The sequence below is a fragment of the Anaeromyxobacter paludicola genome (assembly GCF_023169965.1).
In the GTDB taxonomy this organism is placed as follows: domain Bacteria; phylum Myxococcota; class Myxococcia; order Myxococcales; family Anaeromyxobacteraceae; genus Anaeromyxobacter_B; species Anaeromyxobacter_B paludicola.
Genome location: NZ_AP025592.1, coordinates 3,670,735 through 3,728,405, shown reverse-complemented (window position 1 = coordinate 3,728,405; position 57,671 = coordinate 3,670,735). Strand labels below are relative to the sequence as shown.

General features: G+C 74.8%; 40 protein-coding genes (2 of these 40 only partly in view). 14 read left to right on the top strand and 26 right to left on the bottom strand.

What is annotated here, in order from left to right:
- The 4 genes from AMPC_RS16685 to AMPC_RS16670 all read right to left on the bottom strand — a co-directional run.
- A protein-coding gene (locus AMPC_RS16685) for a multiheme c-type cytochrome (RefSeq protein WP_248342547.1) crosses the window boundary here: on the bottom strand, nucleotides 1-2,203 show its 5' portion. The gene continues 254 nt to the left of window position 1, outside the view; 2,203 of the gene's 2,457 nt are visible here — the first part of the coding sequence; its start codon is at nucleotides 2,201-2,203; its stop codon lies off the left edge, out of view.
- Nucleotides 2,204-2,668: 465 nt separating this feature from the next.
- The gene (gene fadJ / locus AMPC_RS16680; protein ID WP_248346349.1) at nucleotides 2,669-4,855 is read right to left on the bottom strand and encodes a fatty acid oxidation complex subunit alpha FadJ; all 2,187 of its coding nucleotides are present in this window, start codon (nucleotides 4,853-4,855) and stop codon (nucleotides 2,669-2,671) included.
- 6 nt (nucleotides 4,856-4,861) lie between these two features.
- Nucleotides 4,862-6,175 carry an acetyl-CoA C-acyltransferase FadI gene (gene fadI, locus AMPC_RS16675; RefSeq protein ID WP_248342546.1) on the bottom strand — a complete coding sequence of 438 codons (1,314 nt, stop codon included), beginning with the start codon at nucleotides 6,173-6,175 and terminating at the stop codon, nucleotides 4,862-4,864.
- Nucleotides 6,176-6,313: 138 nt separating this feature from the next.
- On the bottom strand, nucleotides 6,314-7,294 hold the full coding sequence (locus AMPC_RS16670; RefSeq protein WP_248342545.1) for a chromosome partitioning protein ParB: 981 nt from the start codon (nucleotides 7,292-7,294) through the stop codon (nucleotides 6,314-6,316).
- A 68-nt stretch (nucleotides 7,295-7,362) separates the two neighbouring features.
- On the opposite strand from AMPC_RS16670, the gene AMPC_RS16665 reads away from it, so the two are divergent.
- Complete coding sequence (locus AMPC_RS16665; protein ID WP_248342544.1) at nucleotides 7,363-8,349, top strand: ABC transporter ATP-binding protein; 987 nt, start codon at nucleotides 7,363-7,365, stop codon at nucleotides 8,347-8,349.
- A gap of 13 nt (nucleotides 8,350-8,362) precedes the next feature.
- Here the strand turns inward: AMPC_RS16665 and AMPC_RS16660 are convergent, their stop codons facing one another.
- From AMPC_RS16660 to AMPC_RS16625, 8 genes are all read right to left on the bottom strand, one after another.
- Nucleotides 8,363-9,139: a hypothetical protein gene (locus tag AMPC_RS16660; RefSeq protein WP_248342543.1), complete on the bottom strand. Its 777-nt coding sequence runs from the start codon at nucleotides 9,137-9,139 to the stop codon at nucleotides 8,363-8,365.
- A gap of 134 nt (nucleotides 9,140-9,273) precedes the next feature.
- Nucleotides 9,274-10,464 carry a small ribosomal subunit Rsm22 family protein gene (locus AMPC_RS16655; RefSeq protein WP_248342542.1) on the bottom strand — a complete coding sequence of 397 codons (1,191 nt, stop codon included), beginning with the start codon at nucleotides 10,462-10,464 and terminating at the stop codon, nucleotides 9,274-9,276.
- Nucleotides 10,465-10,502: 38 nt separating this feature from the next.
- Nucleotides 10,503-11,786, bottom strand: coding sequence for a trans-sulfuration enzyme family protein (locus tag AMPC_RS16650; RefSeq protein WP_248342541.1), 1,284 nt, complete (start codon nucleotides 11,784-11,786; stop codon nucleotides 10,503-10,505).
- Between the two features lie 36 nt (nucleotides 11,787-11,822).
- Complete coding sequence (rnz, locus tag AMPC_RS16645) at nucleotides 11,823-12,731, bottom strand: ribonuclease Z (RefSeq protein WP_248342540.1); 909 nt, start codon at nucleotides 12,729-12,731, stop codon at nucleotides 11,823-11,825.
- A 51-nt stretch (nucleotides 12,732-12,782) separates the two neighbouring features.
- On the bottom strand, nucleotides 12,783-13,571 hold the full coding sequence (locus tag AMPC_RS16640) for an ABC transporter permease (RefSeq protein ID WP_248342539.1): 789 nt from the start codon (nucleotides 13,569-13,571) through the stop codon (nucleotides 12,783-12,785).
- A 5-nt stretch (nucleotides 13,572-13,576) separates the two neighbouring features.
- Entirely contained in the window at nucleotides 13,577-14,371 is a 795-nt protein-coding gene (locus tag AMPC_RS16635) for an ABC transporter permease (protein WP_248342538.1), read from the bottom strand.
- A 14-nt stretch (nucleotides 14,372-14,385) separates the two neighbouring features.
- Nucleotides 14,386-15,366: a ferredoxin reductase domain-containing protein gene (locus tag AMPC_RS16630; protein WP_248342537.1), complete on the bottom strand. Its 981-nt coding sequence runs from the start codon at nucleotides 15,364-15,366 to the stop codon at nucleotides 14,386-14,388.
- Between the two features lie 48 nt (nucleotides 15,367-15,414).
- Nucleotides 15,415-17,331, bottom strand: a complete 1,917-nt coding sequence (locus AMPC_RS16625; RefSeq protein ID WP_248342536.1) for a M3 family metallopeptidase — start codon at nucleotides 17,329-17,331, stop codon at nucleotides 15,415-15,417.
- Between the two features lie 114 nt (nucleotides 17,332-17,445).
- Between AMPC_RS16625 and AMPC_RS16620 the strand changes: the two genes are divergently transcribed.
- Nucleotides 17,446-17,862: a GFA family protein gene (locus AMPC_RS16620; protein ID WP_248342535.1), complete on the top strand. Its 417-nt coding sequence runs from the start codon at nucleotides 17,446-17,448 to the stop codon at nucleotides 17,860-17,862.
- Nucleotides 17,863-18,074: 212 nt separating this feature from the next.
- Here AMPC_RS16620 and AMPC_RS16615 read toward each other — a convergent pair whose 3' ends face one another.
- From AMPC_RS16615 to AMPC_RS16575, 9 genes are all read right to left on the bottom strand, one after another.
- A complete protein-coding gene (locus AMPC_RS16615; protein WP_248342534.1) occupies nucleotides 18,075-19,316 on the bottom strand; it encodes a S41 family peptidase in 1,242 nt (413 codons plus the stop codon).
- Nucleotides 19,317-19,372: 56 nt separating this feature from the next.
- A complete protein-coding gene (locus AMPC_RS16610; RefSeq protein WP_248342533.1) occupies nucleotides 19,373-20,896 on the bottom strand; it encodes a response regulator in 1,524 nt (507 codons plus the stop codon).
- Nucleotides 20,897-21,029: 133 nt separating this feature from the next.
- The gene (locus AMPC_RS16605) at nucleotides 21,030-22,028 is read right to left on the bottom strand and encodes an NAD(P)H-dependent glycerol-3-phosphate dehydrogenase (protein WP_248342532.1); all 999 of its coding nucleotides are present in this window, start codon (nucleotides 22,026-22,028) and stop codon (nucleotides 21,030-21,032) included.
- Nucleotides 22,029-22,077: 49 nt separating this feature from the next.
- Nucleotides 22,078-23,160, bottom strand: a complete 1,083-nt coding sequence (locus tag AMPC_RS16600) for an NAD(P)/FAD-dependent oxidoreductase (protein WP_248342531.1) — start codon at nucleotides 23,158-23,160, stop codon at nucleotides 22,078-22,080.
- Nucleotides 23,157-25,037: an AMP-binding protein gene (locus AMPC_RS16595; protein ID WP_248342530.1), complete on the bottom strand. Its 1,881-nt coding sequence runs from the start codon at nucleotides 25,035-25,037 to the stop codon at nucleotides 23,157-23,159. Before AMPC_RS16595 ends, AMPC_RS16600 begins: the two co-directional genes overlap by 4 nt.
- Nucleotides 25,034-25,291, bottom strand: coding sequence for an acyl carrier protein (locus AMPC_RS16590; RefSeq protein ID WP_248342529.1), 258 nt, complete (start codon nucleotides 25,289-25,291; stop codon nucleotides 25,034-25,036). The genes AMPC_RS16595 and AMPC_RS16590 overlap by 4 nt, the downstream gene beginning before the upstream one ends.
- Nucleotides 25,288-25,986: an isoprenylcysteine carboxylmethyltransferase family protein gene (locus AMPC_RS16585; RefSeq protein ID WP_248342528.1), complete on the bottom strand. Its 699-nt coding sequence runs from the start codon at nucleotides 25,984-25,986 to the stop codon at nucleotides 25,288-25,290. Before AMPC_RS16585 ends, AMPC_RS16590 begins: the two co-directional genes overlap by 4 nt.
- The gene (locus tag AMPC_RS16580) at nucleotides 25,980-27,056 is read right to left on the bottom strand and encodes a type III polyketide synthase (RefSeq protein WP_248342527.1); all 1,077 of its coding nucleotides are present in this window, start codon (nucleotides 27,054-27,056) and stop codon (nucleotides 25,980-25,982) included. The genes AMPC_RS16585 and AMPC_RS16580 overlap by 7 nt, the downstream gene beginning before the upstream one ends.
- Before the next feature lie 102 nt (nucleotides 27,057-27,158).
- Nucleotides 27,159-27,476, bottom strand: coding sequence for a histidine kinase dimerization/phospho-acceptor domain-containing protein (locus tag AMPC_RS16575; RefSeq protein ID WP_248342526.1), 318 nt, complete (start codon nucleotides 27,474-27,476; stop codon nucleotides 27,159-27,161).
- Between the two features lie 131 nt (nucleotides 27,477-27,607).
- Between AMPC_RS16575 and clpB the strand changes: the two genes are divergently transcribed.
- The 3 genes from clpB (at nucleotide 27,608) to AMPC_RS16560 (ending at nucleotide 35,746) form a co-directional block, all read left to right on the top strand.
- Nucleotides 27,608-30,247 carry an ATP-dependent chaperone ClpB gene (gene clpB, locus AMPC_RS16570; RefSeq protein ID WP_248342525.1) on the top strand — a complete coding sequence of 880 codons (2,640 nt, stop codon included), beginning with the start codon at nucleotides 27,608-27,610 and terminating at the stop codon, nucleotides 30,245-30,247.
- A 66-nt stretch (nucleotides 30,248-30,313) separates the two neighbouring features.
- Complete coding sequence (locus AMPC_RS16565) at nucleotides 30,314-33,175, top strand: ATP-binding response regulator (protein WP_248342524.1); 2,862 nt, start codon at nucleotides 30,314-30,316, stop codon at nucleotides 33,173-33,175.
- Between the two features lie 81 nt (nucleotides 33,176-33,256).
- Entirely contained in the window at nucleotides 33,257-35,746 is a 2,490-nt protein-coding gene (locus AMPC_RS16560; protein ID WP_248342523.1) for a hybrid sensor histidine kinase/response regulator, read from the top strand.
- Nucleotides 35,747-36,506: 760 nt separating this feature from the next.
- On the opposite strand, the gene truA is transcribed toward AMPC_RS16560, so the two are convergent.
- Nucleotides 36,507-37,256 (bottom strand): tRNA pseudouridine(38-40) synthase TruA, encoded by a 750-nt coding sequence (truA, locus tag AMPC_RS16555; RefSeq protein ID WP_248342522.1) that lies wholly within the window; start codon nucleotides 37,254-37,256, stop codon nucleotides 36,507-36,509.
- 137 nt (nucleotides 37,257-37,393) lie between these two features.
- Between truA and AMPC_RS16550 the strand changes: the two genes are divergently transcribed.
- A complete protein-coding gene (locus tag AMPC_RS16550) occupies nucleotides 37,394-38,971 on the top strand; it encodes a sensor histidine kinase (RefSeq protein ID WP_248342521.1) in 1,578 nt (525 codons plus the stop codon).
- Here AMPC_RS16550 and AMPC_RS16545 read toward each other — a convergent pair.
- The gene (locus AMPC_RS16545) at nucleotides 38,947-41,067 is read right to left on the bottom strand and encodes an FG-GAP repeat domain-containing protein (RefSeq protein WP_248342520.1); all 2,121 of its coding nucleotides are present in this window, start codon (nucleotides 41,065-41,067) and stop codon (nucleotides 38,947-38,949) included. The genes AMPC_RS16550 and AMPC_RS16545 overlap by 25 nt on opposite strands.
- A 249-nt stretch (nucleotides 41,068-41,316) precedes the next feature.
- On the opposite strand from AMPC_RS16545, the gene AMPC_RS16540 reads away from it, so the two are divergent.
- Nucleotides 41,317-42,366, top strand: coding sequence for a polyprenyl synthetase family protein (locus tag AMPC_RS16540; protein ID WP_248342519.1), 1,050 nt, complete (start codon nucleotides 41,317-41,319; stop codon nucleotides 42,364-42,366).
- Between the two features lie 194 nt (nucleotides 42,367-42,560).
- Here the strand turns inward: AMPC_RS16540 and AMPC_RS16535 are convergent, their stop codons facing one another.
- The 3 genes from AMPC_RS16535 to AMPC_RS16525 form a co-directional block, all read right to left on the bottom strand.
- The gene (locus AMPC_RS16535; RefSeq protein ID WP_248342518.1) at nucleotides 42,561-45,665 is read right to left on the bottom strand and encodes a methyl-accepting chemotaxis protein; all 3,105 of its coding nucleotides are present in this window, start codon (nucleotides 45,663-45,665) and stop codon (nucleotides 42,561-42,563) included.
- Between the two features lie 330 nt (nucleotides 45,666-45,995).
- Complete coding sequence (locus AMPC_RS16530; RefSeq protein WP_248342517.1) at nucleotides 45,996-49,118, bottom strand: methyl-accepting chemotaxis protein; 3,123 nt, start codon at nucleotides 49,116-49,118, stop codon at nucleotides 45,996-45,998.
- 252 nt (nucleotides 49,119-49,370) lie between these two features.
- Complete coding sequence (locus tag AMPC_RS16525; RefSeq protein ID WP_248342516.1) at nucleotides 49,371-50,213, bottom strand: menaquinone biosynthesis family protein; 843 nt, start codon at nucleotides 50,211-50,213, stop codon at nucleotides 49,371-49,373.
- 67 nt (nucleotides 50,214-50,280) lie between these two features.
- On the opposite strand from AMPC_RS16525, the gene AMPC_RS16520 reads away from it, so the two are divergent.
- The 7 genes from AMPC_RS16520 to AMPC_RS16490 all read left to right on the top strand — a co-directional run.
- Entirely contained in the window at nucleotides 50,281-51,798 is a 1,518-nt protein-coding gene (locus AMPC_RS16520) for a menaquinone biosynthesis decarboxylase (RefSeq protein ID WP_248342515.1), read from the top strand.
- Nucleotides 51,795-52,526: a ubiquinone/menaquinone biosynthesis methyltransferase gene (locus AMPC_RS16515; RefSeq protein WP_248342514.1), complete on the top strand. Its 732-nt coding sequence runs from the start codon at nucleotides 51,795-51,797 to the stop codon at nucleotides 52,524-52,526. The genes AMPC_RS16520 and AMPC_RS16515 overlap by 4 nt, the downstream gene beginning before the upstream one ends.
- Nucleotides 52,523-53,113 (top strand): UbiX family flavin prenyltransferase, encoded by a 591-nt coding sequence (locus AMPC_RS16510; RefSeq protein ID WP_248342513.1) that lies wholly within the window; start codon nucleotides 52,523-52,525, stop codon nucleotides 53,111-53,113. Before AMPC_RS16515 ends, AMPC_RS16510 begins: the two co-directional genes overlap by 4 nt.
- A 2-nt stretch (nucleotides 53,114-53,115) precedes the next feature.
- A complete protein-coding gene (gene mqnE, locus AMPC_RS16505) occupies nucleotides 53,116-54,240 on the top strand; it encodes an aminofutalosine synthase MqnE (protein WP_248342512.1) in 1,125 nt (374 codons plus the stop codon).
- Nucleotides 54,241-54,246: 6 nt separating this feature from the next.
- The gene (gene mqnC / locus AMPC_RS16500; protein ID WP_248342511.1) at nucleotides 54,247-56,121 is read left to right on the top strand and encodes a cyclic dehypoxanthinyl futalosine synthase; all 1,875 of its coding nucleotides are present in this window, start codon (nucleotides 54,247-54,249) and stop codon (nucleotides 56,119-56,121) included.
- 215 nt (nucleotides 56,122-56,336) lie between these two features.
- Nucleotides 56,337-57,458, top strand: coding sequence for an amidohydrolase family protein (locus tag AMPC_RS16495; RefSeq protein ID WP_248342510.1), 1,122 nt, complete (start codon nucleotides 56,337-56,339; stop codon nucleotides 57,456-57,458).
- Nucleotides 57,455-57,671, top strand: partial view of a 4-hydroxybenzoate octaprenyltransferase gene (locus AMPC_RS16490; protein WP_248342509.1) — the beginning only. 650 nt of this gene lie beyond the right edge of the window; the window shows 217 of its 867 coding nt (coding positions 1-217); it begins with the start codon at nucleotides 57,455-57,457; its stop codon lies beyond the right edge, outside the window. Before AMPC_RS16495 ends, AMPC_RS16490 begins: the two co-directional genes overlap by 4 nt.

Below are 57,671 nucleotides of genomic sequence, written 5' to 3'. Positions count from 1 at the left end.
ACTTCGACTGGTCCGGCACCTCGTAGGTCCCCGGGTTGTGGCACGACTCGCAGGAGTCGAGCGTGAACTTCGGGTACACGCCCTCGGTGTGCAGGCCGTAACGGAGCTTCTGGACCGGGTCGGCGAAGTTGACGCTGCCCACGTCGAGCGCCTGGCTGGAGTGGATGGCGTGGATGTACGAGTCGATCGACCGCGACTGCATCTCGATGTGGTACGCGCCGTCGTTGATGGTGTGGCACATGCGGCAGGCGACGACGCCGGCCGAGCCGTACGACGGGCTGTGGAACGTCGTGCCGAGGGCGTCGTGGCAGCCGTTGCACTTGTCCACGTTGACGATCGCCTTGCCGTACGAGCTCGCGTCGGCCACGATCACGTTGTTCACGAGGTCGAGGGTCTTGGTCACGCCCTTGACCGCGATGTACGGGTTGGTCGTCGCGCTCGGCGCGACGGTCTGGTTGACGCCGATCGAGGGGAGGACGGCGATCTCCACGCGCTTCACCTCACCGCTGGCGATCATGCTGGCCCAGGTGGAGAGGTCGGCGGTGGCGGTCCAGGAGGTGTTGCCGGCCGTCGCCGTGGCGGGGGAGACCACCAGGCGGGCGCTGTTCGACGACTTGGTCGGGGCGCTCCGCTGCATGGCGCCTTCCGACCACTCGAGGTTCGAGGTGCCGTCGGCCTGGGTGCTGTGGCCGCTCACCACGAAGTCCTTGGTGTCGTAGCCGTAGAGGCTCACCACCACGGTGGGCTTCACGATCGCGTTGGCCGCGACGCCGGAGATGCCGAAGTTCACGGTCACGGCGTTCGTGGTGGCGTTGAAGGTGGCGGAGCTGACGCTCGCCGCGATCGACGCCGAGTACTTCGTGCCGTCCGCCTTGTAGATGGCGGCGTTGTAGCCGCTGTGGATCTCGGAGAAGCTCGGGCCCAGGTGCGCGGCGCCCGAGTCGGCGTGGCAGGTGGTGCAGCCGGTCGCCGCGGCCGGGTTGCCGTACATGGCGGAGGCGCCGTTGGCGAGGTAGGTGGCGTGGACCGCAGAGAGGGCGGAGTTCGCGCCCATGAGGCTCACGAGCGCCGGGGCGCGGGTCGCGTCGCCGTTCTTGCCGGTCACCGGGTGGCAGCTCTTGCAGGTGGCCACGTTGAAGTTGGCCTGGGTGAGGACGCCGCTCGCGCCGGTGAGGTGGTTGGCGTGGCAGGTCACGCAGTTCGACATCGACTGCGGGTAGTTGAACTCCATGGCGTGCGACATGTGCACGTCGTTCATGAGGTTCGCGGTGTAGCCGTAGGACGTCGTCTGCGTGCTGGTGAAGGTGGGATTGCCCGAGGCGTCGAGCTCCCCGGCGTAGGTCGCCGGGTCGTCGGCGATGACCTGCCAGCCGAAGTCCGTGCCGCCGCGGCTGTCGTAGTGGCAGGCCTTGCAGGCGGTGAAGTCGGTCAGCCCCGCGACCTGCGCGGCGCGGTAACCGTGCTTCATGTACGGGCTCGGGTGGCAGCTCACGCAGCCGCTCGCCGTGACGACGCCGTTGGCGTCGAGCGAGCCCACGTTGGCGACGGAGGCGTAGTTCACGGTGCCGTACGCCTTGGCCGCGCTCGCGACGTTGTCGTAGAGGGCGTAGTGGCCGGCGGTCGGGGTCTGCGGGAGCTTGTCCGCGGCGTCAGCGAAGTACGCGTAGACGAAGGCGTTCGAGCTCTCGGGGGCGAACGTCAGGGTCGTGGCCTTGGCGGTGTACGTGCCGCTCCCGACCTCGGCGAGGGTCTTGAGCTGGAAGGTCGTGCCGAAGGTCTGCGCGACGGGGTCGAAGGGCGCAGCGTAGACCGTCTTCTGGCCGAGGTTGGCGAGGGCGCCGACGTACGGCTGCCCGCTCTTGGTCAGCGTGAAGGTCACCACCGTGGTGTAGGTGGTGTTGTCGGCGTTGAGCGTGCTCGCGACGCCCGTGATCGAGGCGACGAGGGTGGAGGCATCGGTGAACTTCTTGTAGACGGCCTGGTGATCCGCGCCGGCCGTGGGGTGACAGACCTGGCAGGACTCGGCCTTGGGCAGCGCCGTGGCGTCCGCCCCGTTGGTGCCGTTCGTGCCGTTGGTGCCGTTCGTGCCGGCAGCTCCGGGCGCGCCGTCGGCGCCCTTGAGACCGTCCGCGCCCGAGCAGGCGGTGGTCGCGAGCGCGGCCACGGCGAGCAGCGGGAAGACGTACCGCTTGAAGGTATGCATTGTTGTTTTGATCTCCGACAATCAGTTGACCAACCGAGAACACCCCCGAGGACCGCCCCGAGAAGGTTCGTCCCCGCCCGGTGCTAGATCCAGGCCAGCCGGGTCACCGGAGGGTTGACCATTGGAGATTCACCCTTGGAGAATCGTCACCTGGGGTAACGTTCACCCACCGTCTTTAGGGGGACCTGTCGAGACGCCCGAAAGAAGGAAGCTTTTACGTCCGTTCGACGTCGCACCCCGCGTCAAAATTTTGGCACAGGTGCGCGGATGTACACGCGATTCCGCCACGAGCCCCTCTCGAAGGGGACTGCAGGAATCGCGGTCTCGGCTGGGTCCTTACACACTCAAGGTGGGGGCGAATGGGGGTTTTACCCCATTCACACACCCAACCACCCGGGGCGGCCGCGCCAGGAGTCCTCGCCACCCGGCACGGCCCAGCCCGTCACCTCACTGGCGGCGGCCGATTCAGCGGCCCTCATAGAAGCTGCGCCCGAGCCGGGCGTACTCCGCGAGAAGCGGCGCCGGCTCGAAGCGCTCGCCGTACCGATCCCGCAGCCGCTTCAGGCTCTCGAGCAGCGCCGGCGCGCCGAGGGTGTCGGCGTGGCGGAACGGGCCGCCCAGGAACGGCGGGAACCCGAGCCCGAACACCGCCCCCACGTCGCCGTCGCGCGGCGAGCGCAGGATCCCCTCGCCGAGACACCGGACGGCCTCGTTCACGAGCTGCAGCACCACCCGCTCGGCGATCTGGTTCCGGTCGAAGGACCGGCGCGAGCGGCCGCCGGGGAGGACGTCGTAGGCGGCGGGATCGACCTCCTTCACCTTGCCGCCGTAGGTGTAGAAGCCCTTCCCCGCCTTCCGCCCCAGCCGCCCCTGGTCGAGGAGCGCCGAGAGCGCCTCGGGCGAGCCCATGCGCTCGCCGAAGGCGGCGTGCAGCACCTTCGCCACCTTGTGGCCGACGTCCACGCCCACCTCGTCGAGGAGCATGATCGGCCCCACCGGGAAGCCGAAGTCGGTGAGCGCGCCGTCCACGTCCTCCACCCGCGCCCCCTCGACGAGCAGCTGCGCCGCCTCGTTCACGTACGGCGCCAGGATGCGGCTCGTGTAGAAGCCCGGCCCGTCGTTCACCACGATGACGGTCTTGCCCTGCTTCTTGCCGACCGCGACCGCGGTGGCGGTCACCTGCGGCGCGGTGTGCGGCGTGACGATCACCTCGAGCAGCGGCATCTTGTGGACCGGCGAGAAGTAGTGCATCCCGAGCACGCTCTCCGGGTGCTCGGACGCCTTCGCGATCTCGCCGATGGGGATCGACGAGGTGTTGCTCGCGAAGATGCCGGTGGGGTTCACCGCCTCGAAGGCCCTGAGCATCTGCTGCTTGAGCGCGAGGTCCTCGAAGACCGCCTCCACGAGCAGGTCCACCTTCGCGAACCCCTCCCAGCCGGTGGTGGCGGTGAGCAGCCGGAGCTGCGCGTCGCGCTCCAGCCGGTCCATGGCGCGCCGCCTCACCCGCTCCTCGAGCACGCCGCGGACGCCGGCGAGCGCCCGCCCGACGCCGGCGTCGTCCTTCTCGCGCAGCCGGACCGTGAGCCCGGCGCCGGTGGTGACGTAGGCGATGCCGGCGCCCATGAGGCCGCCGCCGAGCACGCCCACGCGCCGCACCGGCCGCGGCTTCACGGTGGGGTCGTCCACGCCCGAGTCCTTCTTGAGCGCGCTCTGGGCGAAGAAGAGCTCCATGAGCCGCTTCGCCACCGGCGAGACCGCGAGCTCGCCGAAGAGCTGCGCCTCGCGCTCCAGGCCGCGCTCGAACCCCTTCTCGTAGCCCTGCCGCACCGCCTCGATCGCCTTCTCCGGCGCCGGGTAGTGGCCGCGGCTCTTCGCCCGCACCTGCTTCAGCGCCTGGCGGAAGAGCAGCTCGCGGCCGAAGGGGTTCTCCTCCAGCGCCGCCTGCTGCAGCGCCTGGAGCCCGTCCTTGCGCAGCTTCTTCAGGCCCGCCGGGTGCTCGCGCCGGAGCACGCCGGTGGCGAGCTCGTGCGCGCGCGCCACCGCGTGGGCGCGCAGGAGCGGCGGCGGGACCACCTCGTCCACGAGGCCGAGCCGGAGCGCCTTCCTCGCCTTCACCGGCCGGCCGGTGAGGATGAGGTCGAGCGCGGCGGCGATGCCGACGAGCCGCGGCAGCCGCTGCGTGCCGCCGGCGCCGGGGATGAGGCCGAGCTGCACCTCGGGCACGCCGAGCCGCGTCCTGGGATCGTCGCTGGCGATGCGCCAGTGACAGGCGAGCGCCCACTCCAGGCCGCCGCCGAGGCAGGCGCCGTGGATGGCCGCCACCACCGGCTTGCGGAAGCGCTCCAGCCGGTCGAAGCCGGCCTGCGCAGTGCGCGCGAGGGCCTCGCCCTCCACGGCGCTGCGCGCCCCCTGCACGAGGTCGATCTTCGCCCCGGCGATGAAGCCGTCGGGCTTGCCGGAGAGGAGCACCACCGCGCGCACGGTCTCGTCGCGCTCGAGCCGCCGGAGCACGGCGTCGAACTCGGCGCCCACCTCCGGCGAGAGGGTGTTGACGGGCTCGCCGGGCAGGTCGAAGCGGACCACCGCCACCACCCCCTCGGCCTCCACCTGGAACGCGCCCTGGACCGACTCGGGCCGCTGCGGGACGGGCATCATGGCTCAGGCCTCCGCGGAATCGAGGACCACCGCGGCGCCCAGCGCGCCCGCGGCGCAGACGGTGAGCAGCGCGTGCCCGCCCTTGCGGCGCCGGAGCTCCCGCAGGGTCTGGGTGATCATGCGCGCGCCGGTGGCGGCGAAGGGGTGGCCGAGCGCGATGGAGCCGCCGTTCACGTTGAGCTTCGCCGGATCGACCTCGCCGAGCGGCTGCGAGCGCCCGAGCCGCTCCTCGGCGAACCTCCGCGAGGCGAAGGCCTTGAGGTTCGAGAGCACCTGGGCGGCGAAGGCCTCGTGCATGTCCACGAGGTCCATCTCCTGGAGCGTGAGCCCCGCCCGCTCGAGCGCCACCGGGGCGGCGAAGGCCGGCCCCTGGAGCAGCTGGTCCTTCGGGTCGAGCGCGGCGTAGGCGTAGGCGCGCAGGTAGCCGAGGGGCCTGAGCCCGAGGGCCCTCGCCCGCTCCTCCGACATCATCAGGAGCGCGGCGGCGCCGTCGGTGAGCGGCGAGGCGTTCCCCGCGGTGATGGTGCCGTAGCGCCGGTCGAAGACCGGCTTCAGGGTGGCGAGCGCGGCCGGGGTGGCGTCGTCGCGGACGATGTTGTCGCGCGCCGGCACCCGGTCGTAGCGCGGCGGCACCGGCACGTGCATCACCTCGTCGTCGAACTTGCCGCTCGCCCAGGCGTCGGCGGCCCGGCGGTGGCTCTGGTAGGCGAAGGCGTCCTGCTCCTCGCGCCGGATGCCGTTCACCTGCGCCATCTTCTCGGCGCTCTCGCCCATGGTGAGGCCGGTGGTCGGTTCCTTGAGCGCCGGCGGCACCGGCTGCAGGTCCTTGGGACCGAGGCCGGCGAAGGCCTTCACCTTGTCGGCGAGCGTCTTGCCGCGCGAGGCGTTCACGAGCGCCTGCGCCAGGTGGCGCGAGGCGAAGATGGGGGCGTCGGAGAGCGACTCGGCCCCGCCGGCGATGGCGCAGTCGGAGTGGCCGAGCGCGATCTGGTCGGCGGCGTCGGTGGCGGCCTGGATCGAGGTGGCGCAGGCGCGCGACACGGTGTGCGCCTGCACGCTGCGCGGCAGCTCGGTCCGGAGCACCACCTCGCGCGCGATGAGCGACACGAGGGGCGAGGGGATCACCTGCCCGAAGACCACGGCGTCGAGCTCGGAGGGATCGATCCCGCTGCGCGCCACGAGCTCGTTCACCACGATGGCGCCGAGCTCGACGGCGGAGAGGTCCTTGAAGTCGCCGCCCGCCTTGAGGAAGGGGGTGCGCAGCCCGGCCACGATGGCCGCCCTCCGCCCGGGCCTCGTCTCTTTCCCGTTCATCATCTGGATGCCTCGTTGACCGGTGAATCGGCGTACGCGCCGACTGATGTAAGGACTTACGACGCAGAGCGTCAACGCCCTTTGCGGCTCGCCCGGGGGCCGCCGGCCGGGCAAGCGTGCCGTCGCCGATCGAGCCTCCGCTCAGACCTCCGCCTCGGCCGGAGCGCCGCCCGACCGGGCCACGTCCTCGGGGCGGATCTTGCCGGGGTCGAGCTTCTCCACCTTCCTGGTCATCGACTCGAAGAGCGCGTCGAAGCCCGGCGGCTCGCCCTTCATGAACCGGAGCGGGTTGACCCGCGCCACCACGAACGCCTTCAAGTAGGGCGAGCTCATGCCGCGCTCCTTGAGCCGCTCCACCGCGCCCGTCACCGCGTCGTCGAAGGCGAGCACCACCGCCGCCCGGCGCCGCCGCTCCTCGATCGCCTCCGGCAGCCTCGAGGGGAGGAAGCCGTCCACCCTCTTCAAGATGGGCTGGTAGGCGCCGCCCGAGAGCCGGCCCCGCTCCTCGTAGGCGAAGCCGAGCGTCACCAGCGCCGGCTCCTCGAGCTCGAGCGCGAGCTCCTCCTCCTTCCGCTCCGGCTCGCGCCCGGCGAGGTCGCGCACCATCCGCACCACCTCGAGCGCCTTCTCCCGCAGGTTGTGGGCCTTCTCGATGTTGAGCGCCAGGATCTGGTAGGCGACCCGCCGCTCCGGCACGAGGAGCGCCAGCACCGCCCGCGCCCCGAGCTCCTTGAGCGCCGTGAGCCGGTGGCCGCCGTTGGGCGTCCAGTAGCGGCCCCCCTCGCGCACGGCGATGATGGGGTCGAGGTAGCGGCGCGTCCGGTCCATCGCGAGGGTGAGCTTCCGCACGTGGGCGTCGGAGACGTCGCGCTGGAAGGGCGTGCGCTCCACCTTCTCCACCGGCAGCGCGCAGAAGAGGAGCGGGTGGCCGCCGAGCGGCTCGCGGTAGGCGGCGAGCACCGCGCCCCCGTCCCCCTCCACCTCCCGCGAGAGGGCCTCGAGCTCCGGCGGCGGATCGGCGAGCCGCAGGTCGGGCGCGGCGAGCTCGGTGGGAGAGAGCTTCACGCCCTTGCGGGCGCGGGGCCTTCCGCTCTTCGTGACGGGGCGCCTCTTCGCGGCCATGCCGTCATCTTAGGGCGGGCCCGCGAAACCTTTGCCCACCCGGCGGGGTGGCCCTAATGTCTCCGGCCGTGATCGAGGTCCGCGGACTGCAGAAGCACTACCGGGTGCACCGGCGCCAGGCCGGCGCGGCGGCGATGGTGAAGTCGCTCTTCCGCCGCAGCTACGAGACGGTCAAGGCGGTCAACGGCATCGACTTCGCCGTCGCGCCGGGCGAGCGGGTCGGCTTCCTGGGACCCAACGGGGCGGGGAAGACCACCACCCTCAAGATGCTCTCGGGGCTCCTCCACCCGACCGCCGGCGAGGTGAAGGTGGCCGGCTTCACGCCGCGTCACCGAGAGGTCGCCTTCCTCAAGCAGGTCACGCTCGTGATGGGGCAGAAGCAGCAGCTCCTCTGGGACCTGCCGCCCGCCGAGACCTTCGCCCTCAACCGGGCGGTCTACGACATCCCCAAGCGCGAGTTCGAGGAGACGGTCTCCGAGCTCACGCAGCTCCTCGAGCTGCAGGACCTCGTCGGCAAGCCGGCCCGGCAGCTCTCGCTCGGCGAGCGGATGAAGTGCGAGCTCGCCGCCGCGCTCCTGCACCGCCCGCGGGTGCTCTTCCTCGACGAGCCGACCATCGGCCTCGACGTCTCGATGCAGTCCACGGTCCGCTCCTTCGTGCGGGCCTACAACGAGCGCTACGGCGCCACCGTGCTCCTCACCAGCCACTACATGGAGGACGTGGCGGCGCTCTGCCCGCGCGTGATCGTCATCGACCGCGGCCGGCTCATCTACGACGGCGACCTGCGCCAGCTCGCGCTGCGGGTCCGGCCCGACAAGCGGATCCTGGTGCGGCTCGAGCGGCCGGTGCCGGCGACCGAGCTGTCGCGCTTCGGCGTGGTGGTCTCCTCCGACGCGGCGCAGGCGGTGGTGCAGGTGCGCGCGGCGGAGGTGTCGGGCGCGGTGTCGCGGATCCTGGCCGGCCTGCCGGTCTCGGACCTCACCGTGGAGGACCCGCCGCTCGAGGAGGTCATGAGCGAGCTCTTCCGCAGCTCGCGCGAGGCCGCGGGGAGCTGACCGCGGGCCGGCGTCACGGCTGCACGCAGCGCCCCTGCGCGTTCGACCAGAGCGTGGGGAGCGTGAAGGCCGGGCCGGGCCCCACCTGCTGGCAGGCGAGGGGGCAGGCGTCGGCCACCTCCCGCCCGTTCGCGGCGATCCAGGCGTCGGGGACGAAGGGGTTGGTCATGGTCTCGACGAGCTCGTGCGCGGCGACCTGCACCGCGCCGTGCGCCCGCGGCGAGGCGGCGCTGCAGGCGGCCGCGTAGGAGACGCCGGCGATCCAGGCCACGCCGAGGCGCGTGCCGCGGCAGTCGCCGTAGCCGTGCCAGCCCCACCGGTCCGCGGGCGGCGTGTCGGTGAAGAGCAGGTAGACGGCGCCCGGGTCCGGCGCCCCGCCCGCGGCCGTCACCGCCTGGCAGATGGCGCCCACCACCTCGGAGATGCCGGGCTGCGGCGCCGACGGGCCGCCCGCGAGGAAGAGGCTCCCGCCGAAGGTGACGCGCGCCTTCGCGCCGCGGAGGTACGGGTCGAGGGTGGCGAGCCAGGGCGAGCCGTCGAGCGCGCCGAGGAGCCGCTCCACCTCGCTCACCGCGTCGCCGAAGGCGGCCGGGTCGCCCCACCAGATCGGCACCGCCCGCGCCGAGGCGATGACCGGGCCGCCGTGATCGAGCTGCGTGCCGGCCGGACCGGCGACGTCACTCGCGCTCGCCTGCACGCTCCCGCTCCCCGCGCCGCCGCACGCCCCCAGCGCTCCCAGCGCTCCCAGCGCGCCCAGCGCGAGGAGCGTCCACCCGGCCGATCGGTCCATGGTCCCCCACCCCGCCGCAAGGGTGGGGAGAGGGCGAGCGGGCGGCGACCTCCGGCCGGGAAGCGCGCGCGGCGCCGGAGAGGGCCGAAGCGTGCGGGCGGGCGGTCAGCGCCCGAGCGCCGGGCTGCGCTGGCCTACGCCCCGGGGCCCTCGGGCAGCGGCGCGCCCGCGGGAGCGACCACGCGGACCTCCGACTCCGGCCCGAGCTTGAGCCCGTCGCCGGAGGGCTCGGTCGCGGTCACCTCGACCACGTCGCCGCGCAGGAGCCCCTCGAAGGCGCGGTTCCGCTCGTCGACGTGCTTCTCCTGCAGCGCGAGGCCGAGCCGGCCCTCCGGGCCGCAGCCCATGTAGCGCAGCCGCCCCTTCGACGGCAGCGGCTCGGAGACGATGCGGAAGAGCCTGGCGCCGGCCGGCGTCGGGGGCGGCGCGCGCCACGGCTCGCCCTTGGGCGCGAGCGCGAGGTAGCTCATCTTCACCGCCTCCTTGCGCAGGCCGGCGGCGCGGGCGAGCTCGGCGACGAGCGGCGGCGGCTCGATGGCGCGCTCGGCGTGGCACCAGTCGCTCTCCTTCAGCCGCGCCGGGCACGGGCCGCGGAAGAGGCAGGGGGCGCGCACCGCGTACCCGCGCTCCACCGCGAGGTCGCGCACCTCGAGCAGGTGGCGCGAGGTCTCGCGCAGCGCCGGCTCGACGACCAGCACCGAGCCGCCCGGCCGGAGGAGCCCGCAGGCCTCCTCGAGCAGCGCGGTCCGGCGCAGCGCGGCCCCCTCGCCCTGGAACAGCTCGTTCAGCACGTGGCCGAAGGTGACGGTGTCGAAGCCGCGCCCCGTGCCGAGCTCCGCGAGCGGGCGGCCGCGCGTCGGGTTCCACTCCTTCGTGGTGAGCGGGACGTGGGCCGCCGCCGCGAGCGCGCGGGCGGTGGCGAGGGCCGGCGCGCTCCGGTCGCAGGCGGTGACCGACGAGGCGCCGGCGTCCCAGGCGGCGAAGGCGAGCGGCGCCGGGCCGCTGCCGAGGTCGAGCACCGCGCCGGGCCGGTGCGGCAGCTCGGAGAGGGTCCCGCGCGCCTGGAGGTACGAGGTCGGCCAGTAGAAGAGCAGGTACGCGCCGAGCAGGTGCTGCTCGTCCATGTACCGCGCGCCGGCCAGCTCGCGCTCGCGGGTGAGCCCCTTCGAGAGCCGCTCGACGGCGCGGGCGACGTCCTTGAGCTCGTCGGGCGCGAGCCGGTCCGGGGGCGGCTTCGGGCCGGGGCGCCCGCCCCTCCGCCCGGCGCGCCAGACGGCGAGCAGGCGGGGGATCCAGCGGGCGAGGTCCTGGGCGGGCGTGGCCACGCGGGCGTTGTAGCACGGGCGCCGCGGGGCGCCAGGGCTCACCCCGGCAGCGACGCCAGCGCCGCGTCGAGGTCGGCGAGGAGGTCCTCGGGATCCTCGATGCCGATGGAGAGCCGGATCACCGAGTCGGTGATGCCGGCGCGCCGGCGGGCCTCGGGGGTCATCGACGCGTGCGTCATCGAGGCCGGGTGGGCGATGAGGCTCTCCACGCCGCCGAGGCTCTCGGCGAGGGTGAACCAGCGCACCGCCGTGAGGAGGTGATCCACCCGCGCCCGGGTGCCGTTCACGAGCTCGAAGCTCACCATGCCGCCGAAGCCGGACTGCTGGGCGCGGGCGAGCGCGTGCTGCGGGTGGGAGGGGAGCCCCGGGTAGTGGACCTTGGCCACCGCCGGGTGGGCGGCGAGGTGCTCGGCCACGCGCAGCGCGCCGGCCTCGTGGGCCCGCATGCGCAGCTGCAGCGTCTTGAGGCCGCGCAGCACGAGGAAGCAGTCGTGCGGGCTCTGCGAGGTGCCGAGCAGGTTGTTCATGCTCTGGATCCGCTGCACGAGCGCGGTGCGGCCCGGCCCGGCCACCACCGCGCCGCCGACCACGTCGCTGTGGCCGTTCAGGTACTTGGTGGTCGAGTGGACGACGAGGTCGGCGCCGTGCTCGAACGGGCGCTGCTGCACCGGCGAGAGGAAGGTGTTGTCCACGGCGGTGAGCGCGCCGCGCGCCCGCGCCAGCTCCGAGACCGCCCGGATGTCGGTGAGCCGGAGGAGCGGGTTCGAGGGGGTCTCGATCCAGACGAGGCGGGTGTTCTCCCGGAACGCGGCGCGCACCGCGTCGAGGTCGGCGAGGTCGAGGTAGGTCACCTCGAGGCCGTAGGCCGCCTTGGCGTGCTCGAGGGTGCGGAAGGTGCCGCCGTAGCAGTCCACCGTGCAGAGGACGTGGCTGCCGTGGGGCAGGAGGTTGAGCGCCACCAGGATGGCGCTCATGCCGGTGCTGGTGCAGGTGGCGCCGGCGCCGCCCTCGAGCGCGGCGATGGCCTCCTCCAGCGCGGCGCGGGTCGGGTTGCCGCTGCGCGTGTAGTCGTAGCCCGCGTTGGTGCAGACCTCGCGGAAGGCGAAGGTGGAGGTCTGGTAGATGGGCGGCATCACCGCGCCGTAGGCGGAGTCGGGCTGGACGCCGGCGTGCACGCACTTCGTGGCGAGGCGGGCGGCGGGCACGAGCGCGGCGCGCGCCGCCCAGCCGGCCCGCGCCGGCGTGCCGGGCGGGACGATGGTGAAGTGGTAGGCGGGGTTCCCCGGGACGTTGGGGTCGAGGTGGCTGCTCTCGTCGGACATGGTGGCTCTTGCTCCGCTGCGGTGGAAACGCCCGCGTCAGGCGAGCGGGACTTCGAGGGTGAGGCCGTCGTGCGCCACCGACACGTTCCGGAACTCCTCGCCGGCCTGGGCGGCGAGCGGCGACGGGTCCTGGTCGTAGCGGGTGGAGAGGTGCGTGAGGACGAGCCGCTTCACGCCCGCCTCCCGCGCGACGCGCCCGGCCTCGCGGGCGGTGGAGTGGAGGGTCTCGAGGGCGCGGTCCTGCTCGCCGTCGCCGAAGGTGGCCTCGTGCACGAGGAGGTCGGCGCCGCGGGCGGCCTCGACCGTGGCCGGCGTGGGGCGCGTGTCCCCGGTGACCGCGAGCGTCCGGCCGGGGCGCGGCGGGTCGAGCACCTCGGACGGCTGGACCACCCGCCCGCCCGCCTCCACCGGCTCGCCGCGCTGCAGCCGCCCGAAGAGCGGCCCCTCCGGCACGCCGAGCGCAAGGGCGCGATCGGGGTGGAAGCGGCCGGGCCGGGCCGGCTCGACCAGCGCCCAGCCGACGGACGGCGTCCGGTGGTCGGTCGCGAAGGGGACGAAGCGGGCGTCGAGCCGCTCCACCGCGTCGCCCGGCCCCACCTCGTGGATGCGGACGTCGAAGTGGAACCGGTCGGTCCCGGTGAAGAGCATGGTCTCGAGGAGCTTGCGCGCCGGGCGCGGGCCGTAGAGGTCGAGCGGCTCCTGGCGGCCGAGCATCGAGAGCGTGCGCAGGAAGCCGATGGCGCCGAGGTAGTGGTCGGCGTGGAAGTGGGTGAAGAAGATGGCGGCGACGTCGAACCCGGTCCCGCAGCGGATCATCTGCCGCTGCGTCCCCTCCCCGCAGTCCACGAGGTAGTGCTCGCGCTCGTGGCGCACCGAGACCGCCGAGAGGTTCCGGTGGGCGGTGGGCGCGGCGGCAGAGGTGCCTAGGAAGGTGACGCGGAGCATGGCGGGCGAGCCGGCGAGTTTCGCACGAGGTGGGCCCCGGCTCCTAGCCGGTCAGGAGGAGGCGCTGGTGTAGCGCCGGATGGAGCGGGTCCAGACCACCCGGGCGAACCACCCGAAGGCGGCGGCGCCGGCCAGCGCCGAGAGGCCCCGCCCCGGCGCCAGCCGGCCGAGCAGCGCCTCCGCCGGGTAGGTGGTCATGAGCGCGAGCGGCACCACGAAGGTGAAGACGAGGCGCCAGGCGCCCCGGAACACCGAGGCCGGCCAGCGCGCGGCGTCGAAGATCGAGGAGAAGAGGAAGGAGAGGTTGTCCACCTTCACCACGAAGAAGGCGGCCGAGACCACCAGGATCCAGAGCGAGTAGAGGATCCAGGCGGCGCAGGCGAGCAGGAGCAGCGACGCGGCGACGTGGCCGGGGGTGGGCCAGCGGCCCAGGAGGTGGAAGGCCCAGCCGAAGATGGCGAGCGCGCCGGCGAGGTCGATGACGCGCCAGGGCTCGAACTTCGCGGTCGAGACCAGGAACTGGGCGTCGGCCGGCTTGAGCAGCACGAAGTCGAGCGTGCCCTTGCGGATGTGCTCCACCACGCTCTGCAAGGACGGGTTCACGGCCCCCTCGAGCACGCCCTTCATCAGGGCGAACCAGCCGATGACCACCAGGGCCTCGGGGAAGCTCCAGCCGGCCACGCTGGGCCGGTGCTGGAAGAGCACCAGGAGCGGCACGAGGGACCAGAAGGCCCAGAACAGCCCGAGGAGCCCCTCGACCACGAACTCGACGCGGTACTGCATCGCCACCGCGAGCGAGGCCCGGAACTGGACGCCGAGGAGCCGGAGGTAGCGCAGCATCGCGGCTAGCCCCCGTAGGCCGCGAAGCGGCGGGCGCCGGCGCGCCAGGCGCCGAGGGCGAGGAAGAGGAGCGCCGCCACCCAGGTCCACTGGACGGCGAGCTCGAGGAGCGCGCGGCGCCGGTCCACGAGCCCCACCAGGAGCTCCACCGGGAAGCCGAGCATGTACCGGAACGGCAGGATCCGCGCCGTCGCCCCCACCCAGCGCGGGAAGAGCTCGAGCGGCACGAGGTAGCCGGAGAAGACGCCGAAGAGGCCGAGCCAGAGGTCGAAGAGCGAGGTGGCCGACTCCACCCAGAAGGCGAGCGCCCCGATGACCGCCATGGCGAGGAAGGTGATGAGCCAGCCGCCGATCACGGTGAGCGGGAAGAGCGCGAGCAGGAGCGGGTCCCGGGTGAGGTGGCTCCCCGCGGTGACGACGAGCAGCGCCACCACCGGGGTGGAGATGGCGAGCCGCAGCGGCATGGCCGCGACGTTCTCGCAGGCGTAGGCGAGGAGCGGGTGGACCGGGCGGAGCAGCCGGAAGGCGAGCGTGCCCTGCCGGATCTCCATGTTGAGCTCCCAGATCACCCAGGCGCCGGTCATGAGCCGCACGAAGAGGGTGGCGAGGTAGTAGGCGACGAAGTCGCGCTGGCCGAAGCGGCCCACCGGGGCCTCGCGCGCCACCGCCGTCCAGAGCGCCAGCATCACGAGCGGCATGTTGGTGCTGAGGAGCCAGACCAGGAACTCGGCCCGGTAGGCGACCGCCTCGGCGAGGCCGACGCGGAGCAGCGTGGGGAGGGCGCGGAGGCTGCGGAGCACGGCGGGAAGTTACTCTAACCGTAGGACTCCCGCTTGATCCTGTCGCGCGGGACGCCGAGCTCGGCGAGCGCCTCGGCGGCCGCCTCCAGGAAGCGGGGGCGCGGCGCCTCCCCGCGCTCGCGGGCGGCGAGCCGCTCCCAGGGGCCGATCCCGGGGCCGCAGGCGTAGACCAGGCAGGCGGAGGGGTCGGGGACGAGCTCGCGGAGGAGGTCGGCGGTGACGCGGCCGTGGCGGACCTCGGGGACGCCGCGGGCCCCCTCCCCGGGAGGTGCTCCGGGCGCCGCCGCGCGGGCGGGATCCCGGGCCTCGCGCGTGAGCGTGTGCACCACCCGCAGCCGGTCCGGGTGCTCGCGGGCGAGCGCGGCGAGGGGCTCGCGGAAGATGACGTCGCGCCAGGTCTTGTTCGAGTAGACGAAGGTGTGGCGCAGGCGCGGGTGGCACCGGAGCGCGTGCTTCAGGATGGAGAAGTTGGGCACCGCGCCCGACCCGGCGACGAGGTGGACCACGTGGTCGGTCACCTCCTCCACCCGCCGCGGCAGGACGTACGGGCCGGTGAAGCCGGTGACGAGGAGCCGCATCCCGCGCGTGGTCCGCTTCACGAGGAGCGGCGACAGGAGCGGCGGGTACCTGGTGACGCCGCGCTGGTAGCGCTCCTCCTTCACCGTGATGGCGAGGTACCGCTCGTGCGGCGCCGAGGTGAGCGAGTAGGCCCGCGCCGGCTCCCGCCGCCCCTTGTGCTCCTCGAAGAAGTCGATGAACCGCTCCAGCGCCTCGAACTGGTGCGGGTCGATGGTGAGGAAGTGCCCGGGCTCGTACCAGAGCCGGTCGTTGCCGGTGAAGAGGACGAGGGTGGCGGCGTCGGGCGTCTCCACCACCACCTCGGCCACCATCACCTCGAGCTCCTTGATCCGCTTGCGGGGCTCGGCGGCCTCGGGCTCGCCGGCGGGGCCGCCGGGGTGCGGGAGCTGGGAGAGGCCGCCGGTCGAGGACTCCATCCCGATCGACTAACGGGGCGGAGCCCGGCCGGCAGCGCCGCCGCGGGGCTACCCGGCCTCGAGCCAGGCCGCGTAGGCGTCGAAGCGGGTGTCGCGGCCGAGGAAGTCCTGCACCAGCGCCGCCGCCTTCTTGGTGCCGCCGGGCGCGAGCACCGCGTCGCGGTAGCGGCGGGCCGGCGCGGGGTCGAGCAGGTTCGCGGGGTCGAAGGCGGTGAAGAGGTCCTTCGCGATGACCATCGACCACATGTACGTGTAGTAGATGGCCGAGTAGCCGTCGAGGTGGCCGAAGGAGGCGTGGAAGAAGGTGCCGTCCACGTGCCGGAAGGGCGTGTAGCGCTCCTGCAGCTCGGCCACCACGCGCGTGGGGTCGAGGGCGGCGGGGTCGCGCCGGTGCAGCTCGAGCGAGAGCGCGGCGTAGAACATCTGCTGCCGCACCCAGAGCCCCTTGCCGTACTCGTCGGCCGCCCGCGCCCGCGCGAGCAGCTCGGCCGGGACTGGGCGGCCGGTCTCCACGTGGCGCGCGAAGGTGGCGAGGGTGGCGGGGTCCCAGATCCACTCCTCTAGGAGCTGCGACGGCGCCTCCACGAAGTCCCACTCGGTGGCGACGCCGCTCTGCGCGGCCCAGCGCACGTGGCCGCCGAGGACGTGGTGGAGCAGGTGGCCGAACTCGTGGAAGAAGGTGCGCACGTCGCCGTGCTCGAGGAGCGCCGGCTCCTTCCCCGGGCGCGGGAAGTTGCAGACCAGCACCCCCTCCGGCAGCCGCTGCCCGGCGACGCCGGAGCGGGCGGTGAACTGGGCGTAGTGCTTGTACTTGCCTTCGCGGGGGTGCATGTCGAGGTAGATGCGGCCCATCGGGCGGCCGCCCTCGAGCACGTCGAAGACCTCGACCTCCTCGTGCCAGCGCGGGGCGCCAGGGACGGGACGGTAGGTGAGCCCGAAGAGCCGGGCGGTGACGTCGAGCACCCCCTGCTTCACCCGGCCGTACTCGAAGTAGGGCCGGATCTCCTGGGCGTCGAAGCCGTAGCGCTCGGCCTTGACCCGCTCCTGCAGGAAGGTCGAGTCCCAGCCGTTCACCTCGGCGGCGGCCGGGTCGTCGGCCCGCTTGCGCTCGAGGAGCTGGGCGAAGTCGCGCCGCATCCGGCCCTCGGCCGCGGCGGCGATGCGCTCGATGAACGCGGCCGCGGCCTCCTCGCTGCCGATCATCTTGTCGGCGGTGGCGTAGTCGGCCCAGGTGGCGTGGCCGAGGAGCCGCGCCAGCTCGGCCCGGCGCGAGAGCAGGCGCGAGAGGACCTCGAGGTTGGCCGGGTGGCCGCGCAGCCGGTAGAGCCGCCAGAGCGCCTCGCGCACCCGGGGGCTCCGGCAGTAGGTGACCACCGGGACGTAGTCGGTGTTGTCGGTGGTGAGCGTCACCTCGCCGGTGGGGCCCGGCGGGTGGGCGCGGCGGAAGTCCTCGGGGAGCCCGTCGAGCTCCTCGGGTCGCACCGGCAGCCGGCGCACGTCGTCCTTGATGTTGCGCCCGAACTCCTGGCCGATGCGGGTGAGCTCGTCGCGCAGCTCCCGGACCCGGGCGCGGGTGGCCTCGTCCCGGTCCACGCCGGCGCGGCGGAAGTCGCGCAGGCCGCGCTCGACGAGGTAGCGGGTGGCCGGGTCGAGCCCCTCGGTCGGGACGGCGAGCAGCGCGTCGTAGAGGCCGCGGTCGAGGGCGAGCTCGGTCGCGGCGGCGTCCACCTCGACCTCGCATCGCTCGGCCGCCTCGCGCAGCGCCGGGTCGGGGTGGACGTTGCGGCAGAGGCTGGCGCGGGCGGCCGCCTCGCCGAGCTGGCCGAAGGCGGCGTCGTAGCGGCGCAGGGCCTCCTCGGGGGAGAGGCGGCCCGGCGAGGCGCGGAACTCCTCGGCGGCGCGGCGGGCGAGGTCGAGGTCGGCGCGGCAGGAGGCGGTGAAGGCCTCGGGGGTCGATTCGAGCATCGGGCCCTTATAGCGGCGGGTGGGCGGGGTGGAGGGTGATTCGTGAGGGCGGCGGCGCGGCGACCGGCCGGTTACCATCGCCTCCCGGCCTGGACCATCGCCGCGGAGGACCGCATGCGCTACGAGGGCGGGTGTCACTGCGGGAACCTGAAGGTGCGCTTCGAGACGGCGCTCGACGCCGGGCGCGTCCCGCTGCGCGCCTGCGGCTGCACGTTCTGCCGCCGCCACGGCGCGACCTGGACCTCGGATCCGGCGGGATCGCTCGAGGTGCGGGTGGGCGACCCGCAGCTCCTCTCGCGCTATCGGTTCGGCCTCGGCACCTCGGAGTTCCTCCTCTGCCGGCGCTGCGGCGTGCCGGTCGCCGCGGTCTGCGAGCTCGACGGCGCCACCTACGCCGCCCTGAACGCGAACGCGCTCGACGACCGGGGCCGCCTCACGCAGGCGCCGCTGCCGGTGGACTACGACGGCGAGACCGCCGAGGACCGGCTCGCGCGCAGGCGGAGGGCGTGGACGCCGGCGCGGGTGGGGTGAGCGGCGGGCCGCGGTCTCGACTCGGCCGGGCGCCGATGGGCGGGCGGCGGCGCTCCCGGGGCGGGGGGTGGACCGGACGCCGATGGGCGGGCGGCTACGCTCTCGCGCCGGGGCGTGCTCCGGGCGCTGGGCTCCGCGCCGGCAAGCCCGCCCTGGAGCTGGTGGTCCCCGAGGCGGATCAGGTGAAGCCTGCCGCGGGCTGAGCTCGGAGCTCACCTCGCGCCCGGGTGCGCGCCCCCCGCGGCGAGGTGCTCCAGCGCCCGCTCGAGCTGGGGATCGGCGCCGGCGGCGTAGGGGAGCGACCGCGGGACCACGAGGTCCGGCTCGACGCCCTTCCCCTCGAGCGACTCGCCGTCCACCCGGAGGCGCGCCACGGCCAGGAACAGGAGCGCGCCGTCGGGCAGGCAGTAGGGGCTCCCCGGCAGCACGGCCCCGGCGGTGCGCTCCCCGACGAGCACGGCGAGCCCGTGCTTCTTGACGGCGTGGGCGATCACCTCCTTGCCGCTCCGGGTCCCGCCGTTCACGAGCAGCGCGGCGGGGACCCGCACCTGGGGATCCCAGCGGCGCCGGACGCCGGCGCGGTCCACCGACTCCAGCACGGGGACCCTGCGGTCGAGGATGCCGAGGTACCCGGGAGCCGCCCCGCCCCACCCGTCGCGCAGGTCGAGGACGAACGCGTCGGGCGCGCGGTCGTTGAGGCGCGCGATCGCGGCGCGGAGCTCCTCCTGCATCTCGTCCCCGGCCCAGGACCAGACGTGGACGTAGGCGATGCGCCGGCCGCCCCGCTCCAGGATCCGGGCGCTGTCCCGGAGCGCCTCCCGGAAGGCCGCCTGCGGATCCCGCCGGCCCGGCACCACCCGCGCCACCGCGAGCGGCCCGCCCCTCCGGCGGCGGTACTCGAGCGCCACGCTCCGGCCGCTCTTCCCGGCGAAGGCCGAGATGGGGTCGAAGGGCGCGCCGTCGGCGGAGACGAGCTCGTCTCCTTCCAGGAGCCCCGCCCGGCGCGCCGGGCCGCCCTCGAAGACGCCGCCGAGGTGCCAGCGCCCCTCGACGCGCAGCCAGACGGCGCCGATCTCGTCCCGGAGCAGCGGGAACGGCGGCAGGGCGGCGGGATCCGGGCAGTGATCCGGCACCTCCGGGAAGACCGGCGCCAGCACCGAGGCGAGCTCCCAGTACCTGACGTCGGAGCGCGGGACGTACTCGGTGTGCGACGCGCCGAGCCCCTCGAGCAGCTCGCGGAGGATCCGCTCTCGCTCCGCCGGCGTCGCCGCCAGCCGGCGCCGCGCCGCGTCCACGAGCCGATCCCAGCCGCGCGCCACGAGCAGCTCCGGCGCGTAGAAGTCCCGGCGGACGATCCGGTCCACCGCCGAGAGCGTCGGATCCACCGGCGCCGCGCCTCCCGGCGCCGGGCCGGGCGCCGCGGCGAGCGCGAGCACGAGGCAGACCGCGAGCATCTCCCCTCCCCCGGCGCAGCCGCGCGTGCGCCGCCGGTCCCGCCGGCGGCCCCGCCCTACGCCATCCCGATGAGCTGGATGAGCCGCGCCTGCATCGCCTTCTTCTTCTTGTCGTCGCGGCAGGACTCGATGGCGCGCTGCCACTCCTGGCGGGCCGACTTCTGGAAGCCGAGCCGCTCGTAGATCTGCGCCAGGTGCTGGTGGGCGGCGTCCACGTCGGGGCGGAGCTCCGCGGCCCGCTCGTAGGCGGCGGCGGCCTCGAACCAGCTCTCGCGGCGCGCGAGCGCGTGGCCGAGGTAGAAGTGGGCCTCGGCCGAGAGCGGGTCCTTCTCGGTGGCGAGCCGGCAGAGGGCGACGCCCTCGTCGAGCCGGCCCTGGGCGCACGCCGCGGCGCCGGCGCGCCAGAGCCGGGCCGACTCCTCGCGCGCGGCCCGCTCCTCGGCGCTCTCGGCGCGGGCGGTGCCGACGAGCGCCACCTTCAGCGCGCGGAGCATCACCTCCAGCCGGAACGGCTTCTCGACGTAGTCGTCGGCGCCGAAGGCGACCTTGGCGTCGGCGCCGACGGTGCCGCGGTAGACGGCGGAGCAGAGGACGACGCGGGTGGCGCGCAGGGCGGGGTCGCCCTTGATGGCGCGGCAGACCTCGAACCCGTGCAGCTGCGGCATCATGGCGTCGAGCAGGACCACGTCGGGGCGCTCGGCGCGGGTGAGCTCGAGGGCGGCCTTGCCGTCGCCCGCCTCGATCACCTGACAGCCGAGGCTCTGGGCGATGCGCGACATGAGCTTGCGGACGTCGGGATCGTCGTCGGCGACCAGCACGAGCTTGCCCAGGCCGACCTGCTCCTCGGGCCGCGCCGGCGCGGCCGGGGGGAGGCCGGCGGAGGCCGCCGCAGGGCGCGGAGCGGCCGCGGCGACGGGCGGGGCCGGGCGGGCGGACGGGGCCGCCACGGCGCCGGCGGCGCGACGGGCCGGGACCGCGGCGGCGCCGGTGCCGCGCTCGAAGGGGGAGGCGAAGCTCGAGTCGGTGAGCGGGACGAGCTCCACCCGGCCGGCGGCGGCGTCCTCGGGCGTGCGGTCGCTCGGGTGCACCACCTCGACCCAGGCGGCGGCCGGGTCGGGCAGCTCGGGGGCGTGGTCGCCGCGGACGGCCGGGAGCCCGGTGTCGCGGGCGGTGCCGAGCGCGGCGAGCCGATCGAGCGCAGTCGACGCGAGCGCGAGGTAGCAGAGCACCTTCTTGCCGGTGACGTACCGGACCTCGTCGGCGGCCTGCACGTCGTCCGGGTCGGCCATCGCGAGCACCAGCTCGCCCTTCCCCACCGCGATGGGGAGGAGGCGCCGCTCGCGGCACCAGGGGAGCGAGAGCCCGTCGAGGCTCCGCGCCGGCACGGCGCTGCGGGAGAGGTCGATCCCGGGGACCCCGCGCAGCTTGCAGACGGCGTGCAGCAGCCGCGCCTCGCTCGCGAGCCCGAGCGACAGGGCCGCCGCGCAGACGTCGCCGTCGCGGGCGGCCGCCTCGGCGCGCGTGAGCGCGTCCTTCGTGAGCACCCCTTCGCGCAGGAGGGCGGCGGAGACGTCCAGCATAGGCTTCCGATGCTAGCCGAGCGGCGCGAGAGGGCAAAATCCGGTCCAGGCGAGCCCGGCGCCGCCCGGCCGGGCGAGCCTCGCGCCGGTCGGGCCGGCGGGGGGGCTGGGTCGAGCGGACCTCGGAGGCCCCTCAGATCTCGCTCTTGATCTCCCGCATCATGAGGTCGGTCACCGCCTGCTGCGGCGGGTAGCTCTCGTGCACGAGCCGGAACACCATCTGCGTGATGGGCATGTCCACCCGGGCCTTGAGCGCGAGCTCGTGGACGCTGCGGGCGTTGAGGACGCCCTCCGCCACCTGGCCCAGCTCGCGCTGGATCTCCTCGAGCTTGCGCCCCTGCCCGAGCCCGAAGCCGACCCGCCGGTTGCGGGAGAGGTCGGAGGAGCAGGTGAGCACGAGGTCGCCCATGCCGGCGAGGCCGGAGAGCGTGAGCGGGTTCGCCCCCTTGCGCACGGCGAGCCGGGTGATCTCGGTGAGGCCGCGGGTGATGAGGGCGGCGCGGGCGTTGCCGCCGTACCCCATGCCGTCGGAGAGGCCGGCGGCGATGGCGATGACGTTCTTCACGCAGCCGCCGATCTCGCAGCCGGTGATGTCGGTGGAGGTGTAGGGGCGGAAGGTCTGGGTGTGGAAGACCGCCTGCACGCCGCGGGTGATCCGCTCCCAGCGGCCGGCGATGGTGACGGCGGTGGGCAGGTTGCGCGCCACCTCCTTCGCGAAGGACGGCCCGCCCAGGAAGCAGAGGTACGGGTGCATGGGGACGGGCAGCACGTCCTCGAGCACCTCGTTCATCGTCATGTGGGTCTCGACCTCGATCCCCTTCGCCGCCGAGACGATGGGGACGCCGGCGTGGAGGTGGCGCTTCGCCTCGATGACCACCTGCCGGATGGCGTGCGACGGCACGGCCAGGACCACCAGCTCCGCCCCCTCGAGCGCCCGCGCCAGATCGGTGGTGGCGCCGATGGCGGCGGGGAGCTTGATGCCGGGGAGGTAGCGCGCGTTCTCGTGGTCGCGGGTGATGGCCTGGACCACCTCCGCGTCGCGGCCCCAGAGCGTCACCGGGACGCCCTTTCCGCCCAGGACGCTCGCCAGCGCCGTGCCCCACGAACCCGCTCCCAGTACCGTCGCGCGCATGTCGTTCTCCTGCCGGTTGTCCGCGCCATCTTAGGCGCAGGCGCCCCTTCTACCCGATGGCCGAATGGACCAGGGCACCGAAAAGTTGGGGGCTCGCGCCGAGCAGGGCGATGGCGCGCCGGCGCAGCGGCGGGCGGCGCGAGACGGCGAGCACCAGGCGGGTGATCGCCTGGTACCGGCGCCAGCGCGACCGCACCTCGCGCTCCCACGGGCGCAGGGCCGCCCGGGCGCCGTCCCGGGCGAGCGCCTCCGGCAGGCAGCGGCCGAGCGCGAGGGCGGCGTCGAAGGCGAGCGACAGCCCCTCGCCGGTGAGGGCGTCCACGTAGCCGGCGGCGTCGCCGAGGAGCACCAGCCGGTCGGCGCAGACCCGTGACGCCCGCCGCTCGAGCGGCCCGGCGCCCGCGGCGGGCGTCTCGAAGGGCGCGCCGGCGAGCCGGTCGCCGAGGGCGGGGAAGCGCGTCAGGAGCCGCTCGAAGGCGTGGGGCGCGTCCTCCTCGAAGAGGAGCGCCACCCCGACCCGCCCCGGCCCCGCGGGGGTCACGTAGGCCTCGGCCCCGTCGGCGAAGTGCACCTCCACCGCGTCGCTCCAGGGGGCGCGCGCCAGGTGCCGGCGCACCCCGAAGCGGCGCCGCTCGGGTCCGGGGAGGTCCCAGCCCTCGCGGGCGCGGACCGGCGAGGCGAGCCCGTCCGCGGCGACCAGCAGGCGGCCCCGGCGCTCGCCGTCGCTCGTCTCCAGGGTGACGCCGTCCGGCTCCCGCCGGTGGGCGCGCACCTCGCACCCCTCGCGGACGGCCACCCCGAGGTGGCGCGCCCGGTCGAGGAGGGCCGCCGAGAGCGCGGTGCGCCGGACGCCCAGGCCGCCCGCGCCGCGGAGCCGCGCCTCGGCCCGGGCGCCGCTCTCGTCGAGCCAGCGGATGGCGCGGACCGGGGAGACCGACGCGCGATCGAGCCGCGGCAGCGCGCCGAGCGCCCCGAGGGCGGCGACGCCGGCCGGCAGGATCCCCTCCCCGCACGGCTTGTCGGCCGGGAGGGCACGCCGCTCGAGCACCTCGACCGAGAGCCCCCGCGCCGCGGCGGCGATGGCGGCCGCGAGGCCGGCCGGGCCGCCGCCGATGACGAGCACGTCCCTCACGCGGGCGGCTCACCGGGGTGGCTCGGGGCGGCCGCGCGGACCGGGGCGAGCCGGGCGCGCGCGTAGGCGAGCGCGGAGCGGGAGAAGGCCCTGGCGAGGGCGAGCGGCGTCACCGGGGCGGGCGGGGAGAGCTCGCCGGCGAGGTGGCGGCGCAGCGCCTCGCCGCGCCGGAGCTTTCCCGAGGAGGTGCGGGGGAGCGCGCCGGGCGGGAGCAGGATCACCGCGTGCGGGGAGACGCCGGTGCGCTCGAGGAGGGCGCGGCGGATGGTGGCCTCCAGATCCGCGCGGGCGCCGGGCCCCTCCCCGGCCCTCCCCGCGCGGCGGGGAGGGGGAACCTCGTGAGACGGCGCGGGACCAGGCGGCGAGGGCGACGCGCGAGGCGGGGCGTCGGCCCGCTCCAGCTCGGCCAGGATGAGGAGCTCCTCGCCGTCGCCGCCGTCGGGCGCGTGGCCCACCGCCACCGCGCAGCCGGCGCGGAGCCCGGGCAGGCCGGCGAGGCAGGCCTCGAACTCCTCCGGCGCGTGGTTGGCGCCGCGGACGATGACCACGTCCTTGGCGCGGCCGTGCACGTAGAGCTCGCCCTCGCAGGCGAAGCCGAGGTCGCCGGTGTCGAGCCAGCCGCCGGCGAGGGCGCGCGCCGTGGCCGCCTCGTCCCCGAGGTAGCCCCGCATCAGCGAGGGGCCCCGCGCGAAGATCCGGCCGAGCCGCCGCTCCGGGAGCGGCGCGCCGTCGGGCCCGCGCACCTCCACCTCCGCCCCGGGGATGGGCCGCCCCACGCTCGCCACCTCGCGATCGCCGGGCGCCACCACCCCCTCGCGCGCGAGCCGCAGCGGGTCGAGCCGGAGCGTGCGCGGGGGCCAGCCGCCGTCGGAGAAGGTGACCGCCAGCGCCGCCTCGGAGAGGCCGTACACCGGGCGGAGCGCGCGCGGGTCGAGGCCGTGGCGCGCGAAGCGGGCGGCGAAGCGCCGGAGCGCCTCCGCCGAGACCGGCTCGGCGCCGTCGAGCGCCACGCGCCAGGAGGAGAGGTCCACGCCCTCGAGCTCCCGGTCGCGCACGCGGGCCTCGGCGTAGGCGAAGGCGAAGCTGGGCGCGGCGCAGATCGTCCCGCGGTGGCGCGAGATGGCGCGCGGCCAGAGCGCGGGGCGGGCGAGGAAGTGCTCGGGGGGGATGAGCACCGCCGGGCCGGGGTAGGAGACGGCCGAGAGGAGGCCGCCGATGAGCCCCATGTCGTGGTACAGCGGCAGCCACGAGACGAGCACGTCGGCCGGCGTGGGGCGGACGAGCGCGAGCAGCGCCGCCGACTGGGCCGCGAGCGCGGCGTGGGTGAGCGCCACCGGCTTGGGGGCCACCGTCGAGCCGGAGCTGAACTGCACCAGCGCGAGCTCGTCCGGCGCGGCCGGGAGCTCCAGCGGATCGGCCGCGGGCAGGCCGTCGAGGCCGCGGCAGCCGAGCAGAGGCCGCGCCCGCGCCACCACCTCGCCGAGCAGCCGGCGGAGCGGCGCCGAGGCGAGGAGCAGGCGCGCCCCGGAGACCTGAAGCATCCGCGCCGTGGCGTCGAGGTACTCCTCGAGCCGGCCCAGCCGCACCGGCGGGTAGAGCGGCACCGGCACCGCCGCGGCGAGGAGCGCGCCGAAGAACGCGGCGAGGAAGTCGGGCTCGGTGCGGAACACGAGCGCCACCCGGTCGCCGCGCCGGACCCCGAGCCGGACGAGCCCCCCGGCGACGGCGCGCGCCCGGTCGCGCACCTCGCGCCAGGAGCGCCGCTCCTCGCGCTCCCGCAGGTCCACGAAGGTGGCGCCCGAGGGGTGGCGCGCCGCCGCGGCCAGCGCCTCGTTCACGGTCGCGTGACGGGGAGGCGGCGCGGGCGGGCCCCTCACCTCGCCCCCTCGGCGGCCACCTGCTTCGCGACCACGAGCCGCGCCAGGTCGGTGAGCGTCCGGGCGCCGGCCGCGTCGTCGTCGGTGAGGACGACGAGGAAGCGGTCCTCCACCGCGACCACCAGCGCGAGGAGCGCCATCGAGTCGAGCTGCCCGGCGAGCTCCTCGTCGGCGCCGACCTCGCCCTCGAGCTTCAGCTCCTCGCGGGCGAGCCGGCGGATCTCCGCGGCGACCGCGGCCTCGCGCCCGCTCATCCGCCGCCGCCCCCTCCCTGTCCGTCCCCCGCTCCGCGGGAGAGGGGAAGAGGGGCGCGCGGGGAGCCGCCGTCCTCGAGGCCGCCCGGGGCGCCCCCTCCCCGCTCGGGCGGGGAGGGCTGGGGCGGGGCGGCCCGCGGCGCCGCGACGGGCTCCGCGCCCGCAAAGGCCTCCGCCCAGGCCGGCCCGAGCGCGCGCTCCTCCTCGGGGATCCGCACTGCCATGAGCGCCGCGTTGAGGAGCGTCGCGGCGAGCGCGACGATCCACGCGCCCACCGAGAGCGGCAGCGCGGCCACCTCGACGGCGACGGCCAGGTAGTTGGGGTGGTGGAAGAAGCGGTAGGGCCCGCCGGTCACCGGGGGCGCTCCCGGGAGCACCAGCACGCGCGTCGTCCACCGCCCGCCCAGCGTGGCGACCGCCCACCAGCGCAGCGCCTGCGCGAGCAGCACCGCGACCACCGCGGGGATCGCCACCGCGAGCCTCGGCCGCTCGCCCCCGAGGAGCGGCCAGGCGAGGCAGGCCGCGAGGAGCGCGGCGTGGAACGCCACCATCGCCGGGTAGTGCGCCCGCCCCGCCTCCACCGCCCCCGCCCGCCGGAGCCGCCGGGCGTTGCGGGCCGAGAGCCAGAGCTCGACCCCGCGCTCGGCGGCCACGGCCGAGGCGAGGACCATCCCGGGCAGCGCGTTGTTCACCATTGCAGGAGCACCAGCTCGGCGCAGAAGCCCGGCCCCATGGCGAGGAGCAGGCCGAGGTCCCCCGGCCGCGCCTCCCCCGCGTCGAGCAGCTCCCCGAGCACGAAGAGCACCGAGGCCGAGGAGAGGTTCCCGACCTCGGACAGGGATCGCCAGCTCCGCGCCAGGGCGCCCTCCGGCAGCTCGAGCGAGGTCTCGAAGGCCTCGAGCACCTTCGGCCCGCCGGTGTGCGCCACCCAGTGCCGGATCTGCCGCCGCGTCAGGCCGGCGTCGGCGAGGAACCGGTCCACGTCGCCGCCGACGTGCTCGCGGACGATCTGCGGCACCGACGCGGCCAGCACCACCTTGAAGCCGCCCTCCACCACGTCCCAGCCCATGACCCGCTCGCTGTCCGGGTAGAAGATCGACCGCGTCGCGAGCACGCGCGGCCCCGGCCCGACCGCCCGCTCCCCGCCCGCGAGCACCACCGCCGCCGCGCCGTCGCCGAAGAGGCCGGAGGCGACCAGGTTCGCCACCGAGAGGTCGTCGCGCTGGAGCGTGAGCGAGCAGAGCTCGACCGAGAGCATCACCGCCACCTCCCCCGGCCAGGCGCGCAGCGCGTCGGCGGCGCGGGCGGTCACGGCGGCGCCGGCCACGCACCCGAGCCCGAAGACCGGCGTGCGCCTCACCCCGGGCCGGAGCCCGAGCCGGTTCATGAGCCGGGCGTCCACCGAGGGGGTCGCGATCCCGGTGACGGTGACGAAGAAGAGCTGGTCCACGTCGGCCGGCGCGAGGCCGGCGCGGGCGAGGCCGTCGCGCACCGCGCGCTCCCCCAGGTCCACGGCGACGCGGAGCCAGGCGTCGTTGCACTTCGCGAAGGTGTCGAGCGGCGGGTACTCCGAGAGCGGCAGGGCGAGGTGGCGGCCGCCCACCCCCACGGCCCGGTGCAGATCCTCGAGCCGGGCGGCGTTGTGGTGCTTGCGGGACCAGAGCTCGCGGAAGACCGCGATGAGCGTCTCCTGATCGACGTGGTGCTCCGGCAGGGCCCTGCCGACCGAGAGGACGACCGGGTGCGGCGGGCGGGAGGCGATCAAGGGGGAGGGGCTCCGGAGCGCGAGGGACGGGCTCCGTCGGGTCTGGGGCCGCGCGGCAGCGGGCGCAAGGACCAGGCGTGACCGGGCGAGCCGCGCGGCCCGTCAACGCCCCCGCGCGGCGCCCGCCCCGTCCTCGGGGTGCTCCTCCTCCCCGCGCGCCTCCCGGACCCGCTGCCGGATCAGCGCGTCGAGCTGCCGCACCGCGACGGCGATCACGTCGGCGGCCCGCCGCTCGCGCGACTCGGGCTCGGGCAGGAGCCGCTGGAGCCGCTCCGCCTGGAGCAGGATGACCTGGAGCGGGTTGCGGACGTCGTGGGCCATGATGCGCACGAAGTGCTCGTGGCGCGCCCGGAGCTCCTCGCAGTCGGGCGCGAGCGCCTCCGTGCCGTCCTGCTCGTCGGGGTCCGTGCGGTCCGCCATCGCGTTCCTCCGAGCCCCCGCCCGTACCCCCCTAGTGGTAGCACATCCTACCCGCCCCGTCCCTGCCCTGTCGGGACCGGCCGTGATGCACCGCGCTTGCCAGGGCCCCTGCCGGTCTTACGTTGCGCGGCATGAGACCGGACAAGCTGACGGTGAAGGCCCAGGAGGTGCTCCAGTCGGCGCAGGCCCTGGCGCGCCGGCGCGATCACCAGGCGGTGGACGCCGAGCACCTGCTCCTCGCGCTCCTCGAGCAGCCCGAGGGCGTGGCGCGGCCCATCCTGGACAAGATCGGCGCCGACCCGAGCCTGGTCGCCTCCCGCCTCGAGGACGAGCTGCGGAGCGTCCCCCGGGTGCAGGGCGCCGAGCCGTACCTGGCGAACCGGCTCCTCAAGATCTTCGACCGGGCCGAGGACGAGGCCAAGAAGCTGAAGGACGAGTACGTCGCGAGCGAGCACCTCCTGCTCGCGCTCGCCGAGGAGAAGGGCGGCGCGGGCGAGGCGCTGCGGCACGCCGGCGTCACGCCGGAGCGGGTGCGCGGCGCCCTGAAGGACGTCCGCGGCGGCGCCCGGGTGACGAGCCCCGAGGCCGAGAGCCAGTACCAGGCGCTCCAGAAGTACGCGAAGGACCTGACCGAGCTCGCCCGCCAGGGCAAGCTCGACCCGGTCATCGGCCGCGACGACGAGATCCGGCGGACCATCCAGATCCTCTCGCGCCGCACCAAGAACAACCCGGTGCTGGTGGGCGACCCGGGCGTGGGCAAGACCGCCATCGTCGAGGGGCTGGCGCGCCGCATCGTGGACGGCGACGTGCCGGAGGGGCTCAAGGGCAAGAAGCTCCTCGCGCTCGACCTCGGCGCGATGGTGGCCGGCGCCAAGTTCCGCGGCGAGTTCGAGGAGCGGCTCAAGGCGGTGCTGAAGGAGGTCACCCAGAGCGAGGGCGAGATCGTCCTCTTCATCGACGAGATGCACACCATCGTCGGCGCCGGCGCCGCCGAGGGGGCCATGGACGCGGGCAACATGCTCAAGCCCGCCCTCGCCCGCGGCGAGCTGCACGCCATCGGCGCCACCACGGTGAACGAGTACCGCAAGCACGTGGAGAAGGACCCGGCCCTGGAGCGGCGCTTCCAGCCGGTCTTCGTGGGCGAGCCCTCGGTGCAGGACACCATCTCCATCCTGCGCGGGCTCAAGGACCGCTACGAGATGCACCACAAGGTGCGGATCCAGGACGCGGCGCTGGTGGACGCGGCGCGCCTCAGCCACCGCTACATCGCCGACCGCTTCCTGCCCGACAAGGCGATCGACCTCGTGGACGAGGCGGCGAGCCGGCTGCGCATCGAGATCGACTCGATGCCCACCGAGGTGGACGAGGTGCGCCGGCGCATCGGCCAGCTCGAGATCGAGAAGCAGGGGCTGCTCAAGGAGCGGGACGAGGCCTCGCGGGCGCGCCTCGCGCAGCTCGAGAAGGACCTCGCCGCGCAGAAGGAGGAGTTCGCGCGGCTCAAGAGCCGGTGGGACTCGGAGAAGCAGGTGATCCAGGAGATCGCCAGGGCGCGCCAGGAGATCGACCAGCTCAAGAGCGCCGAGGCCGACGCCGAGCGGCGCGCCGACTTCAGCGCCGCCGCCGAGCTCAAGTTCGGCCGGCTCCCCGCGGCGCAGCGGCAGGTGGAGGCGGCCCAGACGCGGCTCGCCGAGCTCCAGTCGGGCGGCGCCATGCTCAAGGAGGAGGTGACGCCGGAGGAGATCGCCGAGGTGGTCTCCAACTGGACGCACATCCCGGTCTCGAAGCTGCTCGAGGGCGAGGTGGAGAAGCTGCTCTCGATGGAGGACCGGCTCGCCGAGCGGGTGGTGGGGCAGCAGGACGCCGTCCGCGCCGTCTCGGCCGCGGTGCGCCGCGCCCGCTCCGGCCTGCAGGACCCGAACCGGCCCATCGGCAGCTTCATCTTCCTCGGCCCCACCGGCGTCGGGAAGACCGAGACCGCCCGCGCCCTGGCCGAGTTCCTCTTCGACGACGAGCAGGCCATGGTCCGGCTCGACATGTCCGAGTACATGGAGAAGCACGCCGTGGCGCGGCTCATCGGCGCCCCCCCGGGCTACGTCGGCTACGAGGAGGGCGGCCAGCTCACCGAGGCGGTCCGCCGCCGGCCCTACTGCGTGATCCTCTTCGATGAGATCGAGAAGGCCCACCGGGACGTCTTCAACGTGCTGCTCCAGATCCTCGACGACGGCCGGCTCACCGACGGCCAGGGGCGCACCGTGGACTTCCGGAACGCCGTCGTCATCATGACGAGCAACCTCGGCTCGGAGGAGATCCAGCGGCTCGCCTCCCGCCCCAACGCCGACCCGGCCGCCGTCCGCGAGGCCGCGCTCGAGCACCTGCGCGGCGAGTTCCGGCCCGAGTTCCTGAACCGGGTGGACGAGGTGGTGGTCTTCCGGCCGCTGGGGAGGGAGGACATCTCCCGGATCGTCGAGATCCAGCTCCAGAAGCTGCGCAGGCTCCTCGCCGACCGGCGGATCACGGTGGAGCTCACCGAGGCGGCCCGCGAGACGGTGGGGGACGCCGGGTACGACCCGGTCTACGGCGCCCGCCCCCTCAAGCGGGCCATCCAGCGGCTGGTCCAGGATCCGCTCGCGACCCGGATCCTCCGGGGCGACGTCAAGGCCGGCGACCACGTGGTGGTGGACGAGGGCCACGGGGAGACCCTCGACTTCCGGGCCGAGCGGGCAGGCGAGCGGGCTGAGCAGGCAGGCGAGCAGGCGAAGACCGTCCACTGAGGCGGTGGGTCCGGCGCCCATGTGGAACGGGCTGCCTCATCCGGGTTATCGTGCGCACCCCGCCCGATGCCCGACCACCTGCGCGCCAAAGCCTGGGCCACCCCGCTCGCGGTCTTCGCGGTGCTCGCGGCCACCCTCTGCGGCGGCGCCTTCGTCCACCTCCGCGCCTTCCAGCGGGAGACGCGGGAGCGGGTGGATCGCGAGCTCTCGGCCCTCGCCGACGTGAAGGTGGCGCAGGTGGTGGCCTGGCGCGAGCACCAGGTCCGCGAGTGGAGCGACCTGCTCGCGAACTCGTTCGCCATGGAGGCGATCGAGCGGGTGCTCGCCGGCGACCCGGAGCCGCGACTGCGGATGCAGCTGCTCGACCTGCTCGAGCGCGAGGGCGCCTCGGCGGAGGCGGACTGCGTGGAGCTGCGCGACGGCGCGGGGGAGCTGGTGCTCGCCACCCGCTCGCGCCCGGGCGACCCGGACGACCTCCGGCTGCTGCGGCTCTCGCGCGAGCGCGGCGCGCCGGTGCTCTCGGACCTCGAGCGGGACGCCGACGGCTTCGTCCTCGCCATCGCCCGCCCGGCGCAGGTGCCCGGCGGCGAGGCGGGGCTCATCGTCCGCTTCGACCTGCAGCGGAGCCTCACGCCCATCGCGCTCTGGCGCCCCCGCCACGACTCCTCGACCGAGGCCCTCATCGCGCGGGTGTCGCAGCGCGAGGTGGTCCCCCTGTCGCTCCTGCCCGGGGCGAGCGCCGGCCTCAGCTTCCCCATCGAGGGCACGTCGGCCATCGCCCGCGCCGCGCGCGGCGAGACGGGGGTGCGGGCGTCCCGCGACCGGTACGGCCGGGAGGTGCTCGCGGCGGTGCGGCGGGTCCCCGGCTCGACCTGGGTGCTCGCCGTGAAGGCCGACGCCGCCGAGCTGCTGGCGCCGGCGCACGATCGCACCTTCCAGCTCGGGGTGGCGGTGGTGCTCCTCCTCCTCCTCGGCTCCGGGCTGCTCATCTCCTGGTGGCGGGGGCAGGTGGCGGCGCTCCGGGCCCGTCACGGCGAGCTCTCCGCCCGGGCCGCGCGCCAGCGCTTCGACGCGCTCTGGACCCAGGCGCACGACATCGTCCTCGTGCTCGACAGCCGGGGCGCCCTGGTGGAGGTGAACGACCGGGCGGTGGCCGTCTACGGCCGCCGCCGCGAGGAGCTCATCGGGACCCACGTGGTGGGCCTGCGCACGCCGGCCGCCGCCGCGATCTGGTCCTCGCAGTGGGCCCAGGCCTGGCGCGACGGCCACCTCGTGGCGGAGGCGGAGCACCGGCGCGCCGACGGCTCCACCTTCCCCATCGAGCTCAGCCTGCAGGTGGTCCCCGTGGGCGAGGAGCGCTTCGCCTTCGCGGTCTGCCGCGACGTGACCGAGCGGAACCGGGCGGCGCGCGTGGCCCGCGAGCACGCCGCCCTGCTCGCCAACATGACCGACGCGGTGATGGCGCTCGATCGCGCCGGCGTGATCACCGCCTGGGCCGGCAGCGCCGAGCGGATGTACGGCTGGACCGCCGAGGAGGCGGTCGGCCGCCTGGCCCACGAGCTGATCCGGGCGCGCTTCACCGGCACCACGCGCGAGGCCTACTGGGCCGAGATCGAGCGCTGCGGCACCGCCCGCGCCGAGACCGTCCAGCTCCGCAAGGGCGGGACCGAGATCCCGGTCGAGATCACGGCCACCGCCCTGCGCGACGCCGCGGGCCGGGTCGTCGGCGCGGTGGGCGTGAACCGCGACCTCACCGAGCAGCGCCGCCAGGAGGCGGACCGGCAGCGGCTCCAGTCGGAGCTGGTCTTCGCCGACCGGCTCGCCTCCATCGGCACGCTCTCGGCCGGCGTGGCCCACGAGATCAACAACCCCCTCTCCTACCTGCTCGCCAACCTCGACTTCGTGGAGCAGCAGCTCTCGGGCGAGGGGCCGGCCCTGGACCGCGTCTCGCCGTCCGAGCTGGTGGAGGCGCTGCGGGAGTCGCGCGACGGCGCCCGCCGGATCGGCGAGATCGTCCGCGGGCTGCGCACCTTCAGCCGCAAGGACACCGCCGGCGCCCGGCGCGGCGCCGACGTCCGGACCGCGGCCGACGCCGCCGTGCGGATGGCGCAGGCGCAGGCGCGCCCCCGCGCCCGGCTGGTGACCGACCTCCGCGAGACGGCCCCGGTGTCGGCCACCGAGCACGAGCTCGCCCAGGTCGTGCTCAACCTGGTGATGAACGCCATCCAGGCCATCCCGGAGGGCGCGCCGGAGCGGAACGAGGTCCGGGTGACGAGCCGGGTCCACCCCGGCGGCCGCGTGGAGCTGACGATCGGCGACACCGGCAGCGGCATCGCGCCCGAGCACCTGTCGCGCATCTTCGACCCGTTCTTCACCACCAAGCCGGTGGGCGAGGGCTCCGGGCTCGGGCTCGCCATCTGCCACGGCCTGGTGGACGGGATGGGCGGCGTCATCTCGGTCGAGAGCGAGCTCGGCCGGGGGACCACCTTCACCCTCGACCTGCCGCCCGCGACCGCCGAGCAGACGGAGCTCCCGCTGGCGAGCCCGCCCGGCCGCCGGCGCGGCCGGATCCTGATCGTGGACGACGAGCCGCTGGTCCTGAGCTCGATCCGGCGCACGCTCGAGCCGGAGCACGAGGTGGAGACGCTCTCCGACCCGCGCGCCGCGGTGGAGCGGCTCGCGGCCGGCGAGCACTTCGACCTCGTGGTCTGCGACCTGGTCATGCCCGAGCTCTCGGGGATGGACTGCTACGAGGAGCTCTCGCGGCGACGCCCGGACGCGGCCAGGCGGATGGTGTTCCTCACCGGCGGGGCCTTCACCCCGCGCTCCCGCGCCTTCCTCGACCAGAACCCCGGGCGCTGGATGGAGAAACCGTTCGATCCCGAGGCCCTCCGGACCCGGGTCGCCGCCGCCCTGGCCGCCGCCTGACCGTTGGCCCGCGCCTCGCGTCGCCGGCTGGGCTATCCTGGGCCGGTCGAGACCTTCGTCCGAACCGCCGGGAGGACGCGCATGCGCGACACGTCGCACCGCCGGGCCTGGGCGATGCCGCTCGCCATCTTCGCGTTCCTGGCGCTCTCGCTGTCGGGCGGCGGCGCGCTCCACCTGCGCGCCTTCCGCCGCGACCTCCGCGCCCAGGTCGAGCGCGAGCTCTCGACCATCGCCGACATCAAGGTCGAGCAGCTCGTCGCCTGGCGCGAGCAGCGGCTCCGCGAGTGGGACGACCTCGACGAGGACCCCTTCCTCGGGCGGGCCATCGCGGCGGTGGCGCGCGGGACCTCGACGGCGACGGCCGACGAGCTCCGGGCGACCCTCTGGGCCATCGCGCGGCGGCAGGGCGCCACCGCGGTCGAGCTGGTCGGGGCCGACGGGCGGACGCTGCTCTCGGCGCCCGGCGCGAGCGCGCCCGGCGCCGAGGACCTGGAGCTCCTCGCCCGCGCCCGGCCCCGCGGCCTCACGGTCTTCTCCGGCTCCGAGCGGGCCAGCCCCAGGCTCACGCTGGTGTCGCCCTTCAGGCGGGCCGCCGGCGCCGGGCTGGTGGTCCACTTCGACGCCGAGCGGAGCCTCACCCCCATCGTGATGGTGTGGCCGCGCCCGGGCTCCAGCGCCGAGCCGGCGCTGGTGCGCCGCGAGGGCGACCGGATCGTCACCATCACCCGCCTGCGCTACTCGCCCGGGCGGGTCGAGATGGATCCGGCCAGCGAGCCGCCCGGCCCGCGCGCCGTCCGCGGCGAGACCGGCGTGGTGGAGACGCACGACTACCGCGGGGCGGAGGTCATCGCGGCGCTCCGGCACGTCCCCGGCTCGGACTGGTACCTCTCGAACAAGGTGGACCGGGCGGAGATGTTCGCGCCGGCCCGGCTCCGCGCCGAGCAGCTCGCGGGCGGCGTCGCCGTGATCCTCCTGCTCTCGGGCGCGCTGCTGCTCGCCTGGTGGCAGGCGCTGCGCGCGGAGGAGCGGCGCCGGGCGCAGACCGCCGCCCAGGAGTCGGAGAAGCTGCGGCTCCGGGCGCTGCTCGACCAGGTGAACGACATCGTGGTGGTCGTCGCCGAGGACGGCGCCATCCTGGAGGCCAACGACCGCGCCCTCCAGGCCTACGGCTACGCCCGCGAGGAGCTCGTCGGCCGTCCCGCCGCGGCGCTCCAGGCCCGCCCCGACGACTGGGAGCCGGACTTCGCCCGCGCCTGCCGGGAGGGCGCCATCCGGTTCGAGACCCGCCACCGGCGCAAGGACGGCAGCACCTTCCCGGTGGAGTTCAGCAGCCGGGTCTTCGCGGCCGGCGGCGCGCGCATCCTGCTCGGCGTGGGGCGCGACATGAGCGAGCGCCAGGCCGCGGAGGTGGAGCGGCTCCGGCTCCAGGCGCAGCTCACCTTCGCCGACCGGCTCGCCTCGATCGGCACCCTCGCGGCCGGCGTGGCCCACGAGATCAACAACCCGCTCTCCTACCTGCTCACCAACCTCGAGTACCTCGAGCGGCAGCTCCCGCCGCGGGGGCCGGGGCTGGAGGCCGACCTCGCGACCACCCGCGACGTCCTGGACGAGGCGCGCGACGGAGCCCGTCGCATCGGCGAGATCGTCCGCAGCCTCCGCACCTTCAGCCGGCGGGAGCGGGAGGAGCACGGCCGCGCCGACCTGCGCGAGGCGGCCCAGGCGGCGGTCCGGATGGCGCAGGCGCAGGCGCGGCCCCGGGCGCGGCTCGTGAGCGAGCTCGGCGAGACGCCGCCGGTGACGGGGAGCGAGCACGAGCTCGCGCAGGTGGTGCTGAACCTCGTGATCAACGCCATCCAGGCGGTGCCGGAGGGGCGCCCGTCGGAGAACGAGATCCGCGTGGCCACCCGGACCCTCCCGGACGGCCGGGTGGAGCTCACGGTCAGCGACACCGGGATCGGGATCCCCTCGCACCACCTGGAGCACGTGTTCGACCCGTTCTTCACCACCAAGCCGGTCGGCGAGGGCTCGGGGCTCGGGCTCGCCATCTGCCACGGGCTCGTGGAGGCGATGGGCGGCACCATCGGCGTGCAGAGCGCGGTCGGGCGCGGCACCACCTTCACCGTGACCCTGGCGGCCCGCGCCGAGGAGCGCCCGGCCGTCCCCGCCGCCGCGGCGCCGGGCGCCACGGGCCGCCGCGGCCGCCTGCTGGTGGTGGACGACGAGCCGTTCGTCTGCCGCTCGGTGCAGCGGACCCTCGAGGAGGACCACGAGGTGGTGGCGCTCTCGGACCCCCGCGAGGCCCTCGCGAGGATCCAGGGCGGGGAGCGCTTCGACCTCGTCCTCCTCGACCTGGTGATGCCCGGCATCTCGGGCATGGAGTGCTACGAGGCGCTGCGGCAGGCCGACCCGGCCCTGGCCGGGCGGGTCCTGTTCCTGACCGGCGGCGCCTTCACCCCGAACGCGCGGCGCTTCCTCGAGGAGAACCCCGGCCGCTGGATGGAGAAGCCGTTCGACACGGGGGCGCTGCGCCGCAAGGTGGCGGAGCTGCTCGAGGCCGCGCCGGCCGCCTAGGGCCAATGCCGTTCACTCAGTGACTTCCGCTGTCCCTCGCTGTCAGGGGATGCGGCCTCGGCTCGCGCGCCAGCCAGTCCGCCGGCGTGCGTCTGCTTCGATCGACGGCCCCCCAGCGAGCGGGTCTTGGGCAAAGACTACGAGGGAAGGGACCCGCGCGACCGTTGGCGCCGAGCTCGGCGGCGGCGCCGCCGCCTCGCCGGACGGAGTCTGTGCGCCCGAGCGCGGGGGCCCGTGCAACGAGGCCGCGCCCGCGAGATGAGGAACACTCACGGAAGCTCGTCCCGCCGCGCGCGGTGGGAGGAACCGGCGGATGGAGCACGGAGCTGCACGCGCCCCGCGCATCGGTCAGGTCGGGCCGAACGCGAAAGATGAGGTGGTGAACGCCGTCCCCGGGGACGGCGCCTTGGCAACGCGGCGGCGCTCGCGCGCTTGCCGGGCCTCGGCGACGCGTCGGGCGACGTGCTCGCGGCCGAACTCGTGCTCGGTCGCGAGCCCATGGTGGGCGGCACAGCGCAGGCAGATGTTGTCGGCCGTCGCCTCCCCGCCCTTCGCGAAGGCGACCCGTTGGTGGTGGAACTCGAGCCTGCGGCGAGCCGGGCAGCTCTCGGCCCAAAGGCCGCTCGCTGGGCGGGGCCGTTGGTCGGAGCAGACTGACGCCGGCGGACTGGCCGAAGCCCGTGCTGCGGGCCGGCGCGCGAGCCGACCCGCGCCACCTGAGGGGAGCTACGGCGGAAATCCTCAAGTGACCGGCTTGCGCCTAGGGCGGGTCCTCGTAGAAGACCTCCTCGAGGCAGAGTCCCTGCGGCGGCGCGGTCGCGCCGGCGCGGGTCCGGTCGCGCGAGGCGAGCAGCGCCGCCATGCCGGCCGGGTCGCGCCGCCCGAGGCCGCACTCCACCAGCGTGCCCACCAGGTTCCGCACCATGTGCTTCAGGAACGCGGTGGCCTCGGCGACCACCTCGATCGTCCCGCCGCGCTCCCCGAGCACGTCGAGCCGGCGCAGCTCGCGGACGGCGTGGGCCGCCTCGCAGTCCGAGGCCCGGAAGGCCCCGAAGTCGTGGCGCCCGAGGAGCTGCGCGGCGGCGGCGCGCATCGCGTCCGCGTCGAGCGGGCGGAAGACCTGCCAGGACTGGAGCCGGGAGAGCGGGGCGCGCCCGGGCCGGTTCTCGATCCGGTAGCGGTAGCGCTTGCCCCGCGCGCTGCGCCGGGCGTCGAACCCGTCGGGCAGCAGCGCCGCCTCGCGGACGGCGATGTCCTCGGGCAGGAGCGCGTTCATCCCGAGCACGTAGGCCTTCACCGGCAGCGGCCGCTCCTCCTGGAAGCTCGCCACCTGCCCGCGCGCGTGGACGCCGGCGTCGGTGCGCCCGGAGGCGGTGACGCGCCGCGGGCCCTTGTGGAGGGTGGAGAGCGCCCGCTCCACCTCGGCCTGGATCGAGGGGCCGTTCGGCTGCACCTGCCAGCCGGCGTAGCGCGTGCCGTCGTACTCGAGGATGAGCTTCACCGCCGCCATGGGGGCGGACCCTAGCACGGGCGGGGCCGGCGCCGTGTAGGCCGAGGTGCGCGAGGCGGCGCCGCTCGTCCGGAGGCGGCGCGGCCGTCCCATCTGCTAGAAAGGCAGGGACGCTGCGTTCGAGATCGGGGGATCGATTGCGCAACGACCCGGGGGAGAGCTCGACGACGCTCGACGGCGATCCGCTCGCCGGCGCGCCCGCCACGCTGCTGTTCGAGAACAACCCGAACCCGATGTGGGTCTTCGAGCGGGCGACGCTCGCCTTCGTGGCGGTGAACGACGCGGCCGTCGCGCGCTACGGCTACAGCCGGGCCGAGTTCCTCTCCATGACCCTGCGGGACATCCGCCCGCGCGAGGACGTCGGGCCGCTCGAGACGTGGCTGCACCAGGCCCAGCCGTGCGGCTCCACCTCCGCCGGCGTCTGGCGCCACCGGCGGAAGGACGGGACGGTGTTCCCGGTGGAGATCCTGAACCACGGGCTCGAGCTGGGCGACCGCCGGTGCGAGCTCGTCCTCGCGCTCGACGTGAGCGAGCGGCAGCGGGCGCGCGAGGAGCGGGAGCGGATGCTGCGCGAGCTCGCCGCCTCGGACCGGCTCGCCACCCTGGGCGCGCTCGCCGGGGGGCTGGCGCACGAGCTCAACAACCCGCTCTCGTACGTCCTCTCGAACCTCTCCTACGTCGAGCGCGAGCTCGCGGCGCTCGCCACCGGCGGCCCGCCGGGGTTCGAGCAGGTGCGCGCGCTCGCGGAGGCGGTGGCCGACGCGCTCGAGGGGGCCCGGCGCGTCCACCGCGTGGTGCGCGAGCTGCGCCAGCTCTCGCAGCCGGCCGACGAGCGGCTCGCGGCGGTGGAGCTGCACGGGGTGGTCGAGGGGGCGCTCGCGCTGGCCGGGAACGAGATCCGCCACCGCGCCCGGCTCGAGCTCGACCTGGACGAGGCGCCGGTGGTGCGCGGGGACCCGGCGCGGCTCGGGCAGGTGGCGCTCCACCTCCTGCTCAACGCCGCCCTCGCCATCCGCCCCGGGGAGCGTGAGCGGCACCTCATCCAGGTCGCCGCGCGCGCGGAGGGCGACCAGGCGGTGCTCGAGGTGACCGACACCGGCCCGGCCGTCCCGGAGCGGGCGCTCCCGCGCGTCTTCGAGCCGTTCACCGTCACCCGCGCCGACGGCGCCGGGGCGGGGCTCGGGCTCTCGATCTGCCGCACCCTGGTCTGCGGGATGGGCGGAGAGCTCACGGCCGATAGCGGGCGCGGCCGGAACGTCTTCCAGGCCCGCCTGCCCCTGGCCCGCCCCGCCGCGCCGCGCGACGCGCCGCCGGGCGCCGCCCCGGCCCGCCTCCCGCGCGTGCTGCTGCTCGACGACGAGGAGGGCATCGGCCGCGCGGTGCGCCGGGCGCTGCACGGCTTCGCCGAGGTGGTCTGCGAGACCGCCGGGCGGCAGGCGCTGCAGCGGTTCGCGGCGGGAGAGCGGTTCGACCTCGTGCTCTGCGACGTGATGATGCCGCAGATGACCGGGACGCAGTTCCACGCGGCGCTGGCGCAGCTCGACCCGGCCGCCGCGCGCGACCTGGTGTTCGTGAGCGGCGGCGCGTTCGCCGGGGCCGAGCGCGAGGCCCTGGCGCTGCTCCCGAACGAGCGGCTCGAGAAGCCGCTCGACCTCGCGCGCCTGCGAAGCCTGCTCGCGGCGCGGGCGCCTCACTTCCCCCCGGCCGGGCAGTAGGCGCCCGGGACGGCGACGGCGTTGTTGTCGCGCCGGCACTCGCCCACCACGCCCTGCCCCGTGCCGTCGTCGTTCAGCACCACCGTCACCGTGGCCGGCGCCGAGGCCGGGCCGGCGAGCGGGATCGAGACGCTCTCGAACGCCCCCGGCTTGATGGCGCCGGCGGTCCTGGCGGTGGCGAGCAGCGCCCCCCCGGCGGCGCCCTGGTAGACCGCGATGGGCACGCCGGCGGTCACGAGCACCGCGCCCCGGTTCCAGACGCGCACCGCGACCGTGAGGGAGGCGGGGCAGGCGGAGCGGTCGAGCGAGACGTCGGCGAGCGGGTCGGCGGCGAGGTCGGGCGCCGAGTAGTCGGGGTTGCCGATCACGTTCATCCGGTAGTCGTCGAGGCCGGGGGTGGTCCAGTTGTCCTGCTCCGGCCAGGGCAGGCTGCCGTCCTCGTTCACGTTGGTGACGTGGTAGCTGTGCTGGTTCCAGACCGCCCGCGTCGAGACCCAGTGGTCGCGGAGATCCTTGAAGACGGTGACGCCGTGCCGCCCCGAGCCCTGGTGCGCGCCCCACGGGCAGGTGATGTTGCAGACGCTGTTGGTGGCCACCACGATCTCGGCCCGGCCGTCGCGGTCCACGTCGGCGATCACCGGGTTCTCGTAGACCGTGCAGCTCGGGTTGGGCGACTCGAACTCGATGGAGCCGGTGGTCCCGTCGTAGACGCGCGTGTAGCACTCGTCCCCGTAGACCACCTCGGCCTTCCCGTCGTGGGTGAAGTCGAAGACCGAGCTGCCGGTGACGTCGCTCGTGTCCTGGGTCGGCTTCTCCCAGAGGATGGGGTTCGCGGCGAAGGGCTTGAACACCCGGTAGGCGGCGCGGGCGGCGACGCCGATCTCCGGCTTGCCGTCGCCGTCGAAGTCGGCCACGGTGGGCGCGCCCCCGGCGCCGCCGTTGGCCACCGTCACCGGCCCCCAGATCACCTTGCCGGTCCGGTCCTGGAGCCGGACCGAGAGCGTGGGCGGGTTGGGCGCGGCGTTGGGGATCCCCGAGACCACCGCGATCTGCGGCTTGCCCTCGCCGGTGAAGTCGGCCACCGCCACCGCGCCGTCGGGCTGGCCGTTGGGCCAGCCGGGCTTGGGCTGGCAGGCGAGGTCGTAGACCGCGTTGCCCGCCACGATGTCCGGGACGCCGTCGCCGTCGATGTCGGCCACCACCGAGAGCGGGCCGTAGCCGAGGTTGTTGCCGCTGCCGGACTGGCCCTGGCAGACGAGCTTGCCGTGCGCGTCCACCACCGTCGCGCCGATCACCACCCGCGCCTCGCCCGGCCCGAAGCGCGCCACCGCCGGCGCGCCCCACTCCACCGGGATGCCCGCCAGCTCCCAGAGGAACCGGCCGGTGTCGTCGAAGGCGACGAGCCCCTCGGTCTTCGGATCGTAGGAGGGCGTGCCGGGGATCTGGGCCGGCATGCGCGCGGTGACGAACTCGGTGTTCCCGTCGCCGAAGAGGTCGCCGGCGGCGATGGCGGCCATCCCGTTGACCGGGTGGGCGGGGTCGCTCGACCAGAGGTCGGTCCCGTCCCGGCCGTCCACGGCGCGCATCACGCCCGGCACCGCGTCGCCGGCGCCGAGCCCGTCGAGGATGGCGTTGAAGACCACCGCCGGGGCGGTGAAGGCGTCGGCCTGCCGGTGCAGCGGGATCACCACCGGCGTCATCAGCACCTGCGCGTAGGCCGGCTGGTCCTTGGAGCCGGTCCACTGCCAGGCGACGCGCGGCTGGAACGGGCCGGGGGGCGGCTTGAAGCTGCACTTCGGATCGGCGGCGACGCAGGTCCCGGCGAGGCAGAAGGTGCCGTCGGCGCAGGTCCCCCCGGCGCCGCAGGCCTGGCCGGAGCCGCCGGGCGCGCCGCAGACGTTGCCCGCCTGGCAGGTCTGGCCCGACGGGCAGCAGGTGGCGCCGCAGGTCTGCGCCGGGTCGCAGCTCGCGAGGCAGCGCCCGCTCGCGTCCTGCAGCTGCCCCGGCGGGCAGCCGCCGCTCTGCGTGACCTTCCCGCCTCCCCCGCAGCCCGCGAGGAGCGAGCCCAGGAGCACCCCCGCCCAGACGTGGCGCATTCGCACCCTCCGCGGCCGTCCAGCCGCGCGCCCTGCCCGTGCACGCCTCGCGCCACGCCTCCGCGCCGCGCCCGCGGCGCCGCCGGTGGGAACCGCGCGACACAGCGGAGGAAGCGCGCTTCCGTCCCGCGCCGTGCCGGGCGCCGGGAGGGGCCCCGAACGGCACGGCGCGTCGTTGACCCGCGACACCGGGCCGCGCTATATGGCTCGTTCAACTTTTCTTGAACTTTCCCCGGGAGGGGTCGCTTCATGCGCAGCTCCGAGCAGGCCATCCTGTCCCAGCTGGACGCCAGCGCCGAGCGCGGGGCGCGCCCCGAGCGCGCGCAGGCGGCCCTGCAGGAGGTGCCGCGCCTCGGCGAGGAGCTGATGGCCCTCGAGCAGCAGCTCTCGCGCGCCACCGCCGACGCCGAGGAGACGCTCAAGGCCGCCGCCCGCCACCTGGTGCTCGCCGGCGGCAAGCGCATCCGGCCCACCGTCACCCTGCTCGCCTGCGGCGCCTGCGGCGGGGAGCTCGCGACCGCGGTGCCGTTCGCGGTGGCCGCGGAGCTCACCCACTCGGCGACGCTCCTGCACGACGACGTGATCGACGACGGCCCGATGCGCCGGGGCCAGCCGACCTCGCGCGTCATCTGGGGCAACGCGGTCTCGGTGCTCACCGGCGACTGGCTCCTCACCCGCGCGCTCGAGCTGGTGGCCGAGCAGCACGCCCGGCCGGCCGCGCTCCCGGCGCTGCTCGCCACCATGCGCCGGCTCGTCGAGGGCGAGGTGCTGCAGCTCTCGCTCCGCGGGAGCTTCGAGGCCACCGAGCGCGACTACTTCGACGTGGTCGAGGGCAAGACCGCCTCGCTCTTCGGCTGGAGCGCCGCCGCCGGCGCCTGGGCGGCCGGGATCCGCGGCGAGGTGCCGCGCGCCCTCGGCGTCTTCGGCGAGGGGATCGGCATCGCCTTCCAGCTCGTGGACGACGCGCTCGACTACGCCGCCGCGCCCGAGCTGCTCGGCAAGCGGCTCGGCACGGACCTGCTCGAGGGCAAGGCCACCCTGCCCCTCATCCGCGCCTGCGAGGCCGAGCCGCTCCTGCGGCAGCGCCTCTCGGCGCTGGTCGAGGGCAAGGCCGAGGCCCACGACGTCGCCGGCGACGTCATCGAGGCCGTGAAGCGCTCCGGCGGCGTGGAGGCCGCCCGCGCCATCGCCCGCGAGCACACCGGCCGCGCCATGGCCGCCCTCGAGCGCGTGCCCGACGGCGTCCACCGCCGCGCCATCGCCGAGGCGGCGCAGCAGCTCACCGAGCGGGCGTTCTGATCGGGAGGGGGCTGCGCCCCCTCCCCGTCGAGCAAAGCTCGCCGGGGGCCCTCCCCTGCTGCGCCGGAGCCGAGCGCGCTGCGCGCCTCGCTCCGCTCGTCGCTTGCACGCTGTCCGGCGGGGAGGGGCGCTGCCCCTCCCCACCTACGGTGGGGCCCCTCCCCCTCTCGTCTCAGCCGAGAAGGTCCACCCCGCTAGAAGTCCGCCGTGAACGTCCCGTCCTCCTCAAGCGGGAAGACCTCCTCCGGCTTCAGCGCGATCCGCTCCGGCGCGCGCGCGGCGGCGGGGAGGGCGCGGTCGGCGGCGCCCGCGGCCGGGCGGCTCCTGACGCGGGCCGCCTCGAGCCGGAACGCCCCGACCATCGCGGCGAGCTCCTCCGACTGCCCCGAGAGCTCGCTCGCCGCGGAGGACGACTCCTCGGAGCTGGCGGCGTTCTGCTGCGTCACCTTGTCCATCTCGGAGACCGCCTTGTGGAGCTGCTCGATCCCGGCCGACTGCTCCTTCGCCGCGGCGGCGATCTCGGCCACGATGTCGGTCACCTTCCCGATCGAGCCCACGATCTCCCCGAACTTGCCCGAGACCTGGCGGGAGGTCTGGGCGCCCTCCGTGGCCTGGGCCACGCTCTGCCGGATCAGCTCCTCGGTCTTCTGGGCCGCCTCCTTGCTGCGCATGGCGAGCGACCGCACCTCCTCGGCCACCACCGCGAAGCCGCGCCCCGCCTCGCCGGCCCGCGCCGCCTCCACCGCCGCGTTGAGGGCGAGCAGGTTGGTCTGGAAGGCGATCTCGTTGATGTCGCGGATGATGGCCCCGGTGCCCTCGGCGGAGGCCCGGATCTTGTCCATGGCGGACTGCATCTGCGACATCGCCGCCGCGCCCTCCACCGCCGCCCCCTTGGCGGCCGCGGCGAGGGCGCTGGCCTGCCCGGCGTGATCGGCGCTCGAGCGGGCCATGCCCGCCACCGAGTCGAGGCTGGCGGTGGTCTCCTCGAGCGAGGCCGCCTGCTCCGAGGCGCCGCTCGCCACCGCCTGCGAGGACGACGCGATCTGGCTCGCCGCGCTCGACACCTGCGCGACCGACTGCGACACCTGCGAGAGCGCCTCCTCCAGCGCCTGGGCGGTGGCGTCGAGCGCCGTCTGGACCCGGGCGTGATCGCCGCGGTAGTCGCCCTTCATCCGGGCGGTGAGGTCGCGCTCGGCGAGCCGCTCCAGCACCGCCGTGGCCTCGCCGATGGGCGCCAGCACCGCGTCGAGCGTGGCGTTCACGCCCTGGAGGGCCTCGCGGAAGGCTCCCTCGTGACGGGAGGCGTCGGCCCGCTCCGCGAGCCGCCCCTCGACCGCCGCCTGCGAGAGCGCCTTCGTGTCGGCGACGAGCCCGCTCACGGCGGTGATGCAGCGGTTGAGGCTCTGCTGCATCGCGACGATGTCGCCCTTCACCTTCCCGGTCCGGAGCGGCGGGATGTCGCCGCGCGAGATCCGCTCGCAGTACTCGGCGATGGTCCGGAAGGGCGTCACGATGCCGTCGAGGGTGTCGTTCACGCCCTGCGCCACGGCGCGGAACTCGCCCTGGTGGCGGCCGGCCTCGGCCCGCACGCCGAGTTGGCCCTCCTGCGCGGCCCGGGCGAGCGCCTTCACGTCGTTGACCAGCGCCCCCACCGCCGCGGCGCTCTGCTTCAACGAGGCCGCGATGCCGGCGAACACCTCCTGCGCGTGCGCCGTGTCGGCGTCGCCGGGCGTCACCTCCAGCGCGAGGTCCAGGTTGCCCTGCGCCAGCCGCTCCAGCGCCGTGGTGAGCCGCGCCGCCTCGGCGGCCTGGTACCCGGCCACCTTCTGGGCCACGGCCATGGAGCGCTTCACCGCGGTCTGGTCCGCGACCACCTCGAAGGCGCCGATCACCGCGCCCGCGCCGTCGCGGACCGGCACGCCGCTGTAGCCGATCTGGAGCACCTGGCCGTTGGGCCGGGCCTCGGTCTCGCTCGAGGCCGTCTGACCGGTCGACATGGCCCGGGCGCAGGCGCAGCGCTCGGTGTGGCAGTCGCTGGTCCTGAACCCGTCGTAGCACTTCGTGCCCACGAGCTGGTCCGCCGGGCGGCCGATCACCTTGGCGCCGGTGGCGTTCATGAACTGGATGGTGAGCTCGCGGTCCACGATCATGGCCGGGGCCGGCATGGCGTCGATGTGGCCCACCAGCGTCGCCAGGGTCCGGTTCATGCCCTCCACCACGCGGGCGAAGTCGCCCCGGTGCCGCTTCGGGTCGGCGCGGGCGGACAGCCGCCCCTGCACCGCCGCCTCGGCCAGCGCGTCGGCGTCCCGGACCAGCGCGTTCACCGCGTCGATGCAGGTGTTGAGGTTCTCGGTGATGGCGTTGAAGTCGCCCCGGGACGCCTCGGCGATCCGGTCGGGGATGTCGCCGTGGGCGATCCGGTCCAGGGTGCCCGACGCGAGCGCGAGGGGGCGCGCGTAGGCGTCCATGATGGCGTTGGCCCCCTCGACGATGGGCCGGAACTCCGGCTCCACCGCCGAGGGCTCGGCGCGCACCGAGAGCCGGCCGTCCGTCACCGCGTCGCGCAGCTTGCCCGACTCCGCCGACAGCGCGGCGAGGGTGCGCCGGATCGAGCGGGCGATCCAGAGGCCGAGCCCCAGCATCAGCGCGGCGCCCGCCGCGATCGCCACGGCCATGAGCAGGCTCCCGGTGGCGGCCGCGCGGCGCCCCTCCTCGCGCACCTTCTCCGCGTCGGTCCGGGTCTTCGCGACGAGCCTGCCCAGCTCCAGCTGCAGCGGGGCCGCGGCCGCCCGCTGGGCGCTCCAGGCCTCGAGCTCCCGGCGGTCCGCCTCGACCACCACGGGATCGGAGGGACCGTGGCCGGCGGCGATCAGCTTGTCGCGCTCGCGCGCGGCCTCCACGGTGCGGTCCACCAGCGGCGCCCAGGCGCGGTAGCGCTCCTGGATCCCGGCCCACATCTTCAGGCCCGCCTCGGTGTGCTGCACCTCCTCGAAGGTCTTCTGGGCGTCGGCGATGTCCTGGAGCCCGTCCTCCACGAAGCCGTAGCCCGCCCGGTGGAGCTCGCCGTGGCCGAGCTGCCGCATCTGCAGGACGTTCAGCCCGCGGATCACCTCGTGGATCGACCCGTCGAACACCCCGAGCGCGCCCACCGAGGGGAGCTTGGCGGCGGCGACGTTCTCGAGCTGGGCGGAGATGCGCCCGGCGCTCCAGTAGCTCACCCCGCCGACGATCAGGCTGATCGCGATCGCGACGCCGAACCCGGCCACCACCTTGCCGCCCAGCTTGAGCTTCCCGAACATGAGTCCCTCCCCGGTGAGAAATGCGGCCGGCCAGGGCGCACCGGTTCGGGGTGGGTCGAGAGCAGCGCCCGTGCCAGTCAGGCGGGCGGAGAGGCGTCTCGCTGAGCGCTCGGGATCAGGGTCGAAACCGGCCCGCACCGGCCGCGCGGTCGGGGCGGAGCCCCGGGTCACCACGGCCCCGGGTCACGAAAGCCGCGAGTGTCCGGGTCGGGCTGCCTGCAGGGCGGCCGACCTGGCGCCGCCGAGGTGACCCCGCGCCGCCCCTCCCCGTCGGGCGGGGAGGGGCCGGGGAGGAGCGGCCAGGGGCTCCCGGCCGCCGCCAGCCTCCCGCTAGAAGTCCGCGGTGAAGGCCCCGCCCTCCTCGAGCGGGAAGACCTCCTCCGGCTTCAGCGCGATCCGCTCCGGCGCGCGCGCGGCGGCGGGGACGGGGCGGAGCGCCGGCGCGGGGCCCGCGGCAGCGCGCGGCTTGCCGCCGGCCGCCCCGAGCCTGAAGGCGCCGACCATGGCGGCGAGCTCCTCCGACTGCCCGGAGAGCTCGCTCGCCGCCGAGGACGACTCCTCGGAGCTGGCGGCGTTCTGCTGCGTCACCTTGTCCATCTCCGAGACCGCCTTGTGGAGCTGCTCGATGCCGGCCGACTGCTCCTTCGCCGCGGCGGCGATCTCGGCCACGATGTCGGTCACCTTCCCGATGCCGCCCACGATCTCGCCCAGCTTCGCCGAGACGTGGCGCGAGGTCTCGGCGCCCTGCGCCGCCTGCTTCACCGACTGCTGGATGAGCGCCTCGGTCTTCTGCGCCGCCTCCTTGCTCCGGAGCGCGAGCGACCGCACCTCCTCGGCCACCACCGCGAAGCCGCGCCCCGCCTCGCCGGCCCGCGCCGCCTCCACCGCCGCGTTGAGGGCGAGCAGGTTGGTCTGGAAGGCGATCTCGTTGATGTCGCGGATGATGGCGCTCGTGCCCTCGGCCGAGGCCCGGATCTGATCCATCGCCACCTGCATCTGCGACATCGCCGCCGCGCCCTCGGTGGCCTGACCCCTCGCGCTCGTCGCGAGCGCGCTCGCCTGGCCGGCGTGCTCGGCGCTGCTGCGCGCCATCGCCGCCACCGAGTCGAGGCTGGCGGTGGTCTCCTCGAGCGAGGCCGCCTGCTCCGAGGCGCCGCTCGCGACCGCCTGCGAGGACGACGCGATCTGGCTCGCCGCGGAGGACACCTGGCCCACCGACTGCGACACCTGCGAGAGCGCCTCGTCGAGCGCCTGGGCGGTGGCGTTGAGGGCCGTCTGCACGCGGGCGTGGTCGCCCTGGTAGTCGCCCTTCATCCGGGCGGTGAGGTCGCGCTCGGCGAGCCGCTCCAGCACCGCCGTGGCCTCGCCGATGGGCGCCAGCACCGCGTCGAGCGTGGCGTTCACGCCCTGGAGGGCCTCGCGGAAGGCCCCCTCGTGCTTCGTCACCTCGGCCCGCTCGGCGAGCCGGCCCTCCACGGCCGCCCGCGACAGCGCCTTCGCGTCGGCCACGAGCGCGTTCACCGCGGTGATGCAGCGGTTGAGGCTCTGCTGCATCGCCACGATGTCGCCCTTCACCGCGTTGGTGCGGAGCGGCGGGATGTCGCCGTGCGAGATCCGCTCGCAGTCCTCGGCGATGATCCGGAACGGCGTCACGATCGCCTCGAGCGTCTCGTTCACCCCCTGCACCACCGCCTTGAACTCGCCCTCGTGCCGGGAGACGTCGGCCCGGGCGCCGAGCTGGCCCTCCACCGTCGCGCGGGAGAGCCCCTTCACGTCGGCGACGAGCGCGCCCACCGCCGACGCGCTCTGGCGCAGCGAGGCGGTGATGCCGGCGAAGACCTGCCGCGCGGCGGCGGTGTCGGCGTCGCCCGCGGCCACCTGCAGCTCGAGCGCGAGGTCGCCGTGCGCCAGCCGCTCGAGCGCGGTGGTGAGCCGGGCCGCCTCGGCCGCCTGGTAGTCGGCCACCTTCCGCGCGACCGCCATGCCGCGCTTCGTCTCGGTCTGGTCGGCCACGACCTCGAAGGCGCCGACCACCGCGCCGGCGCGGTCCTTCACCGGCACGCCCGAGTAGCCGATCTGCAGCGTGGCGCCGTTCGGGTGCGCCTCGGTCTCGCTGGTGGCCGTCTGGCCGGTCTGCATGGCGCGGGCGCAGGCGCAGCGGTCGGTGTGGCAGTCGGCGGTCTTGAACCCGTCGTAGCACTTGGTGCCCACGAGCTGGTCCGCCGGGCGGCCGATCACCTTGGCGCCGGTGGCGTTCATGTACCGGATGGTGAACTCGCGATCGATGATCAGCGCCGGGGCGGGCATCGCCTCGAGGTGGCCCACCAGCGTGGCGATGGTCCGGTTCACGCCCTCCACGATCCGGGCGAAGTCGCCCTGGTGGCGGGAGGCGTCGGCGCGCGTGGCGAGGCGCCCCTGGACCGCCGCCTCGGCGAGCGCGTCGGCGTCGGCCACGAGCGCGTTCACGGCGTCGATGCAGGTGTTGAGGTCGTTCCGGATGGCGTCGAAGTCGCCCCGGTACGACTCGGTGATGCGCGCCGGGATGTCCCCCTTCGCGATCCGCTCCAGGCAGCCGGCGGTGAGCGCGATGGGCTTCGCGTAGGCGTCGAGGGTCGCGTTGATGCCGGCCACGATGGGCTGGAACTCGGGCTCGACGGCGGCGAGGTCCCCGCGCACCGAGAGCCGCCCGTCGGCCACCGCGTCGCGCAGCTTCGCCGCCTCGGCGGTGAGGGCGGTGAGGGCGCGGCCGATGGAGCGGGCGATCCAGAGCCCGAGGCCGAGCATGAGCGCCGAGCCGAGCAGGATCGCCGCCAGCATCACGGCGGCGGAGCGGGCCGCGGTCGCGTGCCCTTGCTCCCGCGCCTCCTCGGCGTGAGCCCGGATGAGCGTCGAGAGATCCTCCAGCGCCGCGTCGAGCGGGTCGAGCGCCTCGCGCATGGAGAGCCAGGCGTCGTAGAGCCTGCGATCGGCGGCGCCCAGGCTCGCGTCTCCCGCCGGGAGCCCCGACGCGACCAGCCGGTCGCGCTCCTTCACCGCGTCCACGGTGGCGAGCACGAGCGGGCGCCAGGCGGCGACCTTCTCCTTCAGCACGGCCCACTTCTGGAGGGCCTCCGGGGAGTGCGAGAGCTTCTCGTAGGCGACCTGCGCCTCCTCGATGGACTTCAGCGAGTGCCCCACGAGCCCGAAGGCGGACTCGTGATACTTGCCCGCCCCGAGCCGCTCGATCTGGAGGGCGTTGAGGCCGCGCACGGCCTCCTGCTCGGCCGTCTGGATCTGGCCGATGGCGCTCACGCTCGGGAGCTGCAGCCCGCCGACCGACTCGAGCCGGTCGCGCACGCCGGCGGCGCTGCCGTACCCGACGGCCCCGACGATCCCGCTGATGCCGATGGCGATGCAGAAGCCCGCCACCACCTTCTTCCCCAGGTTCAGCCTCGACAGCCGGTTCGCGAACATGCCTCTCCCTCGGGTCGCGCCCGCACGCGCCCAACGCAGTCAAGAAGACGGTCCGGTCGGGGAAATAGCACCCCCCGTGCCAGAGGGCCGCCGCGCTACCGCCGGCGGCCTCGGGTCCGCGCTGACTGAGGAATCGGGGAGGTGGGCTCCGGGCGATGCGTACCCTGGGTAGGGGGCATCCAGGCCCCGGGTCGAGCGGACCTGCGTGCGCGGCGAGTCAACCCCGGATCGCGCAGGGGAGGACGGGCCGGACTACCGCTCCTGCCACTCCGGCTTCACGCGCGGCACCAGCCCGCGCTCGGCCGCCTCGTGGAGGAAGAGCGCCACCGCCTCGCGGCCGCGCTCGCCCAGGCACCGGGTCCAGTCGTTCACGTACATGCCGACGAAGGTGTCGGCCCGCTTCCGATCGAGGCCGCGCGCGAACTTCATGGCGTGGTCGAGGGCCGGCTCGCGGTGCGCGAGCGAGTAGTCGATGCTCTCGGCCATGGTGCGGGCGAGCTGCTCCCGGAGCTGGATGGGCAGGTCGCGTCGGATGGCGTTCAGGCCGAGCGGCAGCGGCAGGCCGGTGCGACCCTTCCACCACTTGCCGAGGTCCTCCACCACCTGGAGCCCCTCCTCCTCCGCGGTGAGCTGCCCCTCGTGGATCACGAGCCCGGCGTCCACCTCGCCGCGCTTCGCCGCGTCGCCCACCGCCTTGAAGTCCATGATGACCGGCGTGAAGACCGGGAGGCGCAGGGCGAGGGCCAGGGCGGCGCTCGTCCACTTGCCCGGGATGGCGATGCGCTTGCCGGAGAGCTCCTCCACCGAGCGGACGCTCGAGCCCTTGGGCACCACGACCGTCGGCCCGTAGTCGTCGCCGAACGACGCGCCGGAGTCGAGGAGCCGGTACTTGTCGGCGATGTGCGCGTAGGCGTGCACCGAGATCGCGGTGATCTCGTAGCGCCCCTCGGTGGCCGCCTGGTTGAGCGTCTCGATGTCCGAGAGCGCCTCCTCGAAGTCCACGCCCTCCGCCTTCACCGCGCCCGACGCGAGGCCGTAGAACATGAAGGCGTCATCGGAATCGGGGCTGTGGGCGACGCGCACGGTGGTGGTCATGGCGGCCCGTTATAGCTTTCAACGATCATTGAAACAAGGCCGGCGCTCTAGTAGGAATGGCCCTCCCATGGCCTACCGCTCGCTCTCCGAATTCCTCGCTCGGCTCGAAGGGGCGGGCGAGCTCGTCCGGGTCAAGGAGCCCGTCGATCCGGTGCTGGAGATGGCGGCGCTCGCCGACCGGGCCGCGAAGCAGGGCGGGCCGGCGCTGCTCTTCGAGAAGCCCACCCGCGGCGCGCTGCCGGTGGCCATGAACCTCTTCGGCACCCGGCGCCGCACCAGCTGGGCCTTCTCCTGCGACGACTTCGAGGAGCGCGCCGAGGAGCTGCGCGCGCTGCTCAAGACCGCGCCGCCCCAGGGGCTCTGGGAGAAGCTGAAGCTCCTGCCCAAGCTCGGGCGGCTCGCCACCCTCACCCCCAAGCACCACGCCGACGGCCCCTGCCAGGAGATCGTCGAGCGCGAACCGGACCTCGGCGCCCTCCCGGTCCTCACCACCTGGCCCCACGACGGCGGCCCGTTCATCACCCTCCCGCAGGTGGTGACGCGCGACCCCGAGACCGGCCTGCGCAACGTGGGCATGTACCGGCTCCAGGTCCTCGGGCCGCGGCGGCTCGCCATGCACTGGCAGCTCCACAAGACCGCCACCGCCCACTACCGGGCCTACAAGGCGCGCGGCGAGCGGATGCCGGTCGCCATCGCGCTCGGCGGCGACCCCACCCTCACCTACGCCGCCTCGGCGCCGCTGCCGCCGGGGGTGGACGAGTACCTCTTCGCCGGCTTCCTGCGCGGCGAGGGCGTGCCGCTGGCGAAGTGCGTCACCGTGCCGCTCGAGGTCCCGGCCGAGGCCGATCTCGTCATCGAGGGCTTCGTGGACACCTCGGCGCCGCTCGTTCGCGAGGGGCCCTTCGGCGATCACACCGGCTACTACTCGCTCGCCGACGACTACCCGGCGCTCGACGTCACCTGCATCACCCGCCGGCGCGACGCCGTCTACCCGGCCACGGTGGTGGGGCCGCCGCCGGTGGAGGACGTGTGGCTCGGCAAGGCGACCGAGCGGCTCTTCCTGCCGATGCTGCAGATGGTCTTCCCCGAGGTGGTGGACATGGCCTTCCCGCCGGAGGGCGTCTTCCACAACCTCTGCTTCATCTCGATGAGGAAGGAGTACCCCGGCCACGCCAAGAAGCTGATGCACGGGATGTGGGGCTCGGGGCAGATGGCCAACACCAAGACGCTGGTGGTCTTCGACGACGACGTGGACGTGCAGGACACGCCGCAGGCCGCCTGGCGCGCCTTCGCCAACGTGGACGTGAAGCGCGACCTCGTGGTGGTGGACGGGCCGGTCGACGCCCTCGACCATGCTTCTCCTCACTTCGCCTTCGGCTCCAAGATCGGCATCGACGCCACGCGCAAGTGGGTGGAGGAGGGCGGGCGCGAGTGGCCCGAGCCCTGCGTCCACCCGCCCGAGGTGGTGGCCCGCATGGACGCGCTCTACGACCGGCTCGTCCCGGGGGCGGCGCCGCTCCGCCGCATGAAGCTCGCCGTCCCGCCCGCCGCGTCCTGGACGCCCAAGAAGGGGAGCATCCTGTGAGCGACGCCAAGCGCGCGGCGAGCGAGGTCGCCCCGCCCCTGCCCGGCGAGGCCCACCGCGCCCCGGCGGTGCGGGCCATGTTCGACCGGATCGCCCCCACCTACGACCTCCTCAACCGCGTGCTGGCCCTGCGGGTGGACGTCGCCTGGCGCAGGCGGCTCATCCGCACGCTCGCGCTTCGCGAGGGCGACCACCTCCTCGACCTCTGCGCCGGCACCATGGACGTCGCGGCCGAGGCGCGGCGGCAGGCCCCCCTCGCGCGCGTCACCGGCGCCGACTTCTCGCTCCCCATGCTCTCGCGCGGCGCGCGGAAGACCGGGCTCCCGGCCGCGCAGGCCGACGCCCTCGCCCTCCCCTTCAAGGCGCAAAGCTTCGACGCGCTCACGGTCGCCTTCGGCGTCCGCAACCTCGAGGACCTGCCGACGGGGCTCTCCGAGATGGCGCGCGTGCTGCGCCCCGGCGCCCGGCTCGGCGTGCTCGAGTTCTTCCGGCCCCAGTCGGCCGGCTCCCGCCTGGTCCACAACGTCTACAACCGGGCGCTCCTGCCGGTGGTGGGGCGCGCCATCTCGAAGGACCCGGGCGCCTACCGCTACCTCGTCGAGTCGATGGAGCGCTTCGTGCCCCGCGAGGAGTTCGAGCGGCTCTGCCGGGAGGCGGGCTTCCGCGACGTGCAGGGCGTCACCCTCTTCCCCGGCGTCTGCGGGCTCGTCACCGGGGTCCGCGCGTGAAGCTCGTGGTCGGCGTCTCCGGCGCGTCCGGCGCGCCATACGCGAAGCGGCTCCTCGACTTCCTGTCGAGCGAGGGCGCGGCGCACGGCGTGGAGGCCGACCTCGTCTTCACCGCCACCGGCAAGCAGGTCTGGATGCAGGAGATCGGCGCCGAGCCGCGCTACCCCTTCCCGATCTGGAAGAACCACGACTTCACCGCCCCGTTCGCCTCGGGCAGCGCGCCCTACGACGCCATGTGCGTGGTGCCGTGCTCGGCGGGGCAGCTCTCGCGCATCGCCTACGGGCTCTCGGTGGACCTCGTCGGCCGCGCCGCCGACGTGATGCTCAAGGAGAAGCGCCGCCTCGTGCTCTGCCTGCGCGAGACGCCGCTCTCGCTCGTGCACGCCCGCGCCATCACCGCGGCCATCGAGGCCGGGGCGGTGGTGATGCCGGCCTCGCCCAGCTTCTACTCGCAGCCCAGGGACACGGGGGAGCTCGTGGACACGGTGGTGTCCCGGCTCCTCGACCGGCTCGGCCTGCCCAACGCGCTGATGCGCCGCTGGGAGGGGCTCACGCCGCGCAGGAACGTGGAACCGGAGGACGCCTGAAGATGCTCTCGAACCTCGCCCACCGCGCGCTGGAGCGGGCCGGCCTCGGCCCCATCCGCGACAAGGTGCTCTCGAAGGAGCGGCTCACCGAGGAGGACGCGGTGCGCCTCTTCGAGGTGAAGGACCTCGCCGCCGTGGGGGCGCTCGCGAACCACGTGCGCGAGGAGCGGCACGGGAACCTGGCCTTCTACAACCGCAACGTCCACCTCAACCCGACCAACGTCTGCGTGGCGAGCTGCAAGTTCTGCTCGTTCGCCCGGCTCGACGACCAGGAGGCCTCGGAGGGCTACACCTTCCAGCTCGACGAGGCGGTGGAGAAGGTGCTCTCGCGCAAGCCGCTCGGCGTCACCGAGGTGCACATCGTCTGCGGGCTCCACCCCACGCTGCCGTGGGAGTACTACACGGAGCTCCTGCGCCGGATCCGCGCCGCCTGGCCGGAGATCGCGCTCAAGGCGTACACCGCGGTCGAGATCCACTTCTTCGCGCAGAAGTTCGGCAAGAGCTACGCGCAGGTGCTGACCGAGCTGAAGGCCGCCGGGCTCGACACCATGCCGGGCGGCGGCGCCGAGATCTTCGCCAAGCGGGTGCGCCGGAAGATCTGCGACGACAAGGCCACCGCCGAGGAGTGGCTCGAGGTGCACCGCACCGCCCACCGGCTCGGCATCAAGACCAACGCCACCATGCTCTACGGCACCATCGAGACGCTGGCCGAGCGGGTGGATCACATGGCGCGGCTCCGGGCGCTGCAGGACGAGACCGGCGGGTTCCAGGTCTTCATCCCGCTCGCCTTCCACCCCGAGCACAACATGATCGGCAAGGCGTTCCCCAAGCCGACCGGCTACGACGGCCTGCGCACCTACGCGGTCTCGCGCCTGTTCCTCGACAACTTCGACCACGTGAAGGCGTACTGGGTCTCGCTCGGCGAGCGGATGGCCCAGACCGCGCTCTCCTTCGGCGTGGACGACGTGGACGGCACCGTGCTCGAGGAGCGCATCTACCACATGGCCGGCTCGCACGTGCCGCAGGGCCAGACCGAGTCGTCGTTCCACCGGCTCATCCGGCTCGCCGGCCGCGTCCCCGCCGAGCGCGACAGCCTGTACCACGTCCTCAAGGTCCACGAGGCTTAGAGCGCCATGCCGAAGATCCGCGCCGCCGCCGTCTCCTTCCTCAACGCCCGCCCGCTCACCGTGGGGCTCGAGGGGTCGGAGCGCATCGACCTCACGCTCTGCGAGCCCTCCGCCGGCGCCGCCATGCTCGAGCGCGGCGAGGTGGACCTCGCCCTGCTGCCGGTGGGCGCCCTCGCCGGCAAGGACTACGAGGTGGTGCCCGGGATCGGCATCGGCGCCGACGGGCCGGTGCAGACGGTGCTCCTCGCCGGAGACCAGTCGCCGGTGGTCTGGGACGAGGTCTTCCTCGACACCGCCAGCCGCACCTCGGTCGTCCTCTCGAAGGTGGTGCTGGCCGAGCTGGGGCGGAGCCCGAAGTTCACCCCATCGCCGGCGGTGGAGGGGATCGCCGCCGCGAAGGGCACCAAGGGCGCGCTCGTCATCGGCGACCGGGCCTTCGACGTCCACAAGCCGCACGTGCTCGACCTGGCGCGCGAGTGGAACCGGATCTCCGGGCTCCCCATGGTCTTCGCGGTCTGGGCGGCGCGGCCGGGCGTGCTCGCGCCCGAGGACGTCGCCGAGCTGGCGCGCGCGGCGCACCACGGCCTCGGCGTCCGCACCGAGCTCGCCCGGCAGTTCGCGAAGGAGCGCGGCGGCGACCCGGAGAAGTACCGGCGCTACCTCACCCAGAAGCTGCGCTACGGGCTCGGCCCGTACGAGATCTCGGGCATGGAGGCCTTCCTCGCGCGCGCCGCGAAGCTCGGGTTCCTGCCGGAGCACACGCTCCGCTTCGCCGACGACCAGGTGAAGGCGCGGCGGACGCGGCGCGTGGTCTCGCTCGACACCGCCCTGCAGAAGGGGGCCGACGGCGAGCGGCTCGACGCCGACGAGGCGGAGCTGGTGGACGAGAAGGCGCCGCTGCTCGAGCTCGGGCTCGCCGCCGACGCCCGCCGGCGCGCCCTCCACCCCGAGGGGCTCGTCACCTACATCGTCTCGCGCAACGTCAACTACACCAACGTCTGCACCACCGCCTGCCACTTCTGCGCCTTCTACCGGCCGCGCGGCCACGCGCAGTCCTACGTGCTCTCGCGCGAGGAGCTGGCCGAGAAGATCGAGGGGACCATCGCCGTGGGCGGGATCGAGATCCTGCTGCAGGGCGGGCTCCACCCCGACCTCGCCATCGAGTGGTACGAGGACCTGTTCCGCTGGGCCAAGGCCCACTACCCCTCGATCAACCTGCACGCGCTCTCGCCCGAGGAGCTCTGGCACATCGCCCGCACCAGCCAGATCTCGCTCGAGGAGACCATCGACCGGCTGGTGGCGGCCGGGCTCGACTCGATCCCCGGCGGCGGCGCCGAGGTGCTCGACGACGAGGTGCGCCGGCGCATCGCCCCGCTCAAGTGCTCCACCGACGAGTGGCTCACGGTGATGAAGGTGGCCCACCAGAAGGGGCTGCGCAGCACCGCCACCCTCATGTTCGGCGTGGGCGAGGACGCCCGCCACCGCACCAACCACCTGCTCCGCCTGCGCGAGCTGCAGGACGAGACCCGGGGCTTCACCGCCTTCGCCTGCTGGACCTTCCAGCCCGAGAACACCCGGCTCACGCCCGGCGACAACAGCGCCCACGCCTACCTGCGCGAGAACGCCATCGCGCGGCTCGTGCTCGACAACGTGCCGAACCTCCAGTGCTCGTGGGTCACCATGGGCGGCGGGGTGGCGCAGGCGGCGCTGCACATGGGCGCCAACGACTTCGGCCAGGTGATGATCGAGGAGAACGTGGTCTCGGCCGCCGGCACCACGTTCAAGATGGACTCGGAGGAGGTGGAGCGGCACATCCGCGACGCCGGCTTCCGGCCCGCGCGGCGGAACATGCGCTACCAGCTGGTCGGGGCCGCCGGGTGACCGTCCGCGTCGTCCGCGCGCCGTGGGTGCTGACGGGGCGAGCCCCCTCCCCGGCCCTCCCCCGCTGCGCGGGAGAGGGAGAGGGCGCCGCTGCGCACCTTTCCGGCGGGCGCCTCGCTGAGCCCCCTCCCCGCTCGGGCGGGGAGGGCGGGGGAGGCGCGGCCACGACTCCCGCGCTGATCGCGGACGGCGCCGTCGCCCTCGACGGCGATCTCTTGCTCGCGGTCGGCCCCGCCGCCGAGGTGGAGGCCCGCTTCGGCCCGGGCGAGCGGCTCGACGCGGTGCTCCTCCCCGCGCTCGTGAACGCCCACACCCACCTCGAGCTCTCGCACCTGCACGGCCGCGTGCCGGGGGGCGACGGGCTCCCCTCCTGGATCCAGCTCCTCGTGGCCGCGCGCGCCGCCGAGCCGGAGTCGGACATCGCCGTCGAGGACGGCGTCGCGGCGCTGACGCGCTTCGGCGTGGCCGCGGTGGGCGACGTCTCGAACGGCCTCGGCTCGATCCCCTGGCTCTCGCGGGCCGGCGTCGCCGGGACCGTCTACCAGGAGGTCTTCGGCTTCACCGGCCCGCGCATCGAGCGGGCGCTGGCCCAGGCCCGGCTCCTCGCCGAGCGCGCCCCGCCGCTCGGCCCCGGGCTGCGCCGCGTCCTCACCCCGCACGCGGTCTACTCCACGCACCTGCCGAGGCTGGTGGAGCTGCTCGCCGCCGGCCCCGCCTCGCTCCACCTCGCCGAGGACCCGGCGGAGCGGCGCTTCTGCAGCGAAGCCACCGGCCCGTTCGCGGGCCTGCACCGCTCGCTCGGCGTCACCGACCTGCCCCGGCTCGGCCGCAGCCCGGTCGAGGTGGTGGCGCGCCACCTCCGCCCCGGGACGCTGGTGGTGCACGTGGTGGACCTCGACGACGAGGACCGCGCCCTCCTCGCCCGCTCCGGCGCGACCGCGGTGCTCTGTCCCCGCTCCAACCTCCACATCGGCGGCCGGCTGGCCGACCTCCCGAAGCTCCTCGAGGCCGGCGTCCCGCTCGCCGTCGGCACCGACTCGCTCGCGAGCGCCCCGTCGCTCTCGCCGCTCGCCGAGCTCGCCACCCTCTCGCGCGCCTGGCCGGAGGTGTCGCCGCTCGCGCTCCTGCAGCTCGCCTGGAACGGCGCCGCCGTCGGCGCCCCCGCGGTCGGCCGGCTCGAGCCGGGCCGCGCCCCGGGCGTCCTCGCCGCCCCCATCGAGCGGGAGGAGCTCGGCGACGCGCCGTTCGACCCCTGCCGCTGGCTCCTCGACGTCTTCGGGCGCGAGGAGCTCCCCTTCACCTGGCTCGCCCGCCACCGCCCGGAGCCCTCCGCATGACCCAGCTCGCCGCCCTCTCCCGCATGGTGAAGCTCGAGCACTCGCTCTTCGCCCTGCCCTTCGCCGCGGCGGCGGTGGTGCTGGTGGCGCGCGACGCCCGGCTCGACCCGGTGCGCCTCGCGCTGGTGGCGCTCGCCGTGGTCGCCGCCCGCACCGCGGCCATGGCGATGAACCGGATCTCCGACCGGCGCTTCGACGCGCGCAACCCGCGCA

Excerpts from the sequence above, each read along its gene's own strand:
- fadJ (WP_248346349.1), bottom strand. The coding sequence starts at position 4,855 with ATGCCCGTCCCGCAGCGGCCCGAGTCGGTCCAGGGCGCGTTCCAGGTG.
- fadI (WP_248342546.1), bottom strand. The coding sequence starts at position 6,175 with ATGATGAACGGGAAAGAGACGAGGCCCGGGCGGAGGGCGGCCATCGTG.
- AMPC_RS16670 (WP_248342545.1), bottom strand. The coding sequence starts at position 7,294 with ATGGCCGCGAAGAGGCGCCCCGTCACGAAGAGCGGAAGGCCCCGCGCC.
- AMPC_RS16660 (WP_248342543.1), bottom strand. The coding sequence starts at position 9,139 with ATGGACCGATCGGCCGGGTGGACGCTCCTCGCGCTGGGCGCGCTGGGA.
- AMPC_RS16650 (WP_248342541.1), bottom strand. The coding sequence starts at position 11,786 with ATGTCCGACGAGAGCAGCCACCTCGACCCCAACGTCCCGGGGAACCCC.
- rnz (WP_248342540.1), bottom strand. The coding sequence starts at position 12,731 with ATGCTCCGCGTCACCTTCCTAGGCACCTCTGCCGCCGCGCCCACCGCC.
- AMPC_RS16640 (WP_248342539.1), bottom strand. The coding sequence starts at position 13,571 with ATGCTGCGCTACCTCCGGCTCCTCGGCGTCCAGTTCCGGGCCTCGCTC.
- AMPC_RS16630 (WP_248342537.1), bottom strand. The coding sequence starts at position 15,366 with ATGGAGTCCTCGACCGGCGGCCTCTCCCAGCTCCCGCACCCCGGCGGC.
- AMPC_RS16625 (WP_248342536.1), bottom strand. The coding sequence starts at position 17,331 with ATGCTCGAATCGACCCCCGAGGCCTTCACCGCCTCCTGCCGCGCCGAC.
- AMPC_RS16620 (WP_248342535.1), top strand. The coding sequence starts at position 17,446 with ATGCGCTACGAGGGCGGGTGTCACTGCGGGAACCTGAAGGTGCGCTTC.
- AMPC_RS16615 (WP_248342534.1), bottom strand. The coding sequence starts at position 19,316 with ATGCTCGCGGTCTGCCTCGTGCTCGCGCTCGCCGCGGCGCCCGGCCCG.
- AMPC_RS16610 (WP_248342533.1), bottom strand. The coding sequence starts at position 20,896 with ATGCTGGACGTCTCCGCCGCCCTCCTGCGCGAAGGGGTGCTCACGAAG.
- AMPC_RS16605 (WP_248342532.1), bottom strand. The coding sequence starts at position 22,028 with ATGCGCGCGACGGTACTGGGAGCGGGTTCGTGGGGCACGGCGCTGGCG.
- AMPC_RS16590 (WP_248342529.1), bottom strand. The coding sequence starts at position 25,291 with ATGAGCGGGCGCGAGGCCGCGGTCGCCGCGGAGATCCGCCGGCTCGCC.
- AMPC_RS16585 (WP_248342528.1), bottom strand. The coding sequence starts at position 25,986 with ATGGTGAACAACGCGCTGCCCGGGATGGTCCTCGCCTCGGCCGTGGCC.
- AMPC_RS16575 (WP_248342526.1), bottom strand. The coding sequence starts at position 27,476 with ATGGCGGACCGCACGGACCCCGACGAGCAGGACGGCACGGAGGCGCTC.
- clpB (WP_248342525.1), top strand. The coding sequence starts at position 27,608 with ATGAGACCGGACAAGCTGACGGTGAAGGCCCAGGAGGTGCTCCAGTCG.
- AMPC_RS16565 (WP_248342524.1), top strand. The coding sequence starts at position 30,314 with ATGCCCGACCACCTGCGCGCCAAAGCCTGGGCCACCCCGCTCGCGGTC.
- AMPC_RS16560 (WP_248342523.1), top strand. The coding sequence starts at position 33,257 with ATGCGCGACACGTCGCACCGCCGGGCCTGGGCGATGCCGCTCGCCATC.
- truA (WP_248342522.1), bottom strand. The coding sequence starts at position 37,256 with ATGGCGGCGGTGAAGCTCATCCTCGAGTACGACGGCACGCGCTACGCC.
- AMPC_RS16545 (WP_248342520.1), bottom strand. The coding sequence starts at position 41,067 with ATGCGCCACGTCTGGGCGGGGGTGCTCCTGGGCTCGCTCCTCGCGGGC.
- AMPC_RS16540 (WP_248342519.1), top strand. The coding sequence starts at position 41,317 with ATGCGCAGCTCCGAGCAGGCCATCCTGTCCCAGCTGGACGCCAGCGCC.
- AMPC_RS16535 (WP_248342518.1), bottom strand. The coding sequence starts at position 45,665 with ATGTTCGGGAAGCTCAAGCTGGGCGGCAAGGTGGTGGCCGGGTTCGGC.
- AMPC_RS16530 (WP_248342517.1), bottom strand. The coding sequence starts at position 49,118 with ATGTTCGCGAACCGGCTGTCGAGGCTGAACCTGGGGAAGAAGGTGGTG.
- AMPC_RS16525 (WP_248342516.1), bottom strand. The coding sequence starts at position 50,213 with ATGACCACCACCGTGCGCGTCGCCCACAGCCCCGATTCCGATGACGCC.
- AMPC_RS16520 (WP_248342515.1), top strand. The coding sequence starts at position 50,281 with ATGGCCTACCGCTCGCTCTCCGAATTCCTCGCTCGGCTCGAAGGGGCG.
- mqnE (WP_248342512.1), top strand. The coding sequence starts at position 53,116 with ATGCTCTCGAACCTCGCCCACCGCGCGCTGGAGCGGGCCGGCCTCGGC.
- mqnC (WP_248342511.1), top strand. The coding sequence starts at position 54,247 with ATGCCGAAGATCCGCGCCGCCGCCGTCTCCTTCCTCAACGCCCGCCCG.